The organism is Bradyrhizobium sp. USDA 3397 (genome assembly GCF_054060965.1).
Genome location: NZ_JBSSDS010000001.1, coordinates 6,133,624 through 6,190,045 on the forward strand (window position 1 = coordinate 6,133,624; position 56,422 = coordinate 6,190,045).

Genomic DNA, 56,422 nt, shown 5'->3' on the forward strand with positions numbered 1-56,422 from the left:
AACGAATCCGGCTTCGTTGAGGACACGATCAAGGCCTTCAAGGGCCGCACCATCCACGCCTTCCACACCGAAGGCGCTGGCGGCGGCCATGCCCCTGATATCATCAAGGTGGCCGGGCTGAAGAACGTGCTGCCGTCGTCGACCAACCCGACGCGGCCCTTCACCCGCAACACCATCGACGAGCATCTGGACATGCTGATGGTGTGCCACCATCTCGATCCCTCCATCGCCGAAGATCTGGCGTTCGCCGAGAGCCGCATCCGCAAGGAGACGATCGCGGCCGAAGACATCCTGCACGACCTCGGCGCGCTCTCGATGATGTCCTCGGACTCGCAGGCCATGGGCCGCCTCGGCGAGGTCATCATCCGGACCTGGCAGACCGCCGACAAGATGAAGAAGCAGCGCGGCTCGCTGCCGCAGGACAAGGGCAAGGACAACGACAATTTCCGCGTCAAGCGCTACATCGCCAAGTACACGATCAATCCGGCGATCGCGCATGGCGTGTCGAAGCTGATCGGCTCAGTCGAGAAGGGCAAGCTTGCCGATCTCGTGCTGTGGTCGCCGGCCTTCTTCGGCGTCAAGCCGGATTGCATCGTCAAGGGCGGCACGATCGTCGCGGCGCCCATGGGCGATCCCAACGCCTCGATCCCGACGCCGCAGCCGGTGCATTACCAGCCGATGTTCGGCGCGTTCGGCAAGGCGCGTACGGCATCCTCGGTGGTGTTCACCTCCAAGGCCGCGGTCACCGGTGGCCTCGCGCGAAAGCTCGGCATCGAGAAGAAGCTCTATGCGGTCCAGAACACCCGCGGCAAGATCTCCAAGAAGAGCATGATCCACAACGACGCGACGCCCAATATCGAGGTCGATCCGGAGACCTATGAAGTGCGCGCCGATGGCGAGTTGCTCACCTGTGCGCCGGCCGAAGTGCTCCCGATGGCGCAGCGATATTTCATGTACTGAAATAGCGCCTCGACGCATGTCCCCGGCGGTGTCCGGGGACGGCTTTTGCGGTTTTGCGTTCGGTCCCGCCTGGTCTAATGTCCCGCCCGGTATCGTAACCCTCAGAAGAAAAGCCGGGAGGATTTCTCGTGATCTACGTCGTTGCCACCCTGACCATCAAGCCCGAGACGCGCGCCGAATTCATTGCAGCCGCCACCGCCTGCATCAAGGAGACGCGGAAGGAGCCCGGCAATATCGCCTATGACCTGCATGAGAGCGTCACGGACCCTGCCAAGATGGTGTTCGTCGAGCAGTGGGAGAATATGGAGGCGCTGGGGCCGCATCGCGCTGCCGAGCACATGAAGACGTTCGGCCGCGTTGCGGTGAAATGCTTCACGGCGCCGCCGAAGATCGAATACATCACGCCCGAGAAGGTCGAGACACGGTAAAGAGGTAAGACGCATGATCCGGGCGACGCAGGTCAGGGGACAGCACCGTTTCACGGAAGCACCAGTGGACACGGTTGTGCTCGATTTCGACGACCGGCACCGCCGCCGCATGACGATGACCGGAACGCGTGGTCTCGAATTCCTGCTCGACCTGGAACATGCCGTCGCGCTGCGCGGCGGCGATGCGCTGGTGCTGGAGGACGGAAGGCTGATCGAGGTGGTCGCGGCGCCCGAGCCGCTGCTCGAAATCCGCGGCCGCGATCCGCACCACCTCGTGCGCGTCGGCTGGCATCTCGGCAACCGTCATCTGCCGACCCAGATCATGGCCAAGGCCCTGCGCATTCGCCGCGATCACGTCATCGAGGCGATGGTGAAGGGCCTTGGCGCGCGTGTGATCGAGATCGAGGCGCCGTTCGATCCCGAAGGCGGCGCCTACGCCGATGCCGGCCACGCGCATGGACACGACCATGCGCATCACGATCACGGCCATCATCACCATGACCATGGTCACCACCATGATCATGGCTCGCATGACCATGGCCACGAGCACCACCATCACCACGACGAGCATTGCGATCATCCCGATCATCACCACGGCCACAAGCATGCTCATGACCACAAATGAGCCGGTCGGCGCCGGTGATCTTGCCGAGGGCGAGGCGGCGGCGCTGTACCGGCTGATGACCTGGCTGTCGCCGGCGTTCCCGGTCGGCGGCTTCTCCTATTCCAGCGGCATCGAATGGGCGGTCGAGGCGGGCGACGTCACCGACACGACGACGCTGGCGGATTGGCTCGATGCGATGCTCGGCGACGGCTCCGGCTTCTGTGACGCCACGTTTCTGGTCCACGCCTATCGCGCCACGGAATCGGGCGAGACGGCCGCATTGAACGAGATCGCCGAGCTCGCGAGCGCCTTCGTGCCGTCGCGCGAGCGGCAGCTGGAGACGACCTCGCAGGGTCGCGCCTTCATCGACATCTCGCGCGCCGCGTGGGATGCCGACGGACTGGACGCGACGGTCGCGGCATGCAGCGCGCCATTGGTCTATCCAGTCGCGGTCGGTGTGGTTGCCGCGATGCACGCCGTGCCGTTGGCGCCGACGCTGCACGCCTTCCTGCATGCGCTGGTCTCGAACTGGATTTCCGCCGCCAGCCGGCTCATTCCGCTCGGCCAGACCGATAGCCAGCGTGTGCTGGTGAAGCTGGAAGCCGCCGTCGCCGCCACCGCCAATCGCGCGCTGAATGCAACCCTGGACGATCTCGGCAGCGCGACGTTCCGCGCCGATCTCGCCAGCCTGCGGCACGAGACGCAGTATACCCGCTTGTTTCGGTCGTGAGCGGTGCGGCCGTCAAGTCATCAGGAGAGAACAAGTCACATGGCGAAATCTCACGGTCCCCTGCGTGTCGGTGTCGGCGGTCCGGTCGGATCGGGCAAGACCGCGCTGATGGACCTGCTCTGCAAGACCATGCGCGAGCGCTATGACATTGCGGCGATCACCAACGACATCTACACCAAATGGGATGCGGAGTTCCTGGTGCGTTCGGGATCGCTGACGCCGGATCGCATCGCCGGCGTCGAGACCGGCGGCTGTCCGCATACGGCGATCCGCGAGGATGCCTCGATGAATCTCGCTGCGGTCGCGGACATGCGCGCCAAGTTTCCCGGACTTGACCTCGTGCTGATCGAATCCGGCGGCGACAATCTCGCTGCCACTTTTTCCCCGGAGCTGGCCGACCTCACCATCTACGTCATCGACGTCGCCGCCGGCGACAAGATCCCGTCCAAGGGCGGCCCGGGCATCACCCGGTCCGACCTCCTGGTCATCAACAAGACCGACCTTGCGCCCCATGTCGGGGCGTCCCTGGAGAAGATGGAGACGGACGCCAGGCGCATGCGCGGCGAGCGTCCCTTCGTCATGACCAACCTCAAGAAGAGCGAGGGGCTCGACCGAATCGTCGGCTTCATTGAGGCCAAAGGCGGCCTGAAACGGACGGGCTGACCGGACGCGACCAGTTGGCGCAGGCGTTTTTCGCCGTTAACGCCTGGGCCGTGCCGCAACCGCGGAACAAATTTCGGACACGGCGATTAACTACCTCCGGCGCCCGGGGCGAATTCATCCCGGCCAGACCATCGGCCGGACGGATTAAGCTTTCCAGGCGACCCAAGTTGCGTACTGATGCCTCCTCCTTCATTATCTCCGCCACTGGGATTTACCCTGCTTCGGCCTCTGGCCGTTCGAGCGGCGTTCATGTGCTCCGTGTTCATTGCCGACTTCCTGCTTTCGCCTGAGTAATCGCGTGGTCAGGCTGGGTTTCATCATCGGCTTCATCGCTCTGCTCGGGGCCTTGCTCTCCGGGCTTGCGGCTTATCGCGTCCACGACCAGGAGCTGGCGCTGGACCGGATCGCGCTGGCGCGTGCGATCGACGTGCATGCGAGCCTGGTTCAGGACCGCCTGACCGAGCGGGAGCTGCTCGCGCGTGTCGCCTCGGGCCTGTTCCGCGCGCCGTCGGTGATCAAGCCGAACATGCTGGAGCCGCTGCGCTCGGCGATCTACGCCTTCAAGACCGACTTTGTGGTGGCCGGCTGGATCGCCCGGCTGAAGCCGAACGAGCTTGCGGCCGCGCAAGCCGCCATCGCCAGCGCCGGCTTCCCGAATCCGCAGATCCGCTCGTTTGACGACAAGCCGATCAATCCTGCCGATGTCACCCAGCCGATCGACGTGCTGTTGGATCTCGAGCCGCGCAGCAACGAGACCACGGCCTTGCCCGGCCGCAGCTACGATCAGGATCCGGTTCGCAGCGCGATGCTCACGCGGGCGCGCGCCCAAAAGAGGTCAGTTGCCTCCGACCCGGTGCCGTTGATCCGCGGAAACGGTCCGATCGGCATCATCGTGGCCGCGCCAGTCGTTCCCGAGGGTGCGACGGAGCCGGCCGGCTTCGTCACATTTTCCTACGAGCTCGCCTCGCTGATGCTGGCCAATGACGACATGTCGCTGTTCGCGGTGGCGCTCAGGGATCCGCGCAAGGATGGCGGCGAGCTGATCGCCAATGATCAGGGCGTGGTCTCGACGCGGATCGCGGCGGCGGACGGGGCGCCGTCGGCGACGCGCACGGTGAGCTTCGGTGGCCGCGATTGGCAGCTCGGCTATTACGCGAAGACCAATTCGGTGCGCCGCGCCGAGCAGACCGCCATCATCGTAGCGGCGATCGGTTTTGCCATCACCGCAATGGTGTGCGGCCTGTTCGGTTACGTCGCCTACAACAATCTGCGGCTCAGCCGGGAGATCCAGGTCAGGATCGGCTTCGAGCGGCGGTTGACCGCGGTGATCGACGAGCTCAACCACCGCGTCAAGAACATCCTGGCGGTGATCCAGTCGATCGTGACGCGCACCTTGCGTCACGGCTCGGACATCGACATCGCGCGCGAGCTCCTGATCGGGCGCATCCACGCCATGTCCAATGTGGTGTCGCTGCTCAGCGAGAGCCAGTGGCAGGGTGTCAAGTTGAAGGGCCTGTTCGAGGCGCGCGCGATTCCGCATGCCGATCGCATCGCCGTCACCGGCCCCGACATCGCGGTCAGCGCGCGTGCCGCACAAAGCCTGTCGCTGCTGTTCTTCGAGCTCGCCTCGCATTCCGACGAGGGCCTGTCGCTGGTCGGCAAGCATCCGCACATCACCGCGAACTGGACGGTGACCGGCGAGGAGGGCGATGAGGTCTTCCATTTCCGCTGGGAGGAGTTCAACACCAGCGAGGCGACGCGCCGGCCCGATTCCGATTTCGGCCTGATCTTGCTCGACCGTGTCGCGCCCGAGGCGCTGGGGGGGACCGCCAAGCGCTTCTTCACCGACGTCTCCTACGTCTATGAATTGACCGCGCCGATGGAGACGGTGGTCGACATGACCGAGCGCGACCGCACGGATAAAATCTCGGCGCCGGTCAGGCCGGTGCGAAGCTAGCCCTTCGGCCGTAACACCAGATCGACGAGGCTGCGCGCGTAGCCGGGTGTGATCGGCGCGATGCCGAAGATATAGCGGTAGAACAGGCTGCCATAGATCGCGTCGTATAGATTCTCGGGGGGACCCTCGGCCTGAATGCTGCCGTCCTTCTGGCCGGCGGCGATCATGTCCACCAGCGCGTCGCGGCGGAATTGCAGGTACCGGGCGTAGAACAGCTCGGCCGACCCGGTCTTGGAGATGCATTCGGAGACGACGGCGAGCTGGACCTTGCCGAACTTGCCCTGCAGCGCCTCGGCATAGGCAGCGGCGTGGCGCCGCGCGCGCGCCGCGGGCGTGCCGGCGCTCGCGGGCGGCAGCGGCAGCATCTGCGACGCATGGTGGAGGAAGGCGTCGATCAATAGCGCTTCCCGCGACGGCCACCATTTGTAGATCGTCATCTTGGACACGCTGGAGTGCCGTGCGATCGCATCGATGGTGGTGGCGGCAAGGCCGGTGGCCGCCATCAGCGCATAGGCACTTTCGAGGATGGCGTTGGTGGTCTCGATCGACCTTGGCCGGCCGCGCCGGGGCGCGCGCTCCGCCTCTTCACGCCCGTCTTTCGCCATCGCCACGCCCGGTCTCCTCACGCAGGGTCCCGGCATAGCGCAGGGGCGGCATTCGGCCTAGCAGAATCGCACGATTTCGTCGCGAGAAGCGATCAGCTCCGAGCCTGCTGCCGCAGGGCTGCCGGCAGATCCTGCCGTTTCGACCAGGCGATGTAGTAGGCGAGCCCGGTCATCGCCGCGAAGCCGGTGATGCTCACCGCCACCTGCATCACCACCAGGTTCGGCCCGGTGATTAGGATGAGGTGGCCAGCGAAGGATAGGAACACGGCGACGCAGAATACCGCGAGCCATTCCTCACCACATGCGATCACCGCTTGCAGCGGTTTCCATCTCAGGCCGGGGTGATCCGCCGGAATGAGATGGGTGGCAATGAACGCGAGGGCGAGGAAGTGGACCACCCGATAGGGAGCGAGGTTTTCCTTGTCGGTCGGAGCGATGCTGTTGAGGAGTAGATCGGGCAGGTAAGCGGACAGCGCCGGCGAATGGCGCATCAAGGTGACGGCCATCGCGAAGACCAGGTAGGCGCCGGCGAGGATCCGCAGCCAGGACATGCCATGCAGCGCACGGCCCGGCGCCCCCGTCACGGCGAACCAGCCGCCCAGCACCATCAGCATCTGCCAGCACAGCGGATTGAAGGTCCATTCTCCGTCGGGATAGATCCGAAAATTCCAGTCGAACCAGCGTGCGGCGAGATACAGCGCGACCGATGCTGCCAGCGTCAGGTTCGGTCCTCGCAGCAGGCCCCACAGCACCAACGGAAACAACGCCATCAGCGGGACCATCAGCTGCAGCAGGTCGAGGTTCAGCGGCTCTTCCTGGAGCACGAGACCGCGGACAAGGATGCGCAGCGGGTGCTCGAGAATTCCGGAGATGTTGTATTGGTGGATGATCTCCGGCGCCATCGATTGCCTGGCGACATAGGCGATGGCATCGATATAGATCACGAACAGCACGACATAGGCGGCATAGAGCCGCCAGACCCGGCGAAAGATGCGCGTCGCCGCGACCAGGTAGCCGCGTTCCAGCGCCATCCTGCCATGGATGATGGCAACCCCATACCCTACCACGAACACGAACAGGTCCGCCGCGCCGCTGAAGCCGAAATTGCGCAGCGTCAGCAGGTTGACGACGTTGTTGGGAATATGGTCGACGAATATGGACCAATTGGCGATGCCGAGCGTCAGATAGAGCCTGGCATCATGCTGGAATGCGGCGAGGTTCGCCTTGACGGACGGTTTCATTGAGCAAAATAGCTTTGGGAATCAGGATGATGCTTTTAACGGCAACCGCCTGCTCGTCCGAGTAGCGTTTGCGTGAGCGGGGAAGAACCGCGCCAAACGGCGTCAAATGTGCCGCTTGCTCGATGAAATGCAGATAGATGCGCTCGCAGTAATTATAATGCCGGACCTTTACTCGGCAGGTTCGGCCGACACCTCGTCGGACACGCCGGCGCGGCTCGCCAGGATGCCAAGGGCGACGCCCCCGATCGCCAGAATCGGCAGCAGCCGCTTGACGCCGATGGCACGAACGATTTGGAGCCCGGTGGCGAGGAGCATCGGGTCTGCAAGCATGCTCTGCGCGGCCGATTTCGCGGCGCGCTCGGCCGCGATCTGGGCGCGCTTCTGCACCTCGCGCTTGTAGCTCCAATAGGAGCCTGCCGCGGCCAAGGTCAACAGAAAGAAGATGCCGGCGCCGGCAAGACAAGCCTGCACCGGGCCATATTTCTGCAGCACCCAAATGAAGACGGCGGCACAGAGGAAGCCTGTGGTCACGAGCAGCGCGAAGGCAGCGCCCGCGGCAAGGGAGGTCAGCCGAACCGTCGTGCCGGTTGATGCGCTGATGCCGTCGATGATGCGCTGAAACATGGCGTTGCTCCTCAATCCCCGCCAGCCGAATGGTCACGAGCCGGCAGCGGCGGCGTGCCGCCGCCGTATCAAATGGGCGTCGACATCCTTAGCGACGCCAGGCGACGCCGATCAGGAAGCCGATGCCGAGCGCCAGCCCGACGGTCGCCAGCGGCCGCTGCGTGATCGCCTCTTCCAGCGTCTCCTCGATCGAGCCGTAGGCGTCATGTGCAGCTTCCATCATCGCGCTGCCGCGCTCGGACATGTCGTCCATCGCGGAGTCCATGTTCTCGCGCGCCTGGCGATAGCCGCGGCGAGCCTGCTTGCTGGTGGAGTTTGCGAAAGTATTGAGCGCGTCGGTGATCTGGTCGGTGAGGGCGGCGATATCGCTTTTCACGGCTGCTACATCCTTTTCGAGGCGGTCTCGGGTGGCTTTGTCGGTCCAGTCTCTCATCCCGGCTTCGGCATTGGGCGTGGACATCGGGAGCTCCGAACTGTTGACGGCTGAGATGGGCGGAGAACGTTTCGTCGCCGGGTAAGTTCCGTTCGCTGAAACCGGTCAGGCTTGCGGCAGCTGCGGCGAATTCTCCGGCAGCAGGTGGTCCTTCAGGATCAGCGCGACGATCAGGAGCGGCGACGACAGGAACGCGCCCATCGGCCCCCACAGCCAGGTCCAGAACGCGAGCGCGAGCAGCACGGCGAGCGCGTTCAGGGCGAGCCGCCGCCCGATGATCGTCGGCGTGATGAAGTGACCCTCGAGAAAGGTGAGGCCACCGAAGGCGAGCGCGGCCATCAGGCCGCCGCCGAGGGTCGGGAAGGCGATCAGCCCGACCACGACCAGCACCACGAACATCGCCACGGGCCCGATGATCGGGATGAAGTTGAGCGTGGCCGCCAGTGCGCCGAGCCCGGCCGGATTGGGCATTCCGGTGAGCGCGCAGATCAGGCCGGTGGCGACGCCGACGCCGACATTGATGAGGGTGACGGTCAGCAGATAATTGCCGAGATGGACCTCGATCTCGTTGAGGATCCGGAGCGTGCGCAGCCGCGCGTCATGATCGCTGAAGGTCATGATCATGGCCCGCCGCAGGTCGCGCCAGCTTGCGATGAACAGGATCAGGGTGACGAAGAACAGCAGGAATTCGGTAAAGGTCGGTGACAGGAATTCCAGCGTCGGCTGCACCCACTCGATCTTGGGCATGTGGAGGCTCGGCAATCCCTCCGAGCCGCCGAGCATGGCTTGCAGCTCCCGCCAGAGCGCAAGCGGCCGGTCGAATACGTGCAGCTTGTCCTTCAATTGCGCGCCGAGCTCCGGCAGGCGCGTGCTCCACGCCATGACTGGCGAAGCGATCAACGCGACGGCGAAAGCGACCACCGCGCTCACCGCGACCACGATCAGCACGGCGCCGACGCTGCGTGGGACCTTGCTTCGCTCCAGGAAGGTGGCCGCCGGAGACAGCATGGTCCCGATGACGAACGCCATCACAACCGGCAGGAAGAACGCCCGGCCGACATAGAGCACGGCGACGATGGCGATCAGCAACAGCCCGGCCAGCGCGAACGCAACGAATTCAGTGCGGCGGATAACCGGCGGCAGCTCGACATGGCTCTCGGGAAGCGGATCGCCTTCGCTGTTGCCGGAAATCAAACGTTCACTGGGTAGGACGCGCACAATCTCTCTCCCGCACGGAATCCGTGATCCGCGCGCCCATTGATGACCTGACTAATGCTTGGGCGGCGGGCTGGTTCCATCGCGGCCTCGTGAACAGGTGCTCGCTTGACTGTGACGTCGCTGCCGCACGCTGCGCCGGAACTTCGATCGACCCGGCGGAGTTTGTTGAGGCAGCGCATCACCTGATGCACATCCAACGGGGCAGCTCATGACAAAGTTGTTTGCAGTCCGTCGCAGCTTCTCGCCGCGCGCCGTCGGCGCGTTCGCCTTCGCAACCGCTCTTCTCGCAGTGCCGGTGGGCACCGCGAGCGCGCAAACCTTCGGCTATGCGCCGATGCAGCGGGTGTACCCGCAGGACCTTTACTCGCAGGGCCAATACTTGCAGGACCAAGGCTATTCGCAGGATGACATCAACGAGGCGCCGCAGGTCGCCGATGAGGATGCCCAATTGCCCGACCGGCTGCGCAGGCAGATCGTCGGCTTCGACCGGAGCGAGCCGGCCGGTACGATCGTCATCGATACCAACAGCACCTATCTCTATTACGTGCTCGGAGGCGGCCGCGCGATCCGCTACGGCGTCGGCGTCGGCCGCGAGGGTTTTACCTGGTCGGGCGTGCAAAGCGTCAGCCGCAAGGCCGAGTGGCCGGACTGGCATCCGCCGGCCGAGATGATCGCGCGCCAGCCCTATCTGCCGCGCTTCGTCGCCGGCGGGCCCGGCAACCCGCTCGGTGCGCGCGCGATGTATCTCGGCTCGAGCCAATACCGCATCCACGGTACCAACGATCCCTCCACCATCGGCAAGTTCGTCTCGTCCGGCTGCATCCGCATGACCAACGAGGACGTCATGGATCTGTACAGCCGCGTCAATGTCGGAGCCAAGGTCGTGGTGCTGCCGAAGAACGTGCCGCTAATGGCGAAGGGAGGTGATCCCGTGCGCAAGCGTCCGGCCGTGACGACGCTGCCTTCGGGTCGGCAGGCGCTGAACATGACCACGTCGGCCGTGAATTAGTCTGCGAGGTCCTATGGCGAGACGGCTGATTGACAAACTGGCGGGCGGAGCGGCGATTGTCGTCGTCGTCTCCAGCGGGCTGGCGATGGCGCCGTCGGCGCATGCGCAGGATTTCTTCTCGGGCCTGTTCGGCGGCTTTCGGATGCGGCCGCCGCCGGAAATCCGGATGCCTTTCCCCACCGGCGATATGCCGCGCTATGAGGCGCCACGCCAGCGCGCGTCCTACGGCGGCGGCACCGCCTATTGCGTGCGCAGCTGCGACGGTCGCTACTTCCCGGCACAAGGCAATGATGCGGAGAGCAAGGCGCAATCTTGCAAGAGTTTCTGCCCTGCCTCGGAAACCTCGCTGGTCTACGGCGGCAACATCGACGATGCCACGACGGAGAAGGGAAAATCCTATTCGGATCTGCCCAACGCATACCGCTATCGCAATGAGATCGTCGCGGGTTGCACCTGCAACGGCAAGGACCCGGTGGGGCTCGCATCCGTCAAGGTCGAGGACGATCCGACCCTGCGCAAGGGGGATATCGTCGCCGGCGCCAATGGTTTAGTGGTCGCCAGCCGCAATGCCAACGACCGCCGCGGCGTTGCGATGAATTTCTCGCCGCTGCCGGATTCAGTGCGCGCGAGATTCCGCCAGGTCCCCGTGGTGGCGAAAGAGTAGGGAGCGCCGCATCTGTCGGCCTCCGAACCTTGTCGGACGGCAAATGCCGGATTGGCCTGCCGCGGAGGCCTCATGAGATCGCGCGGCAGGTTTCCGAGATGGAACCGGCTTGGGTGCAGCGCGTTAGAACAGCGTAGCAATTGCCTGAAGGGGGCCTCGCGATGCTGGTCGGCGTACTCGTCACCTTTCTCGTCGTCATTCTTGTGCTTTATCTCATCAACATGCTGCCAATGGACGGCCGCGCCAAGCAGATCGCGCGCGTCATCGTCATCATCATCGGCATTGTTTCGCTGCTGAAATACCTGGCGGTGTTCTAGCAATCGCAGCCCGGACAAGCGAAGCGGTATCCGGGCCGCAACGAAGGTCCCGGATCGCACTTCACGCCATCCGGGGCTACACCTCAAATCAAAAGCCCCGGCTTTCGCCGGGGCTTCGTTCGTGCTGCTTCAGTGCAGCGACTTCAGCCAGTCGTCGACATCCTGACGGACCTGGTCCTTGGCCTTGCCGTAACGCTCCTGCAACCGGCCCTCAAGCTGCTCGCGGCGGCCCTCGATCAGTTGGAGGTCGTCGTCAGTGAGCTTGCCCCATTTCTCCTTGGCCGATCCCTTGAACTGCTTCCAGTTTCCTTCGATCCGATTCCAGTCCATGACCATCTCCCGTTGGTTGATGGCCCGACAACGCAAGGCGCACGCAGCCTGTTCCGTGACACAGCGGGACGTTTCGCCCAACAAAAAGCCCCGGGCTCGGCCGGGGCTTTCGATGTTCCCGTGACTTTGCTCAGCCGAGCGCGCTTATCCAAGCGCCTCTCTATCCAAGAGCCTCTTTATGCAAGAGCCTCTTTATGCAAGAGCTTTGGCCTCGCGGCGGCGCGCGGTGAGGATGTATTCGGTGTAGCCGTTCGGCTGCTCGCGCCCCTTGAAGATGAGGTCGCAGGCGGCCTTGAAGGCGACGCCGTCAAAGGCGGGTGCCATCGGCTTATAGATGGGATCACCCGCGTTCTGCTTGTCGACGACGACGGCCATGCGCTTGAGCGATTCCATCACTTGGGCCTCGGTGATGACGCCCTGATGCAGCCAGTTGGCAAGGTGCTGGCTGGAAATGCGCAAGGTGGCGCGGTCTTCCATCAGGCCGACATCGTGAATGTCGGGCACCTTGGAGCAGCCGACGCCCTGGTCGATCCAGCGCACGACATAGCCCAGAATGCCCTGGCAATTGTTGTCGATCTCCTGCCTGACGTCATCGGGCGCCCAGTTCGACTTCGACACCGGAATGGTGAGGATGTCGGACAGTTTTGCGCGCGGTCCGCCCTTGGCGAGCTCCTCTTGGCGCGCGATCACGTTGACCTGGTGGTAGTGCAGCGCGTGCAGCGTCGCCGCGGTCGGTGAGGGCACCCAGGCGGTGGTGGCGCCGGCCTGCGGATGGCCGAGCTTCTGCACCAGCATGTCCGCCATCTTGTCGGGGGCGGCCCACATGCCCTTGCCGATCTGGGCGTGGCCGGGCAGGCCATCGATCAGGCCCATGTCGACGTTCCAGTCCTCATAGGCCTTGATCCAGGCCTGCGCCTTCATCTCATTCTTGCGGATCATCGGGCCCGCTTCCATCGAGGTGTGGATCTCGTCGCCGGTGCGGTCGAGGAAGCCGGTGTTGATGAACATGATGCGCTTGGAGGCGCGCTGGATGCAGGCCTTGAGGTTAACGGTGGTGCGTCGCTCCTCGTCCATGATGCCGACCTTGAGCGTGTTCTCCGGCAGGCCGAGCATCTTCTCGACGCGGTCGAAGATCTCGCAGGTCAGCGAGACCTCGTCCGGGCCGTGCATCTTCGGCTTGACGATGTAGGCAGAACCGGTGCGGCTGTTCTTGACCTTGGAATGGCCCTTGAGGTCGTGGATCGCGAGCAGGCCCGAGACGGCGGCGTCCAGCAGGCCTTCTGGAACCTCTTCGCCCTTCTCGTCGAGCACGGCGTCGGTGAACATGTGGTGACCGCAATTGCGCATCAACAGCAGGCTGCGGCCGTGCAACTTGAGCTCGCCCTTGCCGTCCGGCGTCTTGTAGAGGCGGTCGGAATTGAGCGAACGCGTCAGCGTCTTGCCGCCCTTCTCGAAATCGGCCGACAACGTGCCGTTCATCAGGCCGAGCGTGTTGCGGTAGACCAGCACCTTGTCCTCGGCATCGACCGCGGCGACCGAGTCTTCCATGTCCAGAATGGTGGAGACCGCGGCCTCCATGATCATGTCGGCGACGCCGGCCGGATCGTCCTTGCCGATCGCGCTGCTGCGGTCGATCTTGACCTCGATATGCAGGCCGTTGTTGACGAGCAGCACGGCGCTCGGCGCGGCTGGATCACCCTGGAAGCCCGCGAACTGCGCGGCATTCTTCAGCGCGGTGGCGTTGCCGCTCTTCAGCTTCACCGCGAGCTGGCTCGCGACGACGCTATAGCCGGTCACGTCGGTGTGGCTGCCGGTCGCGAGCGGCACGGCGTTATCGAGGAACGCCTTGGCCTTGGCGATCACCTTGTCGCCGCGCGCCTTGTTGTAGCCCTTGCCGCTCTCGGACGGATCATGCGGAATCGCATCGGTACCGTAGAAGGCGTCATAGAGCGAACCCCAGCGCGCATTCGCCGCGTTCAGCGCGTAGCGCGCATTGGTGAGCGGCACGACGAGCTGCGGGCCGCAGATCTTGCCGATCTCCTCGTCGACATTGGCGGTCTCGACCTTCTGCGTCGCCGGCTCCGGGACGAGATAGCCGATCTCCTTTAGGAAGGCGGTATAGGCATCGAGGTCGAACGCCTTGCCTTTATTGGCGCGGTGCCAGTCGTCGATCTTGGCCTGCAGATTGTCGCGGAATGCGAGCAGCTCACGGTTCTTCGGCCCGAGCTCCTTAATGATGGCGGCGAGCCCAGCCCAGAACGCATCCGGCGCGATCCCGGTTTTCGGGGCCGCTTCCTTGGCGATGAAGTCAAACAGAACAGGGGCGATCTTCAATCCGTGGGCGTCGACGCGTTTCATGATGGGCTTTCTTGTTGGAATGGCTGTTTTTGGCTGCTTTTGACCCGACAGCAGCAAAATGCGCCCGCGCGGGGCAGCTTTCCGGACCTATTAGCCCCAAAAAAGAGGCCGTGAGAAGACCCCCGGGGGCTTGTCAAAATGTCAAGGAGAGGGGAAGGCCCCACGCACCGGTGTCATTCCCCGCGACCCGGCCACGCTAAGGCTTCGCCGAGGTTGAGGTCTAGGGGCGCCGAAGCTTTAGCGAAGGCGGCAAGCGGGGAATCCAGTACGCTGCGGCTTCTCCGTATTCCAACGCTGTCTCTGGAATACTGGGTCGCCCGGCCGAGCCGGGCGACGACTAGGGCGGCCTCAAATATTCGCGGCGAGGTCCACGAGCTCGTCGAACAGCACGCCTGATGCCTTCAGCATCTGCTCGATCTCATCGGCCGCTTCCGCAACCGTCCGCTTCGACGTATCGATCACGAGCTCGGCGGCCTCAGGCTTCTCGTAGTCGTTGCCAATGCCGGTGAACGAGGCGAGTGCGCCGGCGCGGGCTTTCTTGTAATGGCCCTTGGGATCGCGCTCCTCGCACACCTCGGCGGGCGTCGCGACATGGATCTCGCGAAACACGGTGTCGGCGATGCGACGCGCGGCGGCGCGATCTTCGCGCGCGGGCGAGACCGCCGCGACGATGGCGATGTGGCCGTTGCGGGCGAGATGCGTCGCGACCTCGGCGAGGCGGCGGATGTTCTCGCTGCGATCAGTGGCGGAGAAGCCGAGATCGCTGTTGAGCCCGGCGCGCAGCGTGTCGCCATCGAGCAGGATCGGCGAGCCGCCATTGGTGAAGAGACGCCGCTCGAGCGCCCGCGCCAGCGTCGACTTGCCGGAGGCCGGCAGGCCGGTGAGCCAGACCACGGCGCCGTTGTGGCGGTAGCGTGCCGAGCGCTCGTCGGGCCGCAGCGCCGATTCCACCGGCACGATGTCAACGGGCACGGCACGTTGGCCGGCATCGACGGACAGCACCAGGCCGCCGCCGGCGATGCGCCCGGACACCTCGATCACGAGGCGGCCGGTGCGCGGATTTTCGGTGTAGGGATCGGTCGCGATCGGATTGGACAGGGAGATGTCGATCTCGCCGACATGGTTGCGGCCGATCGCCTTGTTCTCGCTGCTCGAGAGCTCGCCGGGATCGACCGCCTTCTCGATGGCGACCACGGTGGCGCGGCTTTCCTTTGGCCCCGACCGCACCAAAAGCTGGTCGCCCTTGGCGAGCGGCTTGTCGTGCAGCCAGAAGATGCGCGCGCGGAGCCGCCGCGTCTCGCGCGGCGCAGTGCCGGCATGTGCGATGATGTCGCCGCGCTCGACGAACAATTCACGGTCGAGCGTGATGCCGACCGAGCGGCCGGCGCCCTGACGGCCCGCTACCGGCGTCGCCGGCCAGCTCTCGACCGTCTTGATCTTGGCGATCTTGCCGGCCGGCATGATCACGATCTCGTCGCCGGCAATCAGGCTGCCGGATTCAATGCGGCCGGCGACGATGCGGCGGTCGTCGAACTTGTAGATCGCCTGCACCGGGAGCCGCAGCGCCAGCGCTTCCAGCGGACGCGCCGGCTCAAGGTGATCAAGCGCCTCGACCACGGTCGGTCCCTTGTACCAAGAGATGCGGTCGGTGCGCATTGCGACGCCGTCGCCGTCACGCGCGGAAATCGGGATCACGGCCGTGGGCGTCACGCCGAGGCCGTTCAGATGCGCGGAGATCTCGTCGCTGATGTCCTTGAAGCGTGCGGCGGAGAAATCGACGCGGTCCATCTTGTTGACGACGACCGCGACCTGCTTCACCCCAAGCAGATGCAGGAGATAGCCGTGCCGCCTGGTCTGGTCGCGCACTCCCTCCAGCGCGTCGATGATCAGCACCGCACCGTCGGCCTGCGAGGCGCCGGTGATCATGTTGCGGAGGAATTCGGCGTGGCCGGGCGCATCGATCAGCACGATGTCGCGCGAATTGGTGCGGAAGCGGATTTGGGTGGTGTCGATGGTGATGCCCTGGTCGCGCTCGGTCTGCAGCGCGTCGAGCAGGAACGACCATTCGAACGGCATGCCGCGCCGCGCGCTGACGGCCTTGAGCATTTCGAGCTTGCCCTCGGGCAGGCTGCCGGTTTCATGCAGGAGGCGGCCGACCAGGGTCGACTTGCCGTGGTCGACATGGCCGACGATGACGATGCGGACCTGGGGACGCGTGGTGCCGTTCGGCGTGCCGGGCGAGGCTGACGTGACGAACATGTTCATGGCCGCGTCCTTGATCAGAGATAGCCGGCGACGCGAAGGCGCTCGAAGGCGTCCTCGGTCTCGTGGTCGAGTGCGCGGCCCGAGCGCTCCGGCACTTTGGTCTGCTCGAGCTCGATCAGGATCTCGTCGATGCTCGCAGCGTTCGAGGCAACCGGATTGGTGATGTCCTGGTCACCCAGCGAGCGATAACGCTTGCCGTCCTTGGCGAGGTACAGCGGAATGATCGGGATGTTCTCGCGCTTGGTGTAGGCCCAGATGTCGGCCTCGGTCCAATGCAGGATGGGATGGATGCGCAGATGCGCGCCTTGCGGCGGCGAGGCGTTGAAATGATCCCAGAACTCCGGCGGCTGGTCGCGCACGTCCCAATTGCCCTCCAAGCCGCGCGGCGAGAACACCCGCTCCTTGGCGCGCGTCGCTTCCTCGTCGCGGCGGATACCGGCGATCAGGCCGTCGAAGCCATACTTGGCGAGCGCCATCTTGAGGCCCTCGGTCTTGCGCGCGGCGGACCGGGCGGCCGGCGGCAACGTTGGGTCGACGGCATCGATCGGCGGGCAGGGCTCGACGCGCAGATCGAGATCCCATTCCTTGCCGTAATGATCGCGGAAGCGATACATCTCCGGAAACTTCTTGCCAGTATCGACGTGAAGGGCCGGGAACGGCATCTTGCCGAAGAAGGCTTTCCGCGCCAGCCAGATCATGACGTTGGAGTCCTTGCCGAGCGACCACAACAGGGCAATCTTCTTCAGCCGGGCAAAGGCCTCACGGAAGATGTAGATGCTCTGCGCTTCGAGCTGGTCGAGATGGTCCATGCTCGGGGCAAGTTCGGCAGAAAATTCTTGGGCGCGCACGCGCTCAGCCAGCGCCGGATTGCTCAGTCGATCAGCAGCGGAATCGTCCTTGAGAAGATGCATCTCTGCCACTTTGCGTTTGGAGGCGAAAATTCTATAGTTGCGGTGCGGAAGAGAAGAAAAAATTTTCTCTTTGCGCGCTCGAAACGAGACATATATAGAAAATAATTCCAGTCAACCCCGTTTGTGGGGAAGCGAGTATCACATGCGGTTCTTGCCGGTGTTTCTCGATCTCAAGGCCGGCCCGGTGGTCCTCATCGGGGCGGGCGAGCTTTTGCGCGCCAAGCTGCGCGTGCTCGCCGCTGCCGGCGCGCGCCTGCGCGTGCATGCGATCGATGGCAATCATGACCTCGGCTTGGGCTCCGAAGACGGAGCGCGCATCGAGATCGCGGCGGGCGATCCGCTCACGGCGGATCTTTCCGGCGTCATCGCCGTCGTCTGTGCGGGCGCAGGCGATGTCGGTGTCGCCATGTCGGCTCGCGCCAAGGCGGCTGGCCTGCCCGTCAACGTCATGGACGACCTCGAGCATTCCAGCTTCATCTTTCCGGCCATCGTCGATCGCGGCGATGTCGTGGTCGCCGTCGGCACCGGCGGCACCTCTCCAGTGGTGGCGCGGCGCGTGCGCGAGAAGATCGAGGCGCTGCTGCCGGCGCGCATTGGCGAACTCGCCGAGTTCATCGGCACCTTCCGCAAGTCGATCAACGAGCGCATCGCCGAGTTTCCGCTGCGCCGCCGCTTCTGGGAGCGCGTCATCGACGGTCCGATCGGCGCCGCCGTGCTCGCCGGCCGCAACAGCGAAGCCGATGCATCGCTCAAGGCGATTGCCGATCCCACCGCATTCGCGCGCGCCGACAAGACGGAAGGCTCCGTCGCACTGGTCGGCGCCGGCCCCGGCGATCCCGATCTGCTCACCATCAAGGCGCTGCGCGCGCTGCAGGACGCCGACATCGTCTTCCATGACGAGCTGGTCTCGCCCGAGATTCTCGACCGCATTCGCCGCGACACCACGCGCGTTGCGGTCGGCCGCCGCGTCGGCAAGCCCGGCATCGGCCAGGACGCCATCAACGAGCGCATGATCGAGGCCGCGCAATCGGGCCAACGCGTCGTGCGGCTGAAGGGCGGCGATCCCTTCGTGTTCGGCCGCGGCGGCGAAGAGGTGGAAGCGCTGCGCGCCGCCGGCATCGCCTATTCGATCATTCCCGGCATCACCGCAGGGCTCGGCGCCGCCGCCGATTTCGAGGTGCCGCTCACTTATCGTCACGAAGCGACCCGCATCACCTTCCTCACCGCACACAAGGCCCGCGATGCCGAGAACGTGGATTGGTCGACGCTGACCGACACGAGGATGACGGTCGTGGTCTACATGGGCATGACCGCAGCGCCCGCCGTGCGCGCAGGCTTGTTCGCGGCCGGCCGCTCGCCGGAGACGCCGGTCGGCGTGTTCGCCCGCGTCACGCGGCCGGATGCGCAAGGCGCAATTGGCACGCTGCGCGATCTGCCGGAACTGGTGCGGCGGATCCATGGCGGTCCCGCCATCCTCATCATCGGCGACGTCGTCCGGCATGCCGGCTCGCTTCGCCGCCAGACACCCAAACAAATCATCTCTGACCTATTGGATGCAGCCGAATGACCTCTCCGCTCGAACAAAAGAAGATTCGTATCGCCGGCCCCTCGGTCGTGACCGCCAACCGCACCTGGGACGGCATCGTGGTCTACCGCACCGCCGCCAAGAGCTGGTCCGCCGAGCTGTCGGAAGCCGCGATCGTGCGCAACTCCGACGAGGCCAAGGCGTTGCTTGCGGAAGCCGTGGCCGATGACGTCGGCGCCATCGGCCCCTATATCGCGCCGGTGCAGATCGGCGACGATGGCAAGGTCCAGCCCGGCAATCTGCGCGAGCAGATTCGCCGCACCGGCGTCACCATCGGACAGCCGGCCCAGGTTTAAGGCACCCACTTATGTATGCTTACGACGAAATCGACCGCACGCTCGTCAACGAGCGCGTCTCGGAGTTCCGCGACCAGGTGAAGCGGCGCCTGTCCGGCGAGCTCACCGAGGACGAGTTCAAAATTCTGCGGCTGCAGAACGGCGTCTATCTGCAGCTGCACGCTTATATGTTCCGCGTCGCGATCCCCTATGGCACGCTGGCGACGAACCAGATGCGGGCGCTCGCCCATGTCGCGCGCAAATACGATCGCGGCTACGGCCACTTCACCACGCGGCAGAACATCCAGTTCAACTGGATCAAGCTTGCCGAGCTGCCGGATGCACTCGAAGACCTCGCCAAGGTCGGCATCCACGCGATGCAGACCTCCGGCAACAACATGCGCAACGTCACCTCGGATCAGTGGGCCGGCGTCGCGCCGGGCGAGATCGAGGATCCGCGCATCTGGTCGGAGCTGATCCGCCAGCACACAACGCTGCATCCGGAATTCTCGTTCCTGCCGCGCAAGTTCAAGATCGCGATCACCGCCTCAGACCACGACCGCGCCGCGATCAAGATCCATGACATCGGCCTGCGCTTGATCAAGAACGAGAAGGGCGAGACCGGTTTCGAGGTGCTGGTCGGCGGCGGTCTCGGCCGCACGCCGTTCATCGCCAAGACCATCAAGCACTTCGTGCACGGCCGCGACATCCTCAGCTACATCGAGGCGATCCTACGCGTCTACAATCAGTACGGCCGCCGCGACAACATCTACAAGGCGCGCATCAAGATCCTGGTCCACGAGCTCGGCATCGAGAAATTCTCGCGCGAGGTCGAGGACGAGTGGCAGCACATTCGCAACTCCTCGCTCCAGATCGACGACGAGGTGATCGAGGACATCCGCTCGCGCTTCACCTATCCGGCCTACGAGAAGCTGCCGCATATGCCGGACGAGCTGCGCCAGGCCGCGGCCGACCCCGATTTCGAGGCATGGCGCAAGAACTCGGTGGCCCCGCACAAGGTGCAGGGTTACTCCATCGTCACGATCTCGCTGAAGCCGACCGGCGGGCCTCCGGGCGATGCCACCGCCGAGCAGATGGACGCGCTGGCAGATCTTGCCGACAAATATTCCTTCGGCGAGATCCGCGTCGGCCACGAGCAGAACCTGGCGCTGCCGCACGTCGCCAAGCGCGACCTGCCGGCGCTGTGGAAGGCGCTCGACAAGCTCGGGCTGGCGACGCCCAACGTCAACCTGATCACCGACATCATCGCTTGCCCCGGGCTCGATTATTGCTCGCTGGCGAATGCGCGCTCGATCCCGATCGCGCAGGAGCTGACGCGGCGCTTCGCCAATCATGAGCTCGCCAACCTGATCGGCCGCCTGCACATCAACATCTCCGGCTGCATCAATGCCTGCGGCCATCACCATGTCGGCCATATCGGCATTCTCGGCGTGGAGAAGAACGGCGAGGAGGTCTACCAGATCACCATCGGCGGCCGTGCCGACGAGAATGCCGCGCTCGGCACCCTGATCGGCCCCGGCGTCAAGTTCGACGAGGTCGCCGACGTGGTCGAGGACATCGTGGAAGCCTATCTGGCGCTGCGCGAGCGGCCTGAAGAGCTGTTCATGGACACGGTGAAGCGCCTCGGCGTCGAACCCTTCAAGGAGCGCGTCTATGCCACTCGTTAATGGCGGAAAGATTACGGACGACAGCTTCGTCAAGCTCGCCGTCGACACGCCGCTGCCCGAGGGCGGCGACATCCTGGTGCCCGCCGAGCGCTTCCTCGGCGAGGCCGAGGGCTTGCTCAAGCGCGCCGGAAAGGTCGGCGTGATCTGGCCCAACAATCGCGACATCGCCGAACTCGTGCCGTATCTCGGCCAGATCGCCGCCGTCGCGCTGGTGTTCCCGACCTTCCGTGACGGGCGCGCCTACAGTCAGGCGCGGCTGCTGCGCGAACGTTACAATTATCGCGGCGAATTGCGCGCGACCGGTCAGGTGCTGCGCGACCAGTTCGTGTTCATGCTGCGCGCCGGCTTCGATGCCTTCGAAGTCAAGAAGCAGGCCGACGCGGAGGCCTTCATGCAGACCGCCAAGCGCTATTCGGTGTTCTACCAGCCGACCGGCGATGGCCGCATCACCGCGCTGCACCGGCGCATGCAGCTGCGCCATTCCGAAGGGGTCGGCACGTGAACGCGATCGCGCCTCAGGTTTCGCCCGTGTCTGCGCTACCTTCGGCGGACGAGCTCGATCGCGCCTTGCGCGATGCCTCGCCCGCGGAGGTCATTGCCGCGGCGCTGAAGACGGTCGGGCGCGAGAAGCTTGCGCTGGTGTCGTCCTTCGGCACGGAATCGGCGACGCTGTTGAAGGTCATGTCGGATGTCGATCCCGCAATCCCCGTGATCTTTCTCGACACCGGCTGGTTGTTTGAGGAGACGCTGGCTTATCGCGATACGCTGATTGCGACGCTGGGCCTGAAGGACGTTCGCTCGATCAAGCCGGCCGAGGAGACGCTGTTGCGCGAAGATCCCGACCGCGACCTCTGGTTCTCCGATCCCGACGCCTGCTGCCGGATCCGCAAGGTCGAGCCGCTGGCGCGTGCGCTGAAGCCGTTCGACGCCTGGCTCAACGGCCGCAAGCGCTTTCAGGGCAATGCGCGCGCCGACATTCCGGTCGTCGAGGACGACGGCGCGCGGCTGAAGTTCAATCCCTTCGCCAACGTCTCGCGCGAGGAGATCGAGGCGATCTTCACCCGCGCCAAATTGCCGCGGCACCCTCTGGTTGTGTCAGGATTCCTGTCGGTTGGGTGCATGCCTTGCACCAGCAGAACGACTGAAGGTGAGGATGCACGCGCCGGCCGGTGGCGCGGCCGGGCCAAGACAGAATGCGGCATCCATACGATGAAGACTTCGTAGCACAGTCACGCTGCGAGCTAGCGAACAAGAAAATCGGGTTCCGTTGACACAAGAGCGTTTCGCCAGGAGTTATGCCTGCCGTCGACGACGCCGATGTCGTCGAGGTGAATGGAGATGGACATGATGCGCCGTATCGTTCCGCTCGCCGCAGGATTGCTCGCGACGGGGCTCTGGGCAGGCTCGGCTCTGGCCGCCGACATCAATCTGCTGAACGTGTCGTACGATCCGACGCGCGAGCTCTATGTCGAGTTCAACAAGGCGTTCGCGAGCGCCTACCAGAAGGAAACCGGCAAGAGCGTCGAGATTAAGCAGTCGCACGGCGGCAGCGGCTCGCAAGCACGCGCGGTGATCGACGGCTTGCAGGCCGATGTGGTGACGCTTGCGCTCGCCTATGACATCGACGCCATCGCGAACAAGCGCCTTACCGCGGCGGATTGGCAGAAGCGGCTGCCGCAGAATTCATCACCCTATACCTCGACCATCGTTTTCCTGGTGCGCAAGGGCAATCCCAAGGGCATCAAGGACTGGGACGATCTGATCAAGCCGGGCGTTGCCGTCATCACGCCGAACCCGAAAACGTCGGGCGGCGCGCGCTGGAATTATCTTGCCGCCTGGGGCTTTGCGCAAAAGAAATACGGTTCGGCCGACAAGGCCAAGGACTTCGTCGGGAAGCTCTTCCAGCAGGTGCCGGTGCTCGATACCGGCGCCCGGGGCGCCACCGTGACCTTTGTCGAGCGCGGCGTCGGTGACGTGCTGCTCGCCTGGGAGAACGAGGCGTTCCTGGCCCTGAAGGAATTCGGTGCGAACAAGTTCGAGATCGTTGCACCGCCGCAGTCGATCCTCGCCGAGCCGCCGGTCGCGATCGTGGACAAGGTTGCCGACAAAAAGGGCACCCGCAATGCGGCTGACGCCTACCTTCAATACTGGTACACCAAGGAAGGGCAGGAGATCGCCGCGCGCAATTTCTACCGTCCGCGCGATGCCGAGACCGCCAAAAAGTATGAAAATTCCTTCGCCAAGGTCGAACTGTTCACGATCGACGACGTCTTCGGCGGCTGGACCAAGGCACAGAAGGAACATTTTGCAGACGGCGGCGTTTTCGATCAGATTTACAAGAACTGATCGGGCGCTGTCGTAGGGGGCTTTAGCAGGGGGCCTGGTGAGCGCACTCGCAGCACGACGCCGGACATTGCCGGGCTTCGGTCTCACCATGGGACTGACGCTTTCCTGGCTGTCCGTGATCATCTTGATTCCACTGGCCGGCCTGTTCCTGAGATCGCTCGAGCTCAGCCCCGAGCAGTTCTGGAACATCCTCTCCAGCCGCCGCACCCTGAACGCGCTCCGAGTCTCGTTCGGCCTCGCCTTTGCGGCGGCCTGCGTCAATCTGGTGATGGGCAGCATCATCGTCTGGGCGCTGGTCCGCTACCGCTTCCCCGGTCGCCGCATCTTCGATGCCATCGTCGACGTGCCGTTTGCGCTGCCGACGGCGGTGGCCGGCGTCGCGCTGACGGCGCTGTTCGCCGAGAAGGGCTGGTTGGGAGCTCCGCTCGCCGCGCTCGGCCTCAAGGTGGCGTTCACGCCGGTCGGCATCTTCGTCGCCATGATCTTCATCGGCATTCCCTTCGTTGTCCGCACCGTGCAGCCGGTGCTGCAAGATCTCGACCCTGAAATCGAGGAGGCCGCGGGCAGCCTGGGGGCCAGCCGCTTGCAGACCATCGTTCGCGTGATCCTGCCTTCGCTCGCGCCGGCGCTGCTCACGGGCCTCGCGCTCGCCTTCGCCCGCGCGGTCGGTGAATACGGCTCGGTGATCTTCATCGCCGGCAATCTGCCCAACGTCTCCGAGATCGCGCCGCTCTTGATCGTGATACGCCTGTCCGAATTCCGTTACGCCGATGCGACCGCGATTGCGGTGGTCATGCTGGTCGTCTCCTTCGTCATCATCTTCGCGGTCAATCGGCTCCAGCGCTGGGCGCAGAGCCGGATCCCGGCGCGCTGAGGGCGGACCATGACGATGCAGATCGCAGACTCCGTGTCGCTCTCGGCCTCCGACTCGCAGGCGCACGCGGCGGCGGCGCGGAACAATTTGCGCACCGAGCCGCGCGCTGTCCGTATCATCATCATCACGCTAGCGTTGCTGTTTCTCACCGTCTTCGTCGTGCTGCCGCTGGTCGTCGTGTTCGCGCAGGCATTTTCGCGCGGCATCCTCGCCTATTTCGCCGCGCTCGCCGAGCCGGAGGCGATGGCGGCGATCAAGCTGACATTGATCGTCGCGGCGATCTCGGTCGGGCTCAATCTGGTGTTCGGCCTCGTCGCCGCCTGGGCGATTGCAAAATTCGAGTTTCCGGGCAAGACCTTCCTGATCACGCTGATCGACCTGCCGTTCTCGGTCAGCCCGGTGATCTCGGGCCTCGTCTTCGTGCTATTGTTCGGCGCGCAAGGCTATTTCGGCAGCTGGCTGCGCGAGCACGACATCCAGATCCTGTTCGCGGTCCCCGGCATCGCGCTCGCCACCACCTTCGTAACCTTCCCCTTCGTGGCGCGCGCGCTGATCCCCCTGATGCAGGAGCAGGGCACGCAGGAGGAGGAGGCCGCGATCTCGCTCGGCGCCTCCGGCCTGCAGACCTTCTTCCGCGTCACCCTGCCCAACATCAAATGGGGTGTGCTCTACGGCGTCCTGCTCTGCAACGCGCGCGCGATGGGCGAGTTCGGTGCGGTCTCCGTCGTCTCCGGCCACATCCGCGGCGAGACCAACACCATGCCGCTCTTGGTCGAGATCCTCTACAACGAATACCAGTTCGTCGCCGCTTTCGCGATCGCCTCGCTGCTCGCAATGCTGGCGCTGATCACGCTGATCGCAAAAACCGTTCTCGAACGTCATCTCGACGAAGGACAAGACAGTGACCATTGAAGTCAAGAATCTCGTCAAGAAATTCGGCAGTTTTGCAGCCCTCGACGGCGTCGATCTCAAGGTCAATGACGGTGAGCTGCTGGCGCTGCTCGGCCCGTCCGGCTCCGGCAAGACTACCTTGCTGCGGATCATCGCCGGCCTCGACTGGCCGGACTCAGGCGAAGTCTCCTTCAACGGTGAGGACGCGCTGGCGCAAGGAGCCCGCGAGCGCCACGTCGGATTTGTGTTCCAGCATTATGCGCTGTTCCGCCACATGACGGTGTTCGAGAACGTTGCCTTTGGCCTCCGCGTGCAGCCGCGCGCGGTCCGAAAGGATGAGGCTGCGATCCGCTCGCGCGTCAAGGAGCTGCTCGATCTGGTGCAGCTCGACTGGCTCGCCGACCGCTATCCGAGCCAGCTCTCCGGCGGCCAGCGTCAGCGCATCGCGCTCGCCCGTGCGCTTGCGATCGAGCCGCGCATTCTGCTGCTCGATGAACCCTTCGGCGCGCTCGACGCCAAGGTGCGCAAGGAGCTGCGCAAATGGCTGCGCTCGCTGCATCACGAGATCCACGTCACCTCGATCTTCGTCACGCACGACCAGGAGGAGGCGCTGGAAGTCGCCAACCGCGTCGTGGTGATGGACAAGGGACGGATCGAGCAGATCGGCTCGCCCGACGATGTCTACGACAATCCGGCGACGGCGTTCGTGCACGGCTTCATCGGCGAATCCATCGTGCTGCCGATCCAGATCGGCGATGGTGCGATCCGGCTCGGCGACCGGCAGCTCGATCTCGCGGCCGATGGGCTTGCGCCTGGCGCGTCGAAGCTGTTCGTGCGGCGACATGACATGCTGGTCGGCCCGCCCGGCAGCGGCGCCTTCGAGGGCGCGGTCCAGCACGTCCGTAATTTCGGCCCGGTGCAGCGGGCGGAAGTAGCCCTGTCCGGCGGCGAGACCATCGAGATCGACGCCCCCCGCGACAAGGAACTGCGTGCCGGCGACACGATCGGCCTCAATCCGCGCCGCTACCGGATTTTTGCGGGCTAGGCCCGCCGTCATTCCGCCCCCGGAATGACGGCTCAAATTCTCTTCAAAATTCACCTTTCAGCCATTGTTGGTATGCAACAACAGCCCCTCATTTGGGGGCCCCGATTCATGCGCGCTGCGGCCGCAATTCTCATCATGTTGCTGCTTGCCGGCTGTGCCGGCAACGAAGCTCCGGTCCAGCAGCCGTCGATGTATGCCGACATGGCGGTCCCGGGCTCCAAGCTCGACGTCCAGGCAGCTGCGATCATGATCTCGCAATACCGCCAGAACAACGGGCTCGGTACGGTCGTGGTGGACCCGGATTTGACTCGGCTCGCCGAATCCCAATCGGGCGCCATGGCGGCGGCCAACAAGATGGACCACGACGTCCGCGCGCCGCTCGCCAAGCGTCTGGCCTCTGGCGGTTATCCTGCCACCGTGGCGGTCGAGAACATCTCGGCCGGCTATCATACGCTGGCGGAAGCGTTTTCCGGCTGGCGCGACTCGCCTCCGCACCGCGCCAACATGCTCAAGAGCGGTGTCACAAAATTAGGCATCGCGGCGAGCTATGCTCCAGGCACCAAATACAAGGTGTTCTGGACCATGATCCTGGCCTCCACGGAGCCTCGATAAGCCAGACTTGATCCCGGGGATGCATTGACGTCGCGGCGGAGTGTCGCCACGGTGGCCAGCCTTTTGCTATTGTTCCCGCATGAGCGATCACAGTCCGGAAACCGCAACAATCCCCACGAATGCGCAACGCGTCCTGGTCCTCCAGGGCGGCGGCGCGCTCGGCTCGTACCAAGCGGGCGCCTTCCAGGCGCTGTGCGGCTACGGCTTCGATCCGGAATGGGTCGCCGGCATCTCGATCGGCGCGGTCAATGCCGCCATCATCGCCGGCAACGAGGGGCACACCCGCGTCGAGCGGCTCAAGGAATTCTGGGAAATGGTGTCGGCCCCGGTGCCGTGGAAGCCGGTCGGCAAGAGCGACCGCAGCCGCGAGCTGTTCAATTCCACCAGTGCCGCGCTGATTGCGACGTTCGGCGTGCCCGGCTTCTTCACGCCACGCATTCCGCCGGCGCCGCTGTGGCCGCCGGGGCATCCCGAGGCCGAAAGCTATTACGATACCTCGCCGCTGAAGAAGACGCTGGAACGTCTCGTCGATTTCGACCGCATCAACGATCTGAAGACACGCCTGTCGGTCGGCGCGGTCGGCGTCACCTCGGGCAATTTCAGATATTTCGACAATTACGCGTTCAAGAAGCTCGGCAAGAAGATCGGCCCCGAGCACATCATGGCCTCCGGCGCGCTGCCGCCGGGCTTTCCCTCCGTCGTCATCGACGGCGAGCATTATTGGGACGGCGGCATCGCCTCCAACACTCCGCTCGACTACGTGCTCGATGCCGAGGTCGAACGCGACATGCTGATCTTTCAGGTCGATTTGTTTTCCGCGCGGGGCGACCTGCCGAACTCGCTGCTGGAGGCGGCCGAGCGCGAGAAGGACATCCGCTATTCCAGCCGCACGCGGATGAACACCGACAAGAACAAGCAGCTGCACAACGCCCGCAGGGCCGTGCGCGATCTGATCGGCAAATTGCCGGACTATCTCAAGAATGATCCTTCCGTCGAATTCCTGGCGAAAGTGTCGCGCGAAAGCACCGTCACCGTGGTGCACCTGATCTATCGCAGCAAGAACTACGAATCCTCGTCCAAGGATTACGATTTCTCGCACATTGCCATGGTCGAGCATTGGGAAGCCGGCGTGCGCGACGTGCATCTGTCGATGCGCCACAGGGACTGGCTGGAGCGGCCGCAGTCCGGCGAGACCATGGTGACCTACGATCTCACGGGGGACGTCACCGCGCCCCCGGCAAAAAGGAGCGAATAGAATGGGTACTCTGTCAGGCAAGAACGCCGTCGTGACCGGATCGACCAGCGGCATCGGGCTCGCTTACGCGCGCGCCTTCGCCGGCGCCGGTGCCAACGTCGTCATCAACGGTTTCGGCTCGCCGGAGGACATCGAGAAGGAGCGCGCCAAGATCGAATCCGATTTCGGCGTCAAGGCGGTCTACTCGCCCGCCGACATGACCAAGCCCGCCGAGGTCGCCGGCATGATCGCGCTCGGCGAGAAGACGTTCGGCTCGGTCGACATCCTCGTCAACAATGCCGGCATCCAGTTCGTCTCGCCGATCGAGGAATTCCCGCCGGAGAAATGGGACCAGATCATCGCGATCAATCTGTCCTCGGCCTTCCACGCCATCCGCGCCGCGGTGCCCGGCATGAAGAAGAAGGGCTGGGGCCGCATCATCAACACGGCGTCGGCGCACTCGCTGGTGGCCTCGCCATTCAAGTCGGCCTACGTCTCGGCCAAGCACGGCATCGCCGGCCTCACCAAGACCGTGGCGCTGGAAGTCGCGACCCACAAGATCACCTGCAACTGCATCAGCCCCGGCTACGTCTGGACCCCGCTGGTCGAGAAGCAGATCCCCGACACGATGAAGGCGCGCAATCTGACGCGCGAGCAGGTCATCAACGACGTGCTGCTCGATGCGCAGCCGACCAAGGAGTTCGTCACCTCCGAGCAGGTCGCCGCGCTCGCCCTGTTCCTGTGCAGCGACGACGCCGCCCAGATCACCGGCACCAACCTCTCGATCGACGGCGGCTGGACCGCGGAGTAATTCGTGCCGACCTGACAACTCTCGGTCATGCCCCGCGAAGGCGGGGCATCCAGTACACCGCGGCCTCTCGGTTAATCACAGCCGCCTCGAAGTACTGGATCGCCCGGTCAAGCCGGGCGATGACAGTGAGAGTAGCGCGGCCTTTTCGATCGTCGCCTATTTACCGAACGCCAGCACGTGCAGCCCGAGCCGCTGCCGCACGATCCAGAACAGCAGCACCGTCTCGAAGGTGAGGGAGATCGAGGTCGCGGCCGCCGCGCCATGGCCGCCGTAGCGCGGGACCAGCGCGATGCAGAGCACGAGGTTCATCACGAAGGCTAGCGCATAGGCAAGCGCGCAGATCTTCTGCTGGCCAAGCATGTTGAGAAGGCGCTCCACCGGACCGATCGCGGCGCGCACGACGAGGCCGATCGCGGCCACGAACATGATGTCGTAGCCGATCACGAATTGTGGTCCGAACAGCCAGAGCAGCGGCTTGCCGAGCGCGAGCAGCACGATGGTCGCGGCCAGCGACGGCCAGAACGTCCAGGTGATGGCATGCGCGACGTAGGCCGACAGGCGCGCCTTGTCGCCGCTGGCATTGTATTCGGCGAAGCGGTGTGCCGTCGTGGCTGACATCGCGTAGTGGATGAACGAGACCAGCGCCAGCGTCTTCACCACGGCGAAATAGACGCCGACCTCGTCCGAGGGACGGAATTGCTGCAGCACCAGCACGTCGGTGTAGGACAGGAGCAGGTAGAAGCTCTCGACCAGCAGGATCGGTAGCGAGACGGCGAGCCAGCCCTTGACGTCATAGGCCTTCGGTCCCGGTGTGATGTGATCGGCGAGCTCGCGGTTCAGCACCACCATCTGCCCGGCCATTGCGATCCATACCGCGCAAAGGCTTGCCACCATCGCGGCGACCGCGCCGAGGTGATAGCCGAGCAGGAAGGCGAGCGCCGTGATGCCGATGATCAGCGCCTGACGGATGATGAATTGCGGCATCAGGCCGAGTTGCATCCAGTCGTGCGAGCGCGCGATGCCGTCCTGGGTGTTCGCGACGACGAAAGCGGGCAGCGTCATGCAGCCGATATAAAGCGGCAGCACCTCGGCCGGATCGATCCAGGGCGACAGCAATTTGACGATGCCGGCAAGGCCGAGCGACACCAGCGTGGACACGGCAAAGGTCAGCCAGCGGCTGCCGGACAGGAAGCCGCGCAGCAGGGCGTGCGCGCCGCTGGCGCGGTACTCCGGAATGATTTTTTGCGCGGAGGCCGAGATGCCGAAATCCATCATGCTGCCGAGCAGCAGCACCCAGGTCCAGACATAGACGTAGATGCCGTAATCGGACGTGCCCATCCAGCGCGCGAGCAACACCTGCGAGACATAAGCGAGGCCGGCGCTGATGACGCGAATGATGAAGATGGTGCCGGCGAGCCGCCGGGTCAGCGACGCCTCGCTCGATCCGCCCGCGAGCTTGGCGCGCAGCCGCGCGACCAGCCCGGCCGGTCGGGTCGTTGCGGGTGGTGCATCCATCACGGCCAATTCGAACAATCCCCAGCGACCTGCGGCGGCAGGCGAGGGATTAGCAACCATTCGTTAAGATTCGGTTGGGCGGACGCTAGTTCAAATTCGTGTTGAACTCGTACGCCTTCTCCGGCCCGACCAGCGTGAACTTCAGCGCGGCGCCCTCGGGCTTGGCGCCCGGCGGCAATCCGTCGAGCTCGAACGAGAAGCGCACGACTCCCGGCGCGCCGTGCTGCACCGGCGCCGGAATCGGCAGCGCCCAATCGGGTGTCGGGCCTTCCACGAACAGATTGACGTTGCTTCTGTCCGGCGCCACCACGTCGACCACCACGTTCTTGGGCCCGTCACGCTTGACGTCACGAATGGTGAGCGGATTGGGATCGCCGATATTGGCGGGCTTCGGCACGGTGTCGAGCGCGGCTCGCAGGTTCGCGTCCTCGGTCGAGGCGACGCTGTTGAAGCCGAGCTCGGCGCTGGCCTCCACGGGAATGCAGAGCTTCTCGCACACCGCGTAGTTGATCTCCGCGCGCAAGGTCACCGGCTTGTCCGCGGCCTTGGCGACGATGCGCAGGGGCAGCACGACCTGGTCGCGATAGCCGATCGAATGGCCGCCCGCGCCGTCGTCGAACTTCAGCGGGGCCGGCCACATCACCGTCACCGCCTCGACATTGTCGGACTTGGAGAAGTCGAACCGGGGTGGAACGCCGGAATCGCCGGGCGACCGCCAGTAGGTCTTCCAGCCGGGCTGCAGCTGGAAGGCGATACCGCCGAGCAAAACCGCTCCGCTGCGCGATCCCGCCAGGAGCCGCACCGCGGAATGTCCATCGCGCTGCCAAGGCGATGCGTCATCGGCACGGGCGGCGATGGCCAACGACGACGCGAGCAGGGTTGTCGCGACGCCAATCGCCGCACGCAGGGGAACAATGCTGGACATGGCACGTCTTTACAGGGTCGCCCAGGGCCAAACCATTGAATTGCTTGTGATGGATGCACTCGAATCAAGTCGCCGCAAGCCTTGATTTGACAGCCGCCCGGCCCGACATCAGGATAGGAATTGAAACCGGAGTGCTCGAGCGATGGCTCCCACAGGCAAGAGGACGGGCGAAAGCACCCGCAGCTCGGGCGCCGCGCTGCCCAGTTCCGGCGGCTATCTCGACGGCCGGCTCCTGATCGCAATGCCCGTGATGGGCGATTCCCGCTTCGAGCGCTCGGTGATCTATCTCTGCGCCCATTCGGCGGAGGGGGCGATGGGCATCATCGTGAACCATCCCGCCGGCAGCATCGACTTCCCCGAGCTCTTGCAGCAGCTCGGCATCATCAAGAAGGGCGAGCACATCAAGCTGCCGGAGAACGCCGAAAGCATGAAGGTGCTGCGGGGCGGGCCGGTCGACACCGGGCGCGGCTTCGTACTGCATTCCAGCGACTTCTACATCGAGAACGCCACGCTGCGGATCGATGACGGCGTCTGCCTGACCGCGACGGTCGACATTCTGCGCGCCATCGCCAACGGCTCCGGCCCCAAGCACGCCATCCTCGCGCTCGGCTATGCCGGCTGGGCGCCGGGCCAGCTCGAGACGGAGATCCAGAGCAACGGCTGGCTGCATTGCGACGCGGACGCGGATCTGATTTTCGGCGACGACGTCGACGACAAGTACAACCGTGCTTTGCAGAAGATCGGCATCGACCCCGGCATGCTCTCGAACGAGGCCGGGCACGCGTAGGGGGTGTGGCATCCTTCCGATGTCGTACATCCTCTCCGCTGTCATGCCCCGGCTTGACCGGGGCATCCAGTACGCCGCAGCCTATCGTTTCGATCACGACCATCACGGAATACTGGATCGCCCGGTCAAGCCGGGCGATGACACCATTTGCTGAGCGGAGCTGTGCGGCGCCTACTCCGCGGCCTGCTGCTGCACCGTCGGCTCCGTCCCCGCCACCGTCGCGCGGCGCATGTCGCGGGGCTGGGACTGGTCGTAGCGGCGGACGCGGTGCATGGTCTGGCGGTTGTCCCACATCACGAGGTCATGCAGCTTCCATTTGTGCACGTAGACGAACTCGGGTTGCGTGGCGTGCTCGTTCAGATCGCGCAGCAGCAGCCGCCCCTCGGGCACGCTCATGCCGACGACCTTGCCGGCATGCGATGACAGATACAGCGACTTGCGGCGGTGCACGGGGTGCGTGCGCACCAGCCGTTGCAGCACCGGCTTGAACATCTCCTTCTCTTCGTCGGTGTATTCGGTGAAGCCGAGCGATCCCCGCGAATACATCAGCGAATGCTCGCAGACGAGATCCTCGATCTCCGCCTTGGTCTCATCGTCGAGCGCGTCATAGGCCGCGCGCATGTCGGCGAACTCGGTGTTGCCGCCCTTCGGGTTCACCACCCGCGCCGACAGCAGCGAGAACTTTGCGGGGATAGGCCGGAACGAGCTGTCCGAGTGCCACAGGCAATTGCCGAGGTTGAACAGATTGGCACGGCTGTCCTTGGGCAGCGGCTTGCCGTCCTTGCCGAGATTGGAGACGTCGTTCAGACCCGAGGTGAGGCGGTACTCGTCCGCCTTGGTGATGTTGCCGCCGCGCACCTCCTCCCGCTGGCCGAAATTCAGCGCGAACGCCATCTGCTGCTCGTCGGTGATGTCCTGATCGTGGAAGACGAGCACCGCGTATTTGTCCATGGCAGCCTCGATCTCGCGCGCCTGATCCGGCGTGAGCGCCTTGCGCAAGTCGAGGCCGGACACCTCGCCGACGAAATGTTTCTGAAGCTGCCGGATGGCGATGGTCATTGCGTTCCTCCCGCATCTACGAGCGGTTTCCCCGCTCTGTTTGTGGAAAAAATGACTCCCGCATCCGGCGATGTCAACGCGCCGCGCGCATGCCTCTCACGCGTTCCGCGCCATCAGCCCGCCGTCGACCGGGATCACCGCGCCGGTGAGGAACGACGCCGCGGGCAGGCACAGGCTCAGCGTCATATGCGCGACCTCTTCAGGGTCGCCATAACGGCCGAGTGCGGTGCGGCGCTTGGCGTAGATGGTCTTGTGCTCCTCCGGGATGCGGTCGGTGATTCCCGTGCGGATCGGTCCGGGGCAGATGCAGTTGACGGTGATGCCCTCGCGGCCGAGCTCCACCGCCAGCGAGCGGGTGAGGCTCACGACGCCGCCCTTCGCGGCCGAATACGGGCTGTGCAATGCGGTGGCGCCGAGCGCCTCGGTCGAGGCGATGTTGACGATGCGCGGGCTCTTCGACTTGCGTAAGTAGGGCAGCGCGGCGCGGATGATGCGTGGGTGCGCCGTCAGCATCACGGCGATGCCCTTCGCCCAGGCATCCTCAAAGCCCTCATCGTCGATCGCGACGCGCAACGAGATGCCGGCATTGTTGACGACGATGTCGAGGCCGCCGAAATGCGCGGCGACGTCGCCGACCACGCGCTTGATCTCGCCGCCGTCGGCGACGTCGAGCTTCCACGCCCTTGCCGCGCCACCGCTTGCCGCAATCTCCCTGGCGACGTCCTGCGCGCCTTGCTCGTCGAAATCCGTGACGGCGACGTTCGCACCTTCGTTTCCGAACACACGCGCAGTGGCGCGCCCCATGCCGCTGGCTGCGCCAGTGACGAGTACGGTGAGCCCCTTAACGGACCGGCTGAGCTCCCTGACGTCGGACATGCTGTTCCCTCGCGCCGAGCTGGTTCTTGTTGTGATTGACAAGGCTGGCATCGATCCGCAGACAGGTCAAACAAGCAGAAAACAAAAGGGGAGGCCGACAATGGCAAACGAGCTCGATTTCTCAGGCAAGCAGGTGCTGGTGGTCGGCGGTTCCAGCGGCATCGGCAACGGCATCGCGCAGGCCTTTCGCGCCAAGGGCGCAGCTGTTGCCGTCTGCGGCACGCGTGCTCGCGCAACGGAATATTCAGCCGACGAAGGCTCCGATCTCGAAGGTCTTGCTTACGCGCAGCTCGACGTCAGCAATCCCAATGCCATCGAAGCATTCAGGCCGCCGTTCGACCGTCTCGACATCCTGGTGCTCGCGCAGGGCGCGGTGATCTACCGCCGCGGCGAATTCGAGATGGCGGGTTTCCGCAAGGTCGTCGAGGTCAATCTGATGAGCCTGATGGCCTGCGCGACGCGCTTTCATTCCATGTTGCAGGGCGCGCTGATCATCGTGTCCTCGACCGCGGCCTATCATTCCACCATGGGCAATCCGGCCTACAACGCCTCGAAGACCGGTGCGGTCGGATTGACGCGCACGCTGGGCGAGGCCTGGGCCGAGGACGGCATCCGCGTCAACGGCATCGCGCCAGGGCTCGTCGACACCAAGATGACGAAGGTGACGACCGACAATCCGAAGCGGCTCGAAGGCGCGCTCGCGCGCATCCCGCTGCGGCGATTGGGCACGCCGGCCGACATGGCGGGCGCAGCGCTGTTCCTGGCCTCGCCGCTGTCGTCCTACATCATCGGCCAGACGCTGGTCGTCGATGGCGGCCTGATTCTATAGGAGAGCCTAAGGAACCGCGCTGCGTCTGATCGGTTACTTCGGCTGACCACCGAGGAGGATCATCATGGACACGGATCGGATTGTTGGATCGGCGAAGGAATATGCCGGACGCGCGGAAGGCGCGATCGGAGACATGGCAGGCGATGCCAAGACGCAGGCGTCGGGCAAGGCGCGGGAAGCCGCGGGCACGGTGCAGAATCTCTACGGCCAGGCCAAGGATGCCGTGCGCGACGCCACGGACACCGCCGCGGGCTATGCCAAGGACGCCTACGAGAACAGTGGTGAGACTTTCCGCGACGGCTCGAAGGCCATTGCGCAGAAGGTGCAGGACAATCCGCTCGGCGCGCTGCTGGTTGCCGGCGGCATCGGCTTCGCGCTGGCGCTGCTGATGTCGCGTCCCGCCCGCCGCCCGCCGTCACGCTGGCGCTATTAGGGCTAGTTGCCGAACGCCTGTCACGCGTGCCCCGGCTCAGCGATGCAGCGTGAGACGCTGCATCGCTGAGCCGGGGCCATCTTTTCTGAATGCCGCACGAATTGGGTCTCGGCTCTGCGCCGCATCACCAGAAGGTGCTGCGTCGCGTCCGGGACACGAGATCTTACCTTACCGGAACATCTCGGCGGAACGGCCGACGTTAGCCGGCGGACGCGGGATCCCAGGATTGGGATTCGGATTGCGCGGCCCGGGCGGCGGCGCCATTTGGCGCGGCGGCGGGGGCTGCGGCGAGCCGAAGCCGAAGAAATCACGGAATGTGGGCGTTGCCTGGGCCGGCAGTTGCGGGGCGACCTGCGGCTTCTTCGGCGCGAGCTTTGGCGGCGCGATTGCAGCGGCCGCGCCCGGTGCGCCCTGAGCCGCCCCGCCGTCCGGCGTCGTTGCCGCCATCGGCGTATCGCCCTTGGCCTGCTCGCGGCCGACTTCCCGGCGCGGCCAGGCATAATCGTCGGCGCGGCCGGCAGGAGCTGCCAGCGGCTCACCCTTCACCATCGTCTTGGCGGCGAGCGCATCGACGGCGGCGGGACGCGTGCCCGGTCCGCCCAGCAATTGATCGGTCGAGATCGAGGCTGCAACCAGCGGCACGATCGGCCCGGCCAGCGGCCGCGGCGCAGGCTTGCCCGGCTCGGCGCTGGTGTCGGGCGTCGCGGGCTCGCTCGGCAGCGCGATCGGGCCGGAGCGTCCGGCAAGCAGGCGCGTGATCTCGCGCTCGACATAATGCGCGAGCTTGCGCGCGCCGGCCTTGGTGAAATAGATGCCGTCGGAGCTGCGCAGCTGGCGGATCTGGCCTTCGAAGTCCGGGCCCTTCTGCAGGAAGCGGCCGGCTTCGTCGACGAAGCCGTCCCAGACGTCGACATAGGTGATGCCGGCCTTGGCCGCGCCTTCACGGTACAGCGAATCCAGGAACAGCGTGTCCGCGGTGCCCTTCGGTCCGCGGACCGCGGGCAGGCCGACCCAGAGCACCGGCACGCCCTTGGTTTTGAGGACGGCCGCGAGCTCCTCGATCTTCTTGCCGTAGAGCTCGACCCAGCGCTCGTCACGGAATTCGTAGAGGCCGTTCGGATTGCGCGTGGTCTTTTCCGGGGCGGCCGCCGGCGTGTCGGAATTGTCGGCGTCGTCCTGCGGCAGGTCGGCATCGGCAGGCTTGTCGTCCGGCTTGGCGGCGCTGTCGCCGGGTTTGGCGTCGCCCGGCTTGCCAGGCGGCTTGGCGCGCGCACCCTTGTCGTTCTTCTTGTCCTTGTCCTTTTCCGCGGCCTGCTTGTCGGGTTTGTCGGCGGCCGGCTCGCGGATCGCGACGCGGTCGTTGAGGCCGAGCATGACGACGATCACGTCCGGCTTCTCTGTCTCGAGAATGCCCTTGGCCGCCGCGGCCCAGTCCGCGGGCTCGCCCTTGGGCTGATACCTGATCAGGCCGGACGTGGTCTTGTGCTTGCGGATCACGCCCATGTCGGGCTGCTCGGCGTAGGCGTCTTCTAGGCCATAGGCGAGCCAGTCGGCCATGGCATCGCCGATCACCAGCACGTTCTTCTCGGGAATCGTGTCGCGCTTGGCCGGTGCCGGCGCGCGCGAAAAATCCTGGCGCGGCGCCTGCGGCGGTGGCTGGAATGGTGAGAAGAAGTCGCCGCCGAACCAGCCGCCACCTCCGCCGCCCCGTGGTGGCGGTGGTGGGGCCGAACGCTGCGGCGGACCGCCGAAGCCGGGGAAGTTGAAGAACTGCGCCGAAGCGGGTGCCGCCACCGACACCAGGATCGCAAGCGCCGTCCCCAGCGCGATCAACGGGCCGGTCTCGGTTAGCGCCTTGAACAGGGACTTCTTCGACATGCGATCTCGGGCACGCGCAATGGGGGATCGAAGTTAGCTCAATATAATAACGGAATCAGGCGCCAAACGGGCAAATTCCATCTCAGATTCTTGTCCATAGACCGGGGAACACCAGTCCCGGTCAAGGCTATCAGCCAAAATCCCCCTTCAAGATTACTTCAGGCGCGATTTTACCGCCCGCGCAGCCGGTCCAGCACGTCGGAGGAGGCAAAACCGTCGGCGGGGACCCCGATCGAGGCCTGGAAATTACGCAGGGCCTCCCTGGTCAGGCCGCCGAATTGGCCGTCCGGGGTGCCCTTGTAGTAGCCGCGCTGAGCCAGCAGCTGCTGCAGCTCCAGCCGTTCGGTACGGGACAGCTCGCGCTCCTGCCGCGGCCAAGGCTGCACGAAAGGCTGTCCCCCGCGCAGCCGGTCGGGCGAAATGGCCGATCGCCAGCGCATAAGCCTCGGCCGGGTTGTACTTCATGATGACGCGGTAATTCTGCAGCATCAAAAAGCCCGGTCCCTGCGCGCCGGCGGGTGCCAGCAGGTAAGCCTTGTCCGCAGGATGCGGGAAGGCCTGGTTGTTCGGACGCTTGAGCCCGAGCTTCTCCCAATGCGCGATCGGCATCGCCTTGGCACGGTCGGCCAGCATGTAGTTGAAGCCTTGCGGCACCACGACCTCGTAGCCCCAGGTCTGGCCGGGCTGCCAGCCGTCCTTCTTGAGATTGTTGGCGGTCGACGCGATCAGGTCGGTCGGATTGTCGACGACGTCGCGCCGGCCGTCGCCGTCGCCGTCCACCGCGAAGCGCTTGAACGCGGTCGGCATGAACTGGGTCGGGCCGAAGGCGCCGGCCCAGGAGCCGCGCAGCTGCTCCGGACGCAAATCGCCGCGGTTGAGGATCTCCAGCGCGGAGAGGAATTCGTCCTTGAAATAGGCTTGGCGGCGGCCGATGCAGGCGAGCGTCGCGGTCGATTGCAGCACGCTGCGATCGCCGATCTGCGTCGAGTAATTGGACTCGATGCCCCAGATCGAGGCGATGATGTAGCGGTCGACACCGGTGGCCTTTTCGGTGGCGTCGAACTGCGTCTTGTATTTGGCGAGGACCTCGCGGCCCTTGGCGAGGCGGTTGTCGTTCACCAGGATGTCGAGATAGGCCCAGATCGACTTGGTGAATTCCGGCTGCGAATCCATGAGGTCCATGATGCGCAGGTCGGGCGAGAGTCCGGCGGTGAAGCGCTGAAAGTTCTCCTGCGTAACGCCGCGTCGTGCGGCATCGGGCCACATCGCAGCGACGCAATTGTTGAAATTGCCGGCAGCCTCGCGGATCGCGGCGGCCGTCATCAAGGGATGGCCGGAGGCGCCGTCCTCGCCACTCCACGGCAATGGACCCGTCGGCGCGCCGCCCGGGCCAGGTGTGGGTTGCGCCGGTGCCGGGTTCGATCCCGAGAAGATGCCGCCGAACAGGTTGGACAGGCCGTTCTGCGCCTGGGCGTGCGCGCCGGACGGCAGCAGCAAAGCGGCCGCAACGATTGCTCCGCCAGCCCGTCTCGCCAGTCCTGCCATTGATCGCATCATATTCCACCCGTCGGCCTAAAAACCCGCCACAGGAGGCCTGGTTAGCGTTGCCAATAGCTTAACAAAGGTGAAATTTTGGTGGCGGCCTTTTTCTTAACTCCGTCGGGGCGAGGCCCCACATCCGCCTTTGTTGGCGGCTGCAAACAGGCTAGCAAGGATGCCATTGCTCCCGTCCCATGTGCCCCCAAGGTATTCGATCGATCCCATGAAGATTCGCAAAGCCGTATTCCCCGTCGCCGGCCTCGGCACCCGCGTTCTGCCTGCCACCAAGGCGATGCCGAAGGAAATGCTGACCATCGTCGACAAGCCGCTGATCCAATACGTCTATGACGAGGCGAAGGAAGCCGGCATCGAGCACTTCGTCTTCGTCACCGGCCGCAACAAGGCTGTCATCGAGGATCATTTCGACCGGATGTTCGAGCTCGACGCGACGCTTGCCGCGCGCGGCAAGAAAGCGGAGCAGGACATCCTGGCGCAGAACCAGCCCGAAGCCGGCGCGGTCAGCTTCACCCGCCAGCAGGCGCCGCTCGGCCTCGGCCACGCGGTCTGGTGCGCGCGCGACATCGTCGGCAGCGAGCCGTTCGCCGTCGTGCTGCCGGACGAGCTCGTGCTCAACACGCCCGGCTGCCTGAAGCAGATGATTGAGATGGCGTCCTCGCTCGGCGAGAAATCCAACCTGATCGCGGTCGAGGCGGTGCCCGATCACCTGACCCATCAATACGGCATCTGCGGCGTCGGCAAGCGCAACGGCAAGATGTTCGAGGTCGATGGCATGGTCGAGAAGCCGGCCAAGGGCACCGCGCCCTCCAACCTTTCGATCACCGGCCGCTACATCCTGCAGCCCGAGATCTTCAAGATCCTGGAGACCCAGGAGCGCGGCGCCGGCGGCGAGATCCAGCTCACCGACGCCATGATCGGGCTTGCCCAGACGCAGAAATTCTACGGCGTCGAATTCGAAGGCGAGCGCCATGATTGCGGCTCCAAGCCCGGCTTCCTGCGCGCAAACATCGCCTATGGCTTGAAGCGCCCGGAATTGCGCGACGGCCTGGTCGCGGAGATGAAGAAGTATCTGGGGCTTTAGCGAGCCGCTCGTCATTGCGAGCGAAGCGAAGCAATCCAGAATCCTTCCGCTGAGGAAGTCTGGATTGTTTCGTCGCAAGAGCTCCTCGCAATGACGACGGGGAGAGACCGCCTCACGCCACCAGCGACAGCTGCGGCAGGCTCGCCACCACCGACTGGTTGCGCCCGCCGGCCTTGGCGGCGTAGAGCGCCTTGTCGGCGGCGGCAACCAGCATCGGCCAATCCATGCCGGCATCCGGGACCAGGCTGGCGATGCCGCAGGACACCGTCGACATCGCTTGCTCGTCGGACCAGCCCTGCACCTTGCGGCGGATCGTCTCCGCCACCTTGAAGGCCTCGGCGGCGGAGGTGTTCGGCAGCAGCACGGCGAATTCCTCGCCGCCATAGCGCGCCGCGCAATCGCCGGCGCGGCTCACCGAATCGGAAATGCAGATGGCGATGCCGACCAGCACCTGATCGCCGGCCTGATGGCCGAACGTGTCGTTGTAGGCCTTGAAGTGATCGGTATCGATCATGAGCAGCGCGATCGGCGCCTTCTGGCGCATGGCGCGTCGCCATTCGACGTCGATGACGGAATCGAACTTGCGGCGGTTTTTCAGGCCCGTGAGCGCGTCGGTCGTCGCCAACTCCTCGAGCTTGCGCTCGGCCTCGGCGCGCCGGCCGATCTCGCGCGCGAGCACGAGGTTCGATCCCAGCACGAACAGGATGAGCGCCAGCACCACGGTGCCGATGCGGAGCGCCTCCCTTTGCCAGAGTGCGAACACCGCGGCCAAAGGCTTGCCGGCGACCACGAACAGCGGACCATTGTTCTTGCTGCGGACATAGAGCCGCGGCGTCGCATCGACCGGGCCCTGTCCCGAATAGGCGGCGCCGACCCTGAGATTGTCGGCCTTCCAGTTCTGACGGTCGTTCAGGTTCGTGCCGATGATGTCGAGATCGAACGGTCGCCGCATGATGATGGTGCGGTCGCGCTTGAGCACGGTGATGGTGTCCTCAGGGTCGAGGGTGAGCCGATCGAACAGCTCGTGGAAATAGCTGAAGCGGATCGAGCCGGCGACGACGCCCATGAAGCCGCCGTCAGCGTCACTGATGCGCCGGCTCAGCACGATCGAGTAGGCGCCGCGAAACAGCATGGGACGGCTGATGAACAGGCCTGCGCCGGGACTGTCCCGGTGAACCCTGAAATAATCCTCCTCACTGCGGTCCTCGGGCAGGGGATCGAGCGTGGAGGCATCGATGGTCAGCCGGCCCTCGGCGTCGAACACCTGGATGGCGCCGAAATGCTTGGCGGTGGTCGCGTGGTCGAACAGGATCAGGTGACGGATCGTCTTTGAGACCGTCGCCAGCTCGGGCAGCAGCATGTTGCTGGCGACCGCCTTCAGCGACAAATCGTAGATCTCGACGTTGCGGCTGACGTCGGACTCGATCGTGGTCGCGAGGTTCTCCAGCGTCTGGCGGGCGAGTGCCTCCTCGCCGCGGCGCATGTCGAGCATGACGTTGACGCAAATGGCGGAAAAGCCGATCACCGTCACCACGGACGAGATGATCAGCAGCTTCGCCGAAATCCGCAACGGCCGGCGGGCCGCAACGTCGCGCCATCCAGAGAACATTGTTCGCTCCTGTCCATAGTGGATGCGCCCGAAAGCTTGCGTAGTGTTTAAGCCGCGACGGCGCTGCCGCAATGAGTTAAGAATCGGTTTATGCGGCTGACGGTTTTGAGCAACCTGACATCGCCCCTGACGAGAGGACGAGTGTGAACGACTACGACGCGTTGCGCGATTATCTGCTGCGGCAGAAGCAGGAGGAGCTCGTGCTGAGCTTCGAGCAGATCGAGGAGATCATCGGCGCGGCGCTGCCGCGGGCGGCCCAGCGCGCCTCATGGTGGGACAGCCTGCGCAGCCCCGACATCCAGATGCCGCAACGCGAAGCCTGCCTCGCCGCCGGCTTCGTGGCAACGCGCATGCCGGACGGCCAGAGCGTACGGTTCAGGAAGCAGAAGGGCGAGCGGCGGCGATAGTATCGTAGGGCACGCCGTCCACTCTCCCCCTCCAGGGCAGGGCGATCGCATATGACTTGTCGCGGCGCCGGTGCGCACGCCTCGTCCTTCGAGACGGCGCTTACGCGCCTCCTCAGGATGAGGCTAATCTACCGTCAGTGCTCGTTGAAACTGTTGCCGCGAACTCCGCCCTCATCCTGAGGCCCGCCAACGGCGGGCGTCTCGAAGGATGGCCACAGGCGAGTTCGCCTATATGCGATCGCCCTGCCCTCCAAGAGAGGGTAAGAGAGTCTAGCTCGCCGCTTCCAGCCGCACTTCCGTGAGCAGCCGCATCGCCGCGTCCGCGTCCATCGGCTCGCCGAAGGCAAAACCTTGCGCGTATTCGCAGCCCATCTGGTAGAGCTCGACGGCGTCCGAATCGGTCTCGGCGCCTTCGGCGACGACGTCCATGCCGAGATCGTGGGCGAGCGCGATGATCGACTTCAGGATCACGGGGCGGGTGCCGCGGCTGGTGGTGCGCACGAACGACTGGTCGATCTTGATGGTGTCGAACGGGAAGCGCTGCAGATAGGCCAGCGAGGAGTGGCCGGTGCCGAAATCGTCGAGCGACAGCCCGGTGCCGAGCTCGCGGATCCGGGTCAGCATCTGGGCCGCGTGCTCCGGATTCTCCATCACCAGCGATTCCGTCAGCTCGAGCTTGAGCGTGCCGCGCGCCACCGAGGAGCGCGACAGCACGGTACGGACATCGTGGATCAAATCGTGGCGCAGCAGCTGCCGCGAGGAGACGTTGACGGAAGCGAAGATCGGCTCGCGCGAGCGCATCGCCCGCTGCCACACCGAAAGCTGCTTGGCGGTCTGGTCGAGCACGAACATGCCGAGGTCGACGATCAACCCGGTCTCTTCGGCGATGGTGATGAACTCGGAGGGCGCCATGCGCCCGAGCTTCGGGTGGTCCCAGCGCGCCAGGGCCTCGAAGCCGGCGATGGAGCGATCCTCCAGCCGCACGATCGGCTGGTACAGGATCGTGATCTCCTGCCGCTCGATGGCGCGGCGCAATTCGCTCTCCAGCGTCAGGCGGTCGGTCTTGCGCGCCCGCATCGCCGGCTTGTAGACGTCGATGCGGTCGCCGCCGATCCGCTTGGAGTGATACATCGCCAGCTCGGCGTCCTTGATGATCTCGTCCGTGAGCTGGGTTTGCGGATCGGACAGCGCGAGGCCAATCGACGCGGTGAGGAAGATCTCGCGGTCGTTGAAGGCGATCGGCGCGCGGATGGTCTTGCGGATGGTCTCGGCGAAAGCGGTGATGCGGGCCGGGTCCTGCTCCGACAGCAGGATCAGGCCGAACTGGTCGCCGGCCATCCGCGCCAGCGTGTCCTGCGGCTTCAGGATGCGGGTGAGGCGGCGCGCCAGCGTGAGCAGGATGGAATCTCCGACCGCGATCCCGACGGAATCGTTGACCTGCTTGAAGCGGTCGAGGTCGATCACCATCAGCGTCGGCCGCAGCGTCGGCATGGTCTTGGCGAAATGCGCGACCGCGCCCAGCCGGTCCATGAACAGTTTTCGGTTGGGCAGGCCGGTGAGATTGTCATGCACGGAATCGTGCAGTAGGCGCTCCTCGGCGTTGCGCAGCTCGGTGACGTCGGTCAGCGTGCCCACCACGCGCGAGACCTCGCCGTCCGAGCCGACCACCGGGCGCGCCTTGAGCGCGAACCACATGAAGTGGCCGTCCGGCGTGCGCAGACGGAAATCCTGCACCAGGCGGCCGCGGCGCTGGTCGAGCACGCTGTCGAGCGCGGCGCGGAAACGGTCCTGGTCGAGCGGATGCAGCACCTCTAGCCAGGACGCCGCCGGGCCTTCCAGCGTGCCGCGCTTCAGCCCGAGCAGGGCTTCGGTCTCCGGGCTGGTGAACACCTTGTCGGCGGAGACGTCCCAGTCCCAGATCAGGTCGCCGGAGCCGGCCAGCGCCAAAGCGCGCCGCTCGATGTCGGAGACGACGCCCGTGCTGGCACCGCCGCCGGCAAAGGCGTGCTGCATCACCGTGAAGCCGATCAGCATCACGATCAGCACGAGGCCGCCGAGCAGGGCAGGGCCGACGATGTCGTTGGTGACCGAGCCCGCCACCGTCATGCCGGCCGCGACCACCCAGACCACCAGGAGGAACCAGGTCGGGATCAAGAGCACGGCGCGGTCGAAGCCGTGGGTGGAGAGATAGACGATCAGCGCGAAGCCGGCGAAGGCGATCAGCACCAGCGAGATGCGTGCGATGCCGGAGGCCACCGCCGGGTCGAACAGCGCGAGCGCGACCAGCGAGCCGAGGAACGCGAGCCAGCCGACCGTGATGTGCGAATAGCGCACGTGCCAGCGGCTGAGATTGAGATAGGCGAACAGGAACACCAGGAGTGTCGCCGCCAGGATCGCCTCGCCCGCCGCGCGCCAGATGCGCTCGGCGTTGTTCGACATGTCGAGCACCTTGCCCCAGAAGCCGAAATCGACGCCGATATAGACCAGCACCGCCCAGGCCAGCGCCGCCGCGGCCGGGAACATGATGCTGCCCTTCACCACGAACAGGATGGTCAGCACCAGCGCGAGCAACCCGGAGATGCCGATCACGATGCCCTGGTACAGCGTGAAGGAGTTGACCTTGTCCTTGTAGGCTTCCGGCTCCCACAGATAGAGCTGCGGCAGCTTGTCGGTGCGCAGCTCCGCAACGAAGGTGACGACGGCGCCGGGGTCGAGCGTGATGCGGAACACGTCCGCGGTGGCGCTTTCCTGCCGTTCCGGGCGGTCGCCGATCGAGGGCGTGATGGTCGCGATGCGTGACAGGCCGAGGTCGGGCCAGAGCAATCCCGAGGAGACGATGCGGTAATGCGGAGCGACGATCAGGCGGTCGAGCTGGTCGTCGGTGTTGTTGGCGAGCGCGAACACCACCCAGTTCTGTCCGCCCTCGCGGGCGCGCACCTCGATGCGGCGGACGATGCCGTCGGTGCCGGGTGCGGTGGAGACCTGGATACGATCGGCATCGCTGCGCTGATGCTCGAGCACGCCGGTGAGGTCGATCGCGGGCGCGTCGCTACGGACGCTGACGGCGTCGAGCGCGCGCGCGGGATACGCGGCGACAAGAATCATGAGGCCCAGCGCGATGGGCGCGAGGCACCTGATCAGACGCAAGGTCAGTTCTCCGCGTTCGACGCAAACTCGTCAGTGCAAGGCAAATCTAGAAGGCGATTCAGACCGGACCGATGCGGTTCGGTGCGTCGCGATAGATGCCACGAAAGCGAGGAAAATCAAAGGGTTTCCGGCTTGCCCTGTGGGCCAGCGGCCTAGGCCTCCAACACAATTTTGCCAATATGTGCGCTCGTTTCCATGCGCCGGTGGGCGTCTGCCGCCTTTTCCAGCGGGAAAGTGCTGTCCATCACCGGCTTGACGCGGCCTTCGCGCAAAAGCGGCATCACTTTCTGCTCGATCGCGGCCACCATCGCCGCCTTGTCCGCATTACTACGGGGGCGCAAGGTCGAGCCGGTATGGGTCAGGCGCTTGACCATCACCTTGGCGATGTTGACGCTGACCTTGGGGCCGTTGAGGGTCGCGATCTGGACGATGCGGCCGTCGACCGCGGCGGCATCATAGTTGCGATCGACATATTCTCCGGCGACCATGTCGAGGATCAGGTTGACGCCAACGTTGTTGGTCTCCGCCTTCACCACGGCGACGAAATCTTCGGTCTTGTAGTTGATGGCGCGGTCGGCCCCCAGTTTGAGGCAGGCGTCGATCTTGTCCTGCGATCCCACGGTGACGAACACTTTCGCACCGAAGGCTTTGGCGAGCTGAATGGCCATGGTGCCGATGCCGGACGAGCCGCCATGGATCAGCAGCGTCTCGCCGGCCTTGAGGCCGCCGCGCTCGAACACATTGTGCCAGACCGTCATCAGTGTTTCCGGCAGCGCGCCGGCTTCCTTCATCGACAGCGCCGGCGGCACACTCATCGCCTGGGCGTCCTGGGCGATGCAGTACTGCGCATAGCCGCCGCCGGCGACCAGCGACATCACCTTGTCGCCGACCTTGTGCCGCTTGGCGTTGCTGCCGACCGCGACGACTTCGCCTGATATCTCGAGGCCGGGCAGGTCGCTGGCGCCGGGCGGCGGCGGATAGGCGCCGGAGCGCTGCGCCACGTCGGGCCGGTTGACGCCGGCAGCTTCGACTTTGACCAGGATCTCGTCGGGCCCGGGCTGCGGAACACTGCGTTGCTCCGGCACCAGCACCTCCGGCCCGCCGGGCTTGGAGATGGCGACCACGGTCATTTGCGCGGGCAGCTTGTCCATGATGTGTCCTTGAGCAAAAGTGCGGGGGGAAACGAGGCCCTTGCTTAGCCAGCGCGGTGCAGGCTGGCAACCGCCTCAGCCATGTGGTCCGACCCGCGGACGGAGAGGAGGAACGACGATGCCGATCGAAGACGACGACCGCCCGCGCAAGAAGATCAGTCATGAAATTGGGCAGGACCTCTCACTTTTGTCAGTGGAGGAACTGACCGAGCGCGTGGCGCTGCTCAAGACCGAGATCGCAAGACTGGAAGAAGCCGCCGCCAAAAAGCGCGCCTCGCGCGATGCGGCGAACAGTATTTTCAAGTCGTAGCAGTCGCCACACAGCGACTGTCGTCCCGGACGCGTGGGCCGGACTTTCTCCGTCTCGTCATTCCGGGGCGGCGCGTCAGCGCCGAGCCCGGAAATCCATAATCACAGGCTCTGCAAAAGGGCGCGCTAAGAGAGCCGGGCCGTTCCATCCGCTCGTGGTTATGGATTCCGGGCTCGCGACTTCGTCGCGCCCCGGAATGACGACGGAGACGTCTGTTCCCGCAGCACACTCGGCCACTGGCTCACATGACTAATGAACTCTGAAAAAATTAGCTCGTTTACTTCAGATTAAGCTTTCGGGTTTATGACTGGAACTGTCCTCGTTTGGACACCGAGTGGCTCCTGTCCACTCTGTTTGACGCCTCCCTGTTATCAACTTTCAAAGCCGCCGGTCTCCGGCGGCTCTTTTTTGCGTTCACTTGACCGGTTTGGGCCTCTCATCCCGGTTGCATTTGAAAGGATTGACCCGCGGAAACCATATCCGCGCTTGTCACTGGACTCCGCGTCCCGCCCGCGCAATGATTTGTTCATCATAAGCCGGCGCTAAAGCCGGGCAGTCAAACAGTTGCGTAAGAGGCGTTAACCATGGAACGTTTGCAGGCCGACGGCGCGCTCGTTCAGCTCAGTGAGCGATTCACCAATTCTGCGGCGTTCGGCAATTTGTTCCGTGAGGGCATGGACCTCGTCGAGGAGACCGCCGCCTATCTCGACGGCGCCGGCCGCGTCGAGGCCAAGGCGCTCGACCGCGCCGTCAGCCTCACCTATGCGACCGAGAGCATGCGCCTCACGACGCGCCTGATGCAGCTCGCCTCCTGGCTGCTGCTGCACCGCGCGGTCAAGGAAGGCGAGATGACGCTGAGCCAGGCCAATCGCGAGAAGACCAAGGTCAAGCTCACCGCCGCCGATCCCGGTCCCGCCGACACGATCGAGAAGCTGCCCGCGCAGCTTCAGGACCTGATCCATCGCTCGATGAGCCTGCAGACGCGCGTCCGCCGCCTCGACAGCACGATCCACACCCCGCCGGCCGAGCAGGCCACGATCGGCAACCCGCTGGTGCCGCATCTCAACGCGCTGAAGGCCGCGTTCGAGCGGTAGGGTCTATCAACAGTTCAAATCGTCATTCCGGGACGCGCCTCTTGGCGCGGGCCCGGAATCCATACTCCCGATCGTGGTTATAGATTCTCAGATGCGCAATTGCGCATCGTAGCTCGCGACTTCGTCGCGCCCCGGAATGACAGCCCCAAAACAAAAACGCCCCCGGTCTCCCGGGGGCGTTTTCGTCTCCAGCCTTGCGGCCGGCTCAATCCTTCTTGAGGAAGCCCGAAAACTTCTTCTGGAAGCGCGAGACGCGGCCGCCGCGGTCCATGATCTGGGCGGAGCCGCCGGTCCAGGCCGGGTGCGACTTCGGATCGATGTCGAGGTTCAGCGTGTCGCCTTCCTTGCCCCAGGTCGAGCGGGTCAGGTACTCGGTTCCGTCGGTCATGACGACCTTAATCGTATGATAATTCGGGTGAATTTCGGCTTTCATGGCAATTCCTCGGCGCTCCGGCGCCTTCTTGGGTGGCTCGCGAATGACGGATTTGGGCGGCTCTATACCTCACGAAACCCCGCAAAACAAGCCATGCCGGCGCGCTGGACGGGGTTTGCCCCTAAGGGACTTCCCGGATTTGCCACTACTTCTGCACCGGCCTATTGGGAGCAGATCAATGCAACGGGTCGGATCTCATGAGCGCAGTGGAACGGCTGGATGACCACGATGTCGAACGGCCCGCAATGAACGCCGCAGACACTCCCTCAATCGAGGCCGAGCTGATCGAAGCGCCGGCCAAGGGCCGCGCCAAGTTGCGGCCGCTGCTCGCGCTCGCGCCTTATGTGATCCGCTATCGCGGCCGGGCGGCGCTGGCCTTCGTCGCACTCACGATCGCGGCGTTGACCACGCTGCTGGTGCCGGTCGCGGTGCGCCGGATGATCGATTTCGGCCTGACGCCCGAGGGCATCGAGCTGATCAACAGCTACTTCTCGGTCATGCTCGCGGTCGTCGCCGTGCTCGCGATCGCCAGCGCCGCGCGCTACTACCTCGTGATGACGATCGGCGAACGCATCGTCGCCGATCTCCGGCGCGACGTCTTCGCCCATCTCTTGTCGCTCTCTCCCGCCTTCTTCGATTCCGCCCGCAGCGGCGAATTGATCTCGCGCCTCACGGCCGACACCACCCAGCTGAAATCGGCCGTCGGCGCCTCCGTCTCGATCGCGCTGCGCAATCTGATGATGTTCCTCGGCGCGACGGCGATGATGGTGATCACGAGCCCGAAGCTGTCGGGCTTCGTGCTGCTGGCCATCCCTTTGATCGTGCTGCCGCTGGTGGCGTTCGGGCGCTGGGTGCGGCGCCTGTCGCGTAATGCGCAGGATACGCTCGCCGATGCCTCCGCCTATGCGGGCGAATTGGTCGGCGCGATCCGCACCGTGCAGGCCTATACCAGCGAGCAATTTGCCGAGAAGCGTTTCGGCGGCGAGGTCGAGCAGGCCTATGAAGCCGCGCGCACCTCGACCCAGGCCCGCGCCGTGCTCACGGCGATCATCATCTTCATCGTGTTCGCAAGCGTGGTCGCGATCCTCTGGATCGGCTCGCATGACGTGCTCACCGGCGCGATCACGCCGGGCCGGCTCGGCCAGTTCGTGCTGTATGCGGTGTTCGCCGCGGCGGGCCTCGGCCAGCTCAGCGAGGTCTGGGGCGAGGTCTCGGCGGCGTCAGGCGCGGCCGAGCGCCTGTTCGAGATCCTCCACGTCAAGCGCGAGATCACCGCGCCTGCGACGCCGCTTGCGCTGCCGGTGCCCGCGCGCGGCGAGGTCGGCTTCGATCGGGTCAGCTTCGCCTATCCGGCGCGGTCCGACGTCAAGGTGCTCGACGCGGTGTCGTTCACCGTGCGCCCTGGCGAGAAGGTCGCGATCGTCGGTCCCTCCGGCGCCGGCAAGAGCACCATCTTTCATCTGCTGCTGCGCTTCTACGATCCGCGCAGCGGGACGATCTCGCTCGACGGCGTGCCGGTCAAGTCCGCCGCCCCGGGCGATTTCCGCGCGCGCATCGCTCTGGTGCCGCAGGAATCCGTGGTGTTCGCCGCGAGCGCCCGCGAGAACATCCGCTTCGGCCGGCCCGATGCGACCGATGCCGAGGTCGAGCGCGCCGCCGAGCTCGCCCATGCCGCCGAATTCATCCGCCGCCTGCCCGAAGGTTTCGAGACCGCGCTCGGCGAGCGCGGCGTGACACTGTCCGGCGGCCAGCGCCAGCGCATCGCGATCGCACGCGCCATCCTGCGCGACGCGCCGTTGTTGCTGCTGGACGAAGCCACCTCGGCACTCGACGCCGAAAGCGAGACGCTGGTGCAGACCGCGCTGGAAGAGCTGATGCGCCACCGCACCACGCTCGTCATCGCCCACCGCCTCGCCACCGTGCTCTCCTGCGACCGCATCCTGGTGATGGACCAGGGCCGGATCGTCGAGCAGGGCACGCATGCCGAGCTCGTCGCGGCGAACGGGCTCTATGCGCGGCTGGCGCGGCTGCAATTCGAGGGCGCGTGAGGGGCAGAGCGGCGTGAGGTCCTCGATTGCCGTCCCAATCACGGTGTCATTCCCCGCGAAGGCGGGGAATCCAGTACGCCGCGGCGTCTCGGTTCGATCACTGCCGTCTCTGGAATACTGGATTACCCGCCTTCGCGGGTGATGACAGCTCAGTTTGCGTTTGGCGATTACGCCCGCCACACCATCTTCAACACCGGCCGCCCCGAGGTGGGGTTCACATCGTCGCCCGCATGGGCGAAGCCGTTGCGCTCGTAGAAGCGGATCGCGCGGGCATTGTCCTTGTTGACGAGCAGCGTGACGCCCGAGGGCGACAGGCGCTTGGCCTCGTCCACCAGCAGCCTTGCCGCGTCGGAGCCCCAGTGCGCGGGATCGACGACGAGCTGGTCGAGATAGCCTTCGCCGTCGATGGTGACGAAACCGACCAGCGCGCCGTCCTGCTCCGCCACCACGATCTGGGCCTTCGGCACCAGATCCCTCAGCCAGCGCTCGCGCCACCATTCGAGCCGTGCGGCGAAGTCGATCTGCGGATAGGCCTGCTGCCAGGTGCGATGCCAGAGATCGATCGCGACGGCTTCGTCTTCGGGTCGGTAAAGGCGGAGGTGGAGCGCGCTCATTTTACGAAGGTCGTCATGCCCGGGCTTGTCCCGGGCATCCACGCCTTTCTGTCGCGGCGGGCCAAAGATCGTGGATGGCCGGGACAAGCCCGGCCATGACGTTGAGGTCGTGTGTCCCTCACCACTACCGCTCCGTCAGCTTCAGCTCGATGCGGCGGTTGCGCTTGTAGGCCTCTTCCGTGTTGCCGGTATCGAGCGGCTGAAATTCGCCGAAGCCGGCCGCGACGAGGCGCTGGGCGGGCACGCCGAGCGAAACCAGATATTGCACCACCGAGATCGAGCGCGCTGCGGACAGGTCCCAGTTCGACTTGAAGTTCGCGCCGCTCACCGGCCGCAAATCGGTATGGCCGTCGACGCGCAGCACCCAGGGGATGTCGCTCGGGATCTTCTTGTCGAGCTCGATCAGCGCCGCTGCCAAGGTGTCGAGCTCGGCGCGGCCCTCGGGCAGCAGCACCGCTTGTCCCGTGTCGAAGAACACTTCGGACTGAAACACGAAGCGGTCGCCGACGATGCGGATGTCGGGGCGGTTGCCGAGGATGGCGCGCAGGCGGCCGAAGAATTCCGAGCGGTAGCGCGACAATTCCTGCACGCGCTGCGCCAGGGCGACGTTGAGGCGAGAGCCGAGGTCGGCGATGCGGTTTTGCGATTCCTTGTCGCGCTTCTCGGAGGCATCGAGCGCCTCCTCCAGCGCCGCCAATTGCCGGCGCAGCGCGCTGATCTGCTGGTTCAGCACCTCGATCTGCGCCAGCGCCCGCGCCGAGACCGCCTTCTCGGAGTCCAGCGCCTTGCCGAGCTCGGCGGTCTTGCCTTGCGCGTCGTTGCCGGCGGCAGCCAAGCCGTCATAGAGGCCCTTGATGCGGTCGCGCTCGGATTCGGCCGAGGCGAGCCCGGCTTTCAGCGACGAGACCTGGTCGTCGAGGGTGAGCTTGCCGAGCTTCTCCAGCGACAACAGCTCGTTGAGCTGGGCGATCTTGGCGTTGAGCTGCTCCAGCGCCTTGTCCTTGCCGGTGACCTCCTGCGACAGGAAGAACTGCACCACGAGGAACACCGACAGCAGGAACACGATCGACAGCACCAGCGTCGACAGCGCGTCGACGAAGCCGGGCCAGTAGTTGAGACCGCCTTCGCTGCGGCGGGCGCGGGCAAGGGCCATTTAGTTCTCCGCTTCTGCTCTCGTGTCCCGGACGCGGTGCAGCGTGCAACGCTGCTGCGCAGAGCCGGGACCCATTCCTCGTTTCTCTGGGCCCCGGCTCAGCAGCGCATCACTACGTGCTGCGCTGCGTCCGGGGCACGATGGTTCGGCGAGCCCTCAACTCTTCTCGGGCTGGCGCGCGATCCGCTCCAGCAGGCGGCGGATCTCGCGATTCTGCTCGCCCTGGCCGTCGGCCCATTCGCGGATCATCTGCTGCTCGGTGCGCATGTGCGAGACCAGCGCCTGGATGGCTTCGGCAAGGCTCGCCATCGCCGCGGTGGTGCCGCGGCCGGCGCTGCCTTCCTCGAGCACGGACCGCAGCCGTTCGACCGCGGCCTGAAGCTCGCCGCTGGCGACGCCGCCGCCGGTCGCGACAGGCGCCTCGCCGTTGCCATACTCGCGCACTGTGGTGGCGAGCCAGTCCTCGAGATCGGTGTAGAAGCGGTTCTGCGCCTGGCTCGATTGCAGATCGAGGAAGCCGAGGATCAGCGAGCCGGCAAGGCCGAACAGCGAGCTGGAGAAGGAGATGCCCATGCCGCCGAGCGGGGCGGCGAGGCCTTCCTTCAGCGTGTCGAACAGCGCCCCGGAATCGCTCCCGACCTTGAGCCCGTCGATCACCTTGCCCACCGAGCCCACCGTCTCGATCAGGCCCCAGAAGGTGCCGAGCAGGCCGAGGAAGACCAAGAGGCCGGTCATGTAGCGGGAGATGTCGCGGGCCTCGTCCAGGCGGGTCGCGATCGAATCGAGCAGGTGCCGCATCGTGGTCTGGGTGATGGTCATCCGCCCCGAACGCTCCCCGCCGAGGATCGCAGCCATCGGCGCCAGCAGCTTGGGGTGGCGGGCCGGCGCCAGGCCGGGATCGGCGACGCGGAAATTGTTGACCCAGGAGACTTCGGGATAGAGCCGGATGACCTGGCGGAAGGCCAGGATGATGCCGATGAACAGCACCCCCCCGATCAGGGCGTTGAGCCCGGGATTGGCGAAGAAGGCCTGGACGATCTGCTTGTAGAGCACCACGCTCACCAGCGTGCACAGCACCAGGAAGACCAGCATCCGCACCAGGAAGACGCTGGGCGAGGACAGTTTGGTGTACTCGATGTCCATGGTGGATCGGGAAGTGCCAGACCGCATGCCGGTATCATCCGTTACGTAAAGCTTGCTTGCGGCGCGCACTATGGCACAGCGCCGGCCCAAAAAAAGCGCCGGATGCGCCGATTTCGGGGACAGCTCGGGAACCCGGACCGGAAGCGGCGCTTTGATAGCCAAGTCTCTGCAGAAGTTCGCCATTCGGGGGGCGCATGAGCGTCGTTTCCGCGATCATCGGGACTGCCGAGCGCGTGCCGCTGCCGGACGTGGTGGTCCGCGCCGCGATCCAGCGCCTGTGCTCCCGCATGGCGACGCGCCTGTCCGGGCTCGGCCCCGGCGACGATGCCGCCTTCGCTGGGCGGATGATGCTACGGCCGATCGCCGAGGGCGCGGCAGCGGGCCATGACGAGGTGCCCGCGGCCTTCTTCGCCGACTTGCTCGGCCCCAAACGTAAATTCTCCTCCTGCTTCTACAAGACCGACGCGACCACCTTGCGGGAGGCGGAGGAGGAGGCGCTGCGCCAGACCGTCGAGCATGCCGGCCTGGCCGACGGCCAGGCCATCCTGGAGCTTGGCTGTGGCTGGGGCTCGCTGGCGCTGTGGGTGGCACGGCAGTTTCCGCACGCGACGGTGACGGCGGTCGCGGCCTCACAGGCTCAGCGTGCGTATGTCGAGGAGGAGGCGCGGCGGCGCGGACTGCTGAATCTGCGCGTGGTCACGGCCGACATGAACGTGTTCGCGCCCGAGGGCCAGTTCGACCGGATCGTCTCGGTCGAGATGTTCGAGCGGATGTGCAACTGGCGCAAGCTGATGACACGCGCGCGGTCATGGCTCGCGCCGGAGGGGCGGTTCTTCATGCACGTCGTCACCCACCGGTCCGGCTCGCATCTGCCTGACCCGGCCGATCGCGACGACTGGATCGCGCAATACGTCTACACGGGCGGGCTGATGCCGAGCCATCACCTCGTCAGGCAGTTCGACGATATCTTTGCCATCGAGAAGGAATGGTGCTGGAGCGGCACGCACTACCAGCGCACCGCCGACGACTGGCTGGCCAATTTCGATGCGCATCGCGACCCCATCGAAGTCTCCTTGCGCAGGGTCCACGACGAGGAGACCGCTCTCTGGATGCGCCGCTGGCGCTGGTTCCTGCTCGGGACCTCGGGCCTGTTCGGTCACGCCGACGGAACGGAATGGGGCGTCAGCCATTACCGGATGAAGGCCGCCGAGTAATTGCGATGTTCGGCCGCACACGCGGCGGTGGAACTTAGATTCACAATCAAGTTACACCGCAAAAGATCTCTGATTTCAACAGGATAAGCTGTGTGACAATGAGCCGCCCGCGCCATGCGTTGCATCGCAGCAGATGCATTCTATCTTGGCGGCATCAGCCGCGTGCAAAAGGTCCAGAACGGGCTTCGCGCGAGCATGATCAGTTTCAACAATCGGGGCATCCCACTTCATGTTTGGAATTCGAGCGCGATCGGCATGCGTTGCAATGATGCTCGCGGCCCTTGCGCCGCTGCTGGGTGCTTGCGAGGAATCCAGTTCCGCGGTGTCCGCCGCCCAGCCGCCTGCCCCTGACGTCAGCATCGTTATCGTCAAGCCGCAGCCGCGCGCCGTAGTGCGCGAGCTGCCGGGCCGCATCGCCCCGACCCGGGTCTCCGACGTGCGGCCGCGCGTGTCCGGCATCGTGGTCGAGCGCCTGTTCCGCCAGGGCAGCGAGGTCAGGGCCGGCGATCCGCTCTACCGCATCGATCCGCGCCCGTTCGAGGTCGAGGTCATGGCCAACGAGGCCGCGCTGGCCAAGGCCGAAGCGGCATTGGCGCAGGCCAAGCAGCAGGCGCATCGTATCGCCACCTTGACCAGGGATCGCGCCGCCCCCGAAGCCGAGAACGAGAAGGCGATTGCGGCCGAACGCCAGGCCCATGCCGAGGTCGAGGGCCGCAAGGCCGAGCTCGCGCGGGCCAGGCTTAATCTCGACTACGCCACCGTGCGTGCGCCGATCGACGGCGTGGTCGGCGCGGCCCTCGTCAGCGAGGGCGCGCTCGCCGTGCAGAACGAGACCAATCTCGCCACCATCCAGCAGCTCGATCCGATCTATGCCGACTTCACCCAGTCGGTGACCGAGCTCAACCAGCTCCGCCGCGCCTTCGAGACCGGCGACCTCGATCGCATCGCCGCCGATGCCGCCAAGGTGCGCCTCGTGCTCGACGACAACACCATCTATTCGCTCGACGGCAAGCTGCTGTTCTCCGACGCCAAGGTCGACGCCCACACCGGGCAGGTGACGTTGCGCGGCGAGTTCCCCAATCCCAAGCGCGAGCTGCTCCCGGGCATGTATGTCCGGGTCCGCATCGACCAGGGTCTCGATTCCGACGCGATCGCGGTGCCGCAGCAGGCGATCCAGCGCAATGGCGGCGGCGGCAGCGAGGTGTTCGTCGTCAAGGACGACAATCACATCGCGGTGCAGCCGGTGCGCACCGGCTCGGTGCAGGACGGCCTCTGGTTCATCACCGAAGGCCTGAAGTCCGGCGACAAGGTCGTGGTCGAAGGCTTCCAGAAATTCGCGGCCGGCGACAAGGTCAAGCCGCAATCCTGGTCGGAGGCGGAAGCGACCGCAGACAACCGGCACGCTCAGCAGCTCACGCGGTAACGCTCCGCGCAGCAAGTGTCGTCCTTAACCTGAGGAGCCCGCTGCAAGCGGGCGTCTCGAAGGATGGCCGCGGGAGAGAGCCGGGCCTTCATGGTTCTCGCGGCGATGCGCGGCATCGTCCGGAGCGCGCGTTCCGCGCTCCTCACCATGAGGGTCTAACCGAACAACGAGGATAAAACGGCCAATGCCGAGTTTCTTCATCGACAGGCCGATCTTCGCCTGGGTGGTCGCGCTGTTCATCTGCTTGATCGGCGCGATCGCGGTGCCGCTGCTGCCGATCGCGCAATATCCGATCATCGCGCCGCCCTCGATCTCGGTCTCGACCAGCTATCCCGGCGCCTCGCCGGAAAACCTCTACAACAGCGTCACGCGGCTGATCGAGGAGGAGCTCAACGGCGCCGCCAACATCCTCAATTTCGAATCGACCAGCGACTCGCTCGGCCAGGTCGAGATCATCGCCAACTTCCAGCCGGGCACCGACACCAGTGCCGCCTCGGTCGAGGTCCAGAACCGCATCAAGCGCGTCGAGGCGCGCCTGCCGCGCGCGGTGATGCAGCAGGGCATCCTGATCGAGGAGGCCTCGAGCGCAGTGCTGCAGATCATCACGCTGAACTCGACCGACGGCAGCCTGGATGAAGTCGGCCTCGGCGACTTCATGATCCGCAACGTGCTCGGCGAGATCCGCCGCATTCCCGGCGTCGGCCGCGCCACACTGTACTCGACCGAGCGCTCGCTTCGTGTCTGGGTCGATCCGGCCAAGCTGGTCGGCTATGGCCTGACCGCCGACGACGTCAACAAGGCCATCACCGCGCAGAACGCGCAGGTCGCTTCCGGCAGCATCGGCGCCGAGCCGTCGACCTCGAACCAGCGCACCTCTGCGCTGGTGCTGGTCAAGGGCCAGCTCTCCTCGCCGGACGAGTTCGGCGCCATCATCCTGCGTGCCAATGCCGACGGTTCGACCGTGCGCCTGCGCGATGTCGCGCGCGTCGAGGTCGGCGGCCTCAGCTACCAGTTCAACACGCGCCTCGACGGCAAGCCGACGGCGGGCCTGTCGGTCC

General features: G+C 65.2%; 53 protein-coding genes and 1 pseudogene (2 of these 54 running past the window's edge). 32 read left to right on the forward strand and 22 right to left on the reverse strand.

The window, feature by feature from the left end:
* From ureC to ACVWYQ_RS28365, 6 genes are all read left to right on the forward strand, one after another.
* A protein-coding gene (gene ureC / locus ACVWYQ_RS28340) for an urease subunit alpha (protein ID WP_271542845.1) crosses the window boundary here: on the forward strand, nt 1-960 show its 3' portion. 756 nt of this gene lie to the left of the window's left edge; 960 of the gene's 1,716 nt are visible here — the last part of the coding sequence; its start codon lies beyond the left edge, outside the window; its stop codon occupies nt 958-960.
* Between the two features lie 128 nt (nt 961-1,088).
* On the forward strand, nt 1,089-1,388 hold the full coding sequence (locus tag ACVWYQ_RS28345; RefSeq protein WP_035998129.1) for a putative quinol monooxygenase: 300 nt from the start codon (nt 1,089-1,091) through the stop codon (nt 1,386-1,388).
* Nucleotides 1,389-1,401: 13 nt separating this feature from the next.
* A complete protein-coding gene (locus tag ACVWYQ_RS28350; RefSeq protein WP_271542846.1) occupies nt 1,402-2,013 on the forward strand; it encodes an urease accessory protein UreE in 612 nt (203 codons plus the stop codon).
* Nucleotides 1,994-2,722, forward strand: coding sequence for an urease accessory protein UreF (locus ACVWYQ_RS28355; protein ID WP_109142435.1), 729 nt, complete (start codon nt 1,994-1,996; stop codon nt 2,720-2,722). The genes ACVWYQ_RS28350 and ACVWYQ_RS28355 overlap by 20 nt, the downstream gene beginning before the upstream one ends.
* 39 nt (nt 2,723-2,761) lie before the next feature.
* Nucleotides 2,762-3,385, forward strand: a complete 624-nt coding sequence (gene ureG / locus ACVWYQ_RS28360; RefSeq protein ID WP_271542847.1) for an urease accessory protein UreG — start codon at nt 2,762-2,764, stop codon at nt 3,383-3,385.
* Nucleotides 3,386-3,683: 298 nt separating this feature from the next.
* A complete protein-coding gene (locus tag ACVWYQ_RS28365; RefSeq protein WP_057028151.1) occupies nt 3,684-5,342 on the forward strand; it encodes a CHASE domain-containing protein in 1,659 nt (552 codons plus the stop codon).
* Here ACVWYQ_RS28365 and ACVWYQ_RS28370 read toward each other — a convergent pair.
* The 5 genes from ACVWYQ_RS28370 to ACVWYQ_RS28390 form a co-directional block, all read right to left on the reverse strand.
* Nucleotides 5,339-5,947: a TetR/AcrR family transcriptional regulator gene (locus ACVWYQ_RS28370; protein WP_271543087.1), complete on the reverse strand. Its 609-nt coding sequence runs from the start codon at nt 5,945-5,947 to the stop codon at nt 5,339-5,341. The two genes, ACVWYQ_RS28365 and ACVWYQ_RS28370, sit on opposite strands and share 4 nt — an antisense overlap.
* 92 nt (nt 5,948-6,039) lie before the next feature.
* A complete protein-coding gene (locus ACVWYQ_RS28375) occupies nt 6,040-7,188 on the reverse strand; it encodes an OpgC domain-containing protein (protein ID WP_271542848.1) in 1,149 nt (382 codons plus the stop codon).
* Nucleotides 7,189-7,356: 168 nt separating this feature from the next.
* Nucleotides 7,357-7,812 (reverse strand): hypothetical protein, encoded by a 456-nt coding sequence (locus tag ACVWYQ_RS28380; protein ID WP_057028148.1) that lies wholly within the window; start codon nt 7,810-7,812, stop codon nt 7,357-7,359.
* An 88-nt stretch (nt 7,813-7,900) separates the two neighbouring features.
* Nucleotides 7,901-8,272 (reverse strand): DUF883 family protein, encoded by a 372-nt coding sequence (locus ACVWYQ_RS28385; protein WP_035998171.1) that lies wholly within the window; start codon nt 8,270-8,272, stop codon nt 7,901-7,903.
* Nucleotides 8,273-8,350: 78 nt separating this feature from the next.
* Nucleotides 8,351-9,463 (reverse strand): AI-2E family transporter, encoded by a 1,113-nt coding sequence (locus tag ACVWYQ_RS28390; protein ID WP_404545899.1) that lies wholly within the window; start codon nt 9,461-9,463, stop codon nt 8,351-8,353.
* A 208-nt stretch (nt 9,464-9,671) separates the two neighbouring features.
* Between ACVWYQ_RS28390 and ACVWYQ_RS28395 the strand changes: the two genes are divergently transcribed.
* From ACVWYQ_RS28395 to ACVWYQ_RS28405, 3 genes are all read left to right on the forward strand, one after another.
* Complete coding sequence (locus tag ACVWYQ_RS28395) at nt 9,672-10,472, forward strand: L,D-transpeptidase (RefSeq protein ID WP_275497946.1); 801 nt, start codon at nt 9,672-9,674, stop codon at nt 10,470-10,472.
* Between the two features lie 13 nt (nt 10,473-10,485).
* A complete protein-coding gene (locus tag ACVWYQ_RS28400) occupies nt 10,486-11,136 on the forward strand; it encodes a DUF2865 domain-containing protein (RefSeq protein ID WP_271542851.1) in 651 nt (216 codons plus the stop codon).
* Nucleotides 11,137-11,297: 161 nt separating this feature from the next.
* Nucleotides 11,298-11,453, forward strand: a complete 156-nt coding sequence (locus ACVWYQ_RS28405; RefSeq protein ID WP_008546817.1) for a Thivi_2564 family membrane protein — start codon at nt 11,298-11,300, stop codon at nt 11,451-11,453.
* A gap of 129 nt (nt 11,454-11,582) precedes the next feature.
* On the opposite strand, the gene ACVWYQ_RS28410 is transcribed toward ACVWYQ_RS28405, so the two are convergent.
* The 4 genes from ACVWYQ_RS28410 to cysD form a co-directional block, all read right to left on the reverse strand.
* A complete protein-coding gene (locus ACVWYQ_RS28410; protein ID WP_008546815.1) occupies nt 11,583-11,783 on the reverse strand; it encodes a CsbD family protein in 201 nt (66 codons plus the stop codon).
* A 192-nt stretch (nt 11,784-11,975) separates the two neighbouring features.
* Nucleotides 11,976-14,141, reverse strand: a complete 2,166-nt coding sequence (locus tag ACVWYQ_RS28415) for a malate synthase G (protein WP_456726587.1) — start codon at nt 14,139-14,141, stop codon at nt 11,976-11,978.
* Between the two features lie 348 nt (nt 14,142-14,489).
* Nucleotides 14,490-16,406 (reverse strand): adenylyl-sulfate kinase, encoded by a 1,917-nt coding sequence (cysC, locus tag ACVWYQ_RS28420; RefSeq protein WP_456726588.1) that lies wholly within the window; start codon nt 16,404-16,406, stop codon nt 14,490-14,492.
* Nucleotides 16,407-16,420: 14 nt separating this feature from the next.
* Nucleotides 16,421-17,215 carry a sulfate adenylyltransferase subunit CysD gene (cysD, locus tag ACVWYQ_RS28425; protein ID WP_128264420.1) on the reverse strand — a complete coding sequence of 265 codons (795 nt, stop codon included), beginning with the start codon at nt 17,213-17,215 and terminating at the stop codon, nt 16,421-16,423.
* 244 nt (nt 17,216-17,459) lie between these two features.
* Between cysD and cysG the strand changes: the two genes are divergently transcribed.
* From cysG to ACVWYQ_RS28485, 12 genes are all read left to right on the forward strand, one after another.
* A complete protein-coding gene (cysG, locus tag ACVWYQ_RS28430; protein ID WP_404545905.1) occupies nt 17,460-18,884 on the forward strand; it encodes a siroheme synthase CysG in 1,425 nt (474 codons plus the stop codon).
* Nucleotides 18,881-19,198, forward strand: coding sequence for a DUF2849 domain-containing protein (locus ACVWYQ_RS28435; RefSeq protein WP_035998194.1), 318 nt, complete (start codon nt 18,881-18,883; stop codon nt 19,196-19,198). The genes cysG and ACVWYQ_RS28435 overlap by 4 nt, the downstream gene beginning before the upstream one ends.
* Before the next feature lie 11 nt (nt 19,199-19,209).
* On the forward strand, nt 19,210-20,865 hold the full coding sequence (locus ACVWYQ_RS28440) for a nitrite/sulfite reductase (protein ID WP_025033990.1): 1,656 nt from the start codon (nt 19,210-19,212) through the stop codon (nt 20,863-20,865).
* A complete protein-coding gene (locus ACVWYQ_RS28445) occupies nt 20,852-21,367 on the forward strand; it encodes a DUF934 domain-containing protein (protein ID WP_271542857.1) in 516 nt (171 codons plus the stop codon). The genes ACVWYQ_RS28440 and ACVWYQ_RS28445 overlap by 14 nt, the downstream gene beginning before the upstream one ends.
* A complete protein-coding gene (locus tag ACVWYQ_RS28450) occupies nt 21,364-22,089 on the forward strand; it encodes a phosphoadenylyl-sulfate reductase (protein WP_271542858.1) in 726 nt (241 codons plus the stop codon). Before ACVWYQ_RS28445 ends, ACVWYQ_RS28450 begins: the two co-directional genes overlap by 4 nt.
* 108 nt (nt 22,090-22,197) lie before the next feature.
* A complete protein-coding gene (locus tag ACVWYQ_RS28455; RefSeq protein ID WP_275497958.1) occupies nt 22,198-23,211 on the forward strand; it encodes a sulfate ABC transporter substrate-binding protein in 1,014 nt (337 codons plus the stop codon).
* A 37-nt stretch (nt 23,212-23,248) separates the two neighbouring features.
* Nucleotides 23,249-24,085, forward strand: coding sequence for a sulfate ABC transporter permease subunit CysT (cysT, locus tag ACVWYQ_RS28460; protein WP_074447692.1), 837 nt, complete (start codon nt 23,249-23,251; stop codon nt 24,083-24,085).
* Nucleotides 24,086-24,094: 9 nt separating this feature from the next.
* Nucleotides 24,095-24,997 (forward strand): sulfate ABC transporter permease subunit CysW, encoded by a 903-nt coding sequence (cysW, locus tag ACVWYQ_RS28465; RefSeq protein ID WP_456726589.1) that lies wholly within the window; start codon nt 24,095-24,097, stop codon nt 24,995-24,997.
* Nucleotides 24,987-26,021, forward strand: coding sequence for a sulfate/molybdate ABC transporter ATP-binding protein (locus ACVWYQ_RS28470; protein ID WP_035998225.1), 1,035 nt, complete (start codon nt 24,987-24,989; stop codon nt 26,019-26,021). The genes cysW and ACVWYQ_RS28470 overlap by 11 nt, the downstream gene beginning before the upstream one ends.
* A 108-nt stretch (nt 26,022-26,129) precedes the next feature.
* A complete protein-coding gene (locus tag ACVWYQ_RS28475) occupies nt 26,130-26,633 on the forward strand; it encodes a CAP domain-containing protein (protein ID WP_035998228.1) in 504 nt (167 codons plus the stop codon).
* Between the two features lie 79 nt (nt 26,634-26,712).
* Nucleotides 26,713-27,888 (forward strand): DUF3734 domain-containing protein, encoded by a 1,176-nt coding sequence (locus ACVWYQ_RS28480; RefSeq protein ID WP_404545913.1) that lies wholly within the window; start codon nt 26,713-26,715, stop codon nt 27,886-27,888.
* A gap of 1 nt (nt 27,889) precedes the next feature.
* Entirely contained in the window at nt 27,890-28,678 is a 789-nt protein-coding gene (locus tag ACVWYQ_RS28485) for a 3-hydroxybutyrate dehydrogenase (RefSeq protein WP_057028138.1), read from the forward strand.
* Between the two features lie 156 nt (nt 28,679-28,834).
* Here ACVWYQ_RS28485 and ACVWYQ_RS28490 read toward each other — a convergent pair whose 3' ends face one another.
* Nucleotides 28,835-30,202 carry a flippase gene (locus ACVWYQ_RS28490; protein WP_456727213.1) on the reverse strand — a complete coding sequence of 456 codons (1,368 nt, stop codon included), beginning with the start codon at nt 30,200-30,202 and terminating at the stop codon, nt 28,835-28,837.
* 76 nt (nt 30,203-30,278) lie between these two features.
* Nucleotides 30,279-31,118 (reverse strand): protein-disulfide reductase DsbD domain-containing protein, encoded by an 840-nt coding sequence (locus ACVWYQ_RS28495; RefSeq protein ID WP_404545915.1) that lies wholly within the window; start codon nt 31,116-31,118, stop codon nt 30,279-30,281.
* 142 nt (nt 31,119-31,260) lie between these two features.
* On the opposite strand from ACVWYQ_RS28495, the gene ACVWYQ_RS28500 reads away from it, so the two are divergent.
* Nucleotides 31,261-31,905: a YqgE/AlgH family protein gene (locus ACVWYQ_RS28500; protein ID WP_036021679.1), complete on the forward strand. Its 645-nt coding sequence runs from the start codon at nt 31,261-31,263 to the stop codon at nt 31,903-31,905.
* A gap of 171 nt (nt 31,906-32,076) precedes the next feature.
* On the opposite strand, the gene ACVWYQ_RS28505 is transcribed toward ACVWYQ_RS28500, so the two are convergent.
* Nucleotides 32,077-32,964: a TauD/TfdA dioxygenase family protein gene (locus ACVWYQ_RS28505; protein WP_271542864.1), complete on the reverse strand. Its 888-nt coding sequence runs from the start codon at nt 32,962-32,964 to the stop codon at nt 32,077-32,079.
* A gap of 96 nt (nt 32,965-33,060) precedes the next feature.
* On the reverse strand, nt 33,061-33,840 hold the full coding sequence (locus ACVWYQ_RS28510; RefSeq protein ID WP_157283729.1) for an SDR family NAD(P)-dependent oxidoreductase: 780 nt from the start codon (nt 33,838-33,840) through the stop codon (nt 33,061-33,063).
* Nucleotides 33,841-33,940: 100 nt separating this feature from the next.
* On the opposite strand from ACVWYQ_RS28510, the gene ACVWYQ_RS28515 reads away from it, so the two are divergent.
* Both ACVWYQ_RS28515 and ACVWYQ_RS28520 read left to right on the forward strand, forming a co-directional pair.
* Nucleotides 33,941-34,669, forward strand: a complete 729-nt coding sequence (locus ACVWYQ_RS28515; RefSeq protein WP_456726590.1) for an SDR family NAD(P)-dependent oxidoreductase — start codon at nt 33,941-33,943, stop codon at nt 34,667-34,669.
* Nucleotides 34,670-34,733: 64 nt separating this feature from the next.
* Entirely contained in the window at nt 34,734-35,102 is a 369-nt protein-coding gene (locus tag ACVWYQ_RS28520) for a CsbD family protein (protein WP_128264255.1), read from the forward strand.
* Nucleotides 35,103-35,270: 168 nt separating this feature from the next.
* Here ACVWYQ_RS28520 and ACVWYQ_RS28525 read toward each other — a convergent pair whose 3' ends face one another.
* Together ACVWYQ_RS28525 and ACVWYQ_RS28530 are read right to left on the reverse strand one after the other, a co-directional pair.
* Nucleotides 35,271-36,980, reverse strand: a complete 1,710-nt coding sequence (locus ACVWYQ_RS28525; protein WP_456726591.1) for a DUF459 domain-containing protein — start codon at nt 36,978-36,980, stop codon at nt 35,271-35,273.
* Nucleotides 36,981-37,150: 170 nt separating this feature from the next.
* Nucleotides 37,151-38,537: pseudogene (locus ACVWYQ_RS28530) on the reverse strand (lytic murein transglycosylase).
* Nucleotides 38,538-38,742: 205 nt separating this feature from the next.
* Here ACVWYQ_RS28530 and ACVWYQ_RS28535 point away from each other — a divergent pair.
* Entirely contained in the window at nt 38,743-39,618 is an 876-nt protein-coding gene (locus tag ACVWYQ_RS28535) for a UTP--glucose-1-phosphate uridylyltransferase (protein ID WP_456726592.1), read from the forward strand.
* Between the two features lie 112 nt (nt 39,619-39,730).
* Here the strand turns inward: ACVWYQ_RS28535 and ACVWYQ_RS28540 are convergent, their stop codons facing one another.
* Nucleotides 39,731-41,227, reverse strand: coding sequence for a sensor domain-containing diguanylate cyclase (locus ACVWYQ_RS28540; RefSeq protein ID WP_456726593.1), 1,497 nt, complete (start codon nt 41,225-41,227; stop codon nt 39,731-39,733).
* Nucleotides 41,228-41,370: 143 nt separating this feature from the next.
* Here ACVWYQ_RS28540 and ACVWYQ_RS28545 point away from each other — a divergent pair, with 143 nt between their 5' ends.
* Complete coding sequence (locus ACVWYQ_RS28545) at nt 41,371-41,634, forward strand: DUF7662 domain-containing protein (protein ID WP_035998268.1); 264 nt, start codon at nt 41,371-41,373, stop codon at nt 41,632-41,634.
* A 270-nt stretch (nt 41,635-41,904) separates the two neighbouring features.
* Here ACVWYQ_RS28545 and ACVWYQ_RS28550 read toward each other — a convergent pair whose 3' ends face one another.
* Nucleotides 41,905-44,781: an EAL domain-containing protein gene (locus tag ACVWYQ_RS28550; protein WP_035998272.1), complete on the reverse strand. Its 2,877-nt coding sequence runs from the start codon at nt 44,779-44,781 to the stop codon at nt 41,905-41,907.
* Between the two features lie 152 nt (nt 44,782-44,933).
* Nucleotides 44,934-45,932, reverse strand: a complete 999-nt coding sequence (locus ACVWYQ_RS28555; RefSeq protein WP_157283734.1) for an NAD(P)H-quinone oxidoreductase — start codon at nt 45,930-45,932, stop codon at nt 44,934-44,936.
* 118 nt (nt 45,933-46,050) lie between these two features.
* Here ACVWYQ_RS28555 and ACVWYQ_RS28560 point away from each other — a divergent pair, with 118 nt between their 5' ends.
* Nucleotides 46,051-46,242, forward strand: coding sequence for a DUF1192 domain-containing protein (locus tag ACVWYQ_RS28560; protein ID WP_035998277.1), 192 nt, complete (start codon nt 46,051-46,053; stop codon nt 46,240-46,242).
* Nucleotides 46,243-46,826: 584 nt separating this feature from the next.
* Nucleotides 46,827-47,336 (forward strand): protease adaptor protein RcdA, encoded by a 510-nt coding sequence (rcdA, locus tag ACVWYQ_RS28565; protein ID WP_035998279.1) that lies wholly within the window; start codon nt 46,827-46,829, stop codon nt 47,334-47,336.
* Between the two features lie 205 nt (nt 47,337-47,541).
* Here the strand turns inward: rcdA and rpmE are convergent, their stop codons facing one another.
* Nucleotides 47,542-47,769 carry a 50S ribosomal protein L31 gene (rpmE, locus tag ACVWYQ_RS28570; RefSeq protein ID WP_027573780.1) on the reverse strand — a complete coding sequence of 76 codons (228 nt, stop codon included), beginning with the start codon at nt 47,767-47,769 and terminating at the stop codon, nt 47,542-47,544.
* 197 nt (nt 47,770-47,966) lie between these two features.
* On the opposite strand from rpmE, the gene ACVWYQ_RS28575 reads away from it, so the two are divergent.
* A complete protein-coding gene (locus tag ACVWYQ_RS28575) occupies nt 47,967-49,817 on the forward strand; it encodes an ABC transporter ATP-binding protein/permease (protein WP_456726594.1) in 1,851 nt (616 codons plus the stop codon).
* A 167-nt stretch (nt 49,818-49,984) separates the two neighbouring features.
* On the opposite strand, the gene ACVWYQ_RS28580 is transcribed toward ACVWYQ_RS28575, so the two are convergent.
* The 3 genes from ACVWYQ_RS28580 to ACVWYQ_RS28590 all read right to left on the reverse strand — a co-directional run bounded on the left by ACVWYQ_RS28580 (nt 49,985) and on the right by ACVWYQ_RS28590 (nt 52,754).
* Nucleotides 49,985-50,431 carry a GNAT family N-acetyltransferase gene (locus tag ACVWYQ_RS28580; protein WP_404545929.1) on the reverse strand — a complete coding sequence of 149 codons (447 nt, stop codon included), beginning with the start codon at nt 50,429-50,431 and terminating at the stop codon, nt 49,985-49,987.
* A 124-nt stretch (nt 50,432-50,555) separates the two neighbouring features.
* Nucleotides 50,556-51,584 carry a peptidoglycan -binding protein gene (locus ACVWYQ_RS28585; protein WP_128264247.1) on the reverse strand — a complete coding sequence of 343 codons (1,029 nt, stop codon included), beginning with the start codon at nt 51,582-51,584 and terminating at the stop codon, nt 50,556-50,558.
* 156 nt (nt 51,585-51,740) lie between these two features.
* Nucleotides 51,741-52,754, reverse strand: coding sequence for a hypothetical protein (locus ACVWYQ_RS28590; protein ID WP_036021706.1), 1,014 nt, complete (start codon nt 52,752-52,754; stop codon nt 51,741-51,743).
* Between the two features lie 167 nt (nt 52,755-52,921).
* On the opposite strand from ACVWYQ_RS28590, the gene ACVWYQ_RS28595 reads away from it, so the two are divergent.
* From ACVWYQ_RS28595 to ACVWYQ_RS28605, 3 genes are all read left to right on the forward strand, one after another.
* Nucleotides 52,922-53,941 carry an SAM-dependent methyltransferase gene (locus ACVWYQ_RS28595; RefSeq protein ID WP_404545932.1) on the forward strand — a complete coding sequence of 340 codons (1,020 nt, stop codon included), beginning with the start codon at nt 52,922-52,924 and terminating at the stop codon, nt 53,939-53,941.
* A 229-nt stretch (nt 53,942-54,170) separates the two neighbouring features.
* A complete protein-coding gene (locus ACVWYQ_RS28600) occupies nt 54,171-55,364 on the forward strand; it encodes an efflux RND transporter periplasmic adaptor subunit (RefSeq protein ID WP_157283739.1) in 1,194 nt (397 codons plus the stop codon).
* Between the two features lie 184 nt (nt 55,365-55,548).
* Nucleotides 55,549-56,422 carry the start of a multidrug efflux RND transporter permease subunit gene (locus ACVWYQ_RS28605; RefSeq protein ID WP_157283740.1) on the forward strand. It continues 2,288 nt past the right edge of the window, so only the first 874 of its 3,162 coding nucleotides appear in the window; its start codon is at nt 55,549-55,551; its stop codon lies off the right edge, out of view.

Bases quoted from the DNA above. Each gene is read 5' to 3' on its own strand.
- ACVWYQ_RS28350 (WP_271542846.1), top strand. From the start codon at position 1,402: ATGATCCGGGCGACGCAGGTCAGGGGACAGCACCGTTTCACGGAAGCA.
- ACVWYQ_RS28355 (WP_109142435.1), top strand. From the start codon at position 1,994: ATGCTCATGACCACAAATGAGCCGGTCGGCGCCGGTGATCTTGCCGAG.
- ureG (WP_271542847.1), top strand. From the start codon at position 2,762: ATGGCGAAATCTCACGGTCCCCTGCGTGTCGGTGTCGGCGGTCCGGTC.
- ACVWYQ_RS28370 (WP_271543087.1), bottom strand. From the start codon at position 5,947: ATGGCGAAAGACGGGCGTGAAGAGGCGGAGCGCGCGCCCCGGCGCGGC.
- ACVWYQ_RS28375 (WP_271542848.1), bottom strand. From the start codon at position 7,188: ATGAAACCGTCCGTCAAGGCGAACCTCGCCGCATTCCAGCATGATGCC.
- ACVWYQ_RS28380 (WP_057028148.1), bottom strand. From the start codon at position 7,812: ATGTTTCAGCGCATCATCGACGGCATCAGCGCATCAACCGGCACGACG.
- ACVWYQ_RS28385 (WP_035998171.1), bottom strand. From the start codon at position 8,272: ATGTCCACGCCCAATGCCGAAGCCGGGATGAGAGACTGGACCGACAAA.
- ACVWYQ_RS28395 (WP_275497946.1), top strand. From the start codon at position 9,672: ATGACAAAGTTGTTTGCAGTCCGTCGCAGCTTCTCGCCGCGCGCCGTC.
- ACVWYQ_RS28400 (WP_271542851.1), top strand. From the start codon at position 10,486: ATGGCGAGACGGCTGATTGACAAACTGGCGGGCGGAGCGGCGATTGTC.
- ACVWYQ_RS28405 (WP_008546817.1), top strand. From the start codon at position 11,298: ATGCTGGTCGGCGTACTCGTCACCTTTCTCGTCGTCATTCTTGTGCTT.
- ACVWYQ_RS28410 (WP_008546815.1), bottom strand. From the start codon at position 11,783: ATGGACTGGAATCGGATCGAAGGAAACTGGAAGCAGTTCAAGGGATCG.
- ACVWYQ_RS28415 (WP_456726587.1), bottom strand. From the start codon at position 14,141: ATGAAACGCGTCGACGCCCACGGATTGAAGATCGCCCCTGTTCTGTTT.
- cysC (WP_456726588.1), bottom strand. From the start codon at position 16,406: ATGAACATGTTCGTCACGTCAGCCTCGCCCGGCACGCCGAACGGCACC.
- cysD (WP_128264420.1), bottom strand. From the start codon at position 17,215: ATGGACCATCTCGACCAGCTCGAAGCGCAGAGCATCTACATCTTCCGT.
- cysG (WP_404545905.1), top strand. From the start codon at position 17,460: ATGCGGTTCTTGCCGGTGTTTCTCGATCTCAAGGCCGGCCCGGTGGTC.
- ACVWYQ_RS28435 (WP_035998194.1), top strand. From the start codon at position 18,881: ATGACCTCTCCGCTCGAACAAAAGAAGATTCGTATCGCCGGCCCCTCG.
- ACVWYQ_RS28440 (WP_025033990.1), top strand. From the start codon at position 19,210: ATGTATGCTTACGACGAAATCGACCGCACGCTCGTCAACGAGCGCGTC.
- ACVWYQ_RS28445 (WP_271542857.1), top strand. From the start codon at position 20,852: ATGCCACTCGTTAATGGCGGAAAGATTACGGACGACAGCTTCGTCAAG.
- ACVWYQ_RS28455 (WP_275497958.1), top strand. From the start codon at position 22,198: ATGGAGATGGACATGATGCGCCGTATCGTTCCGCTCGCCGCAGGATTG.
- cysW (WP_456726589.1), top strand. From the start codon at position 24,095: ATGACGATGCAGATCGCAGACTCCGTGTCGCTCTCGGCCTCCGACTCG.
- ACVWYQ_RS28475 (WP_035998228.1), top strand. From the start codon at position 26,130: ATGCGCGCTGCGGCCGCAATTCTCATCATGTTGCTGCTTGCCGGCTGT.
- ACVWYQ_RS28480 (WP_404545913.1), top strand. From the start codon at position 26,713: ATGAGCGATCACAGTCCGGAAACCGCAACAATCCCCACGAATGCGCAA.
- ACVWYQ_RS28485 (WP_057028138.1), top strand. From the start codon at position 27,890: ATGGGTACTCTGTCAGGCAAGAACGCCGTCGTGACCGGATCGACCAGC.
- ACVWYQ_RS28495 (WP_404545915.1), bottom strand. From the start codon at position 31,118: ATGTCCAGCATTGTTCCCCTGCGTGCGGCGATTGGCGTCGCGACAACC.
- ACVWYQ_RS28500 (WP_036021679.1), top strand. From the start codon at position 31,261: ATGGCTCCCACAGGCAAGAGGACGGGCGAAAGCACCCGCAGCTCGGGC.
- ACVWYQ_RS28505 (WP_271542864.1), bottom strand. From the start codon at position 32,964: ATGACCATCGCCATCCGGCAGCTTCAGAAACATTTCGTCGGCGAGGTG.
- ACVWYQ_RS28510 (WP_157283729.1), bottom strand. From the start codon at position 33,840: ATGTCCGACGTCAGGGAGCTCAGCCGGTCCGTTAAGGGGCTCACCGTA.
- ACVWYQ_RS28515 (WP_456726590.1), top strand. From the start codon at position 33,941: ATGGCAAACGAGCTCGATTTCTCAGGCAAGCAGGTGCTGGTGGTCGGC.
- ACVWYQ_RS28520 (WP_128264255.1), top strand. From the start codon at position 34,734: ATGGACACGGATCGGATTGTTGGATCGGCGAAGGAATATGCCGGACGC.
- ACVWYQ_RS28525 (WP_456726591.1), bottom strand. From the start codon at position 36,980: ATGTCGAAGAAGTCCCTGTTCAAGGCGCTAACCGAGACCGGCCCGTTG.
- ACVWYQ_RS28535 (WP_456726592.1), top strand. From the start codon at position 38,743: ATGAAGATTCGCAAAGCCGTATTCCCCGTCGCCGGCCTCGGCACCCGC.
- ACVWYQ_RS28540 (WP_456726593.1), bottom strand. From the start codon at position 41,227: ATGTTCTCTGGATGGCGCGACGTTGCGGCCCGCCGGCCGTTGCGGATT.
- ACVWYQ_RS28555 (WP_157283734.1), bottom strand. From the start codon at position 45,932: ATGGACAAGCTGCCCGCGCAAATGACCGTGGTCGCCATCTCCAAGCCC.
- ACVWYQ_RS28560 (WP_035998277.1), top strand. From the start codon at position 46,051: ATGCCGATCGAAGACGACGACCGCCCGCGCAAGAAGATCAGTCATGAA.
- rcdA (WP_035998279.1), top strand. From the start codon at position 46,827: ATGGAACGTTTGCAGGCCGACGGCGCGCTCGTTCAGCTCAGTGAGCGA.
- rpmE (WP_027573780.1), bottom strand. From the start codon at position 47,769: ATGAAAGCCGAAATTCACCCGAATTATCATACGATTAAGGTCGTCATG.
- ACVWYQ_RS28575 (WP_456726594.1), top strand. From the start codon at position 47,967: ATGAGCGCAGTGGAACGGCTGGATGACCACGATGTCGAACGGCCCGCA.
- ACVWYQ_RS28580 (WP_404545929.1), bottom strand. From the start codon at position 50,431: ATGAGCGCGCTCCACCTCCGCCTTTACCGACCCGAAGACGAAGCCGTC.
- ACVWYQ_RS28585 (WP_128264247.1), bottom strand. From the start codon at position 51,584: ATGGCCCTTGCCCGCGCCCGCCGCAGCGAAGGCGGTCTCAACTACTGG.
- ACVWYQ_RS28590 (WP_036021706.1), bottom strand. From the start codon at position 52,754: ATGCGGTCTGGCACTTCCCGATCCACCATGGACATCGAGTACACCAAA.
- ACVWYQ_RS28595 (WP_404545932.1), top strand. From the start codon at position 52,922: ATGAGCGTCGTTTCCGCGATCATCGGGACTGCCGAGCGCGTGCCGCTG.
- ACVWYQ_RS28600 (WP_157283739.1), top strand. From the start codon at position 54,171: ATGTTTGGAATTCGAGCGCGATCGGCATGCGTTGCAATGATGCTCGCG.